The sequence below is a fragment of the Pseudomonas sp. C6002 genome, assembly GCF_013385805.1.
Taxonomy (GTDB): Bacteria; Pseudomonadota; Gammaproteobacteria; order Pseudomonadales; family Pseudomonadaceae; genus Aquipseudomonas.
The window spans coordinates 29,620-87,290 of the sequence record NZ_JACAPH010000021.1 but is presented as its reverse complement, the minus strand read 5'-3'; the positions used below and the strand labels follow the sequence as shown (position 1 = coordinate 87,290).

The window sequence follows — 57,671 nt, the reverse complement described above, 5'->3', positions numbered from 1 at the left end:
TCGAAGCTGAAAAGATCGACGGCGCCGGCAACAAGTATCTGTACGAGAACTACACGAACCGGGCTCAGTACGAGCATTGGGTGCGCGACTCGCTGCGGTCGATGATGGGCCTGGTCTCGCGGCTTATCCCGGAGATTGAGCTACCCGCCGGGCTGAAGGGGCTGGAGGACAACGCCACAGCCGACGGCTTCGGCCTGAAGCAGTTGTTCTTCCGCCTAGTGCGCCAGGCCATTTCCCATGGCCGGGTGCCCCTGGTGGTGAACATCGATGATAGCGGCGAGCCTTACTTCTCGACCTACGCAACGCGCAACGCGATCAACTGGGACACCGCTGATCAAGGCGGCCGGCAGGACCTGGTGCTTTCTGTGTTCCGCGAGTTCCGCAAGAAGGGCGGCGATCGCTACAGCCATGACTGCATCACGGTTTTCCGTGAGTTCTTCATGCAGGGCGAGGTCTGCTACACGGCCGTGCGCAACGAGGCTGGCGAGCTGATCGACGACGAACGCCCGCTGGGCACCACCGGTACCGACAACCGTCTCGTCAAAGGCCTGGCCTATTTGCCCGTCATCTACTGCGGCTCGACTGACAATTCACCGGACGTAGACGAGGTGCCACTGCTCACCATGGCGCGGGCCGCGTTGAAATCCTACCAGATCAGCGCTGACTATTTCAGCTCTCTGCATCAGACCAGTCATCCGCAGCCGTGGGTGTCGGGCTTGGATGAGGCGGTGGAGTTGAGCGTAACCGGCCCATCCGCTGCCTGGGATCTTGGGCCGAACGGAAAGGCTGAATACCTTGAATTCAAGGGCACCGGCATTGAAGCCAACCGCAAAGCCATGGATGACCAGAAGAACGCGGCGCTTGAGGCCGGTGCCAAGGTCATGGATGTAGCCGGCACAGAGTCGGGTGAGGCGCGCAAGACGCGTCAGAACGACCAGCACGCCACACTGCACAGCATCGTCATCACGGTGGCCGAGGCGGTGGAGCAGGGCCTGCGATACGCCGCCGAGTGGAAGGGCTATGACCCTAAGCAGGTCAAGTTCAAGGTGAACCCTGAGTTCGTGACCCCGGTGGTCGACGCCCAGGTGCTCGCCGAACTTCTCAAGTGCGTGATGGCTGGAACTGTCAGCGCCGACACCTACTGGCAGTACCTCACCACTGGCAAGTTGCCGGACCGCCCATATGACGAAGAGGCCGACCTGATCAGCGATGAGCGCGAGTCGGCCGGCATCAACCTGGACAACGACGATGCCAACGACAAGCCTGGCGCAGGCGGACAGCCAACTGCTGGAGCAGACGACCCGCCACTCGGTAATGCTGGAGCGGCTTAAGGCCGGCGAGGTCAAGAAGTTCGAGAAGTACTTGCGCCAGATCGACAAGCTGGTGCGGGAGCAACTCACCCGCAAGGAGCTGACCACCTACAGCCGGGACCGCCTTGAGCAGTTCCTGGCCCGGGTGGACGGCAAGCTGCTGGAGATCTACAAGGCCTACGGCGACCTGGTGCAGGCCGATCTGGTCGATATCGCGCTGTACGAGTCGAGCTTTGAGGCCAAAAGCCTGAGCAATGCACTGTCCATCGACGCGGTGGTGCCGACCAACACGGTCATCCGTGCGGCGGTGTTCTCCTATCCGCTTCAGGTAAAGGGCATCGACGGCGGCAAGCTGCTGAAGAGCTTCGTCAGCGGCTGGACGCGGACCGAGACGATGCGCGTCACGAACACCATCCGGCTCGGCTTCGGCCAGGGCCAGACCAACGCCCAGATCATCCAGGCGATTCGCGGCACCGCGGCGCAGAACTTCACGGACGGCGTCCTGGCGGTGAGCAACCGCAATGCTGCCGCCGTGGTGCAGACGGCAATCCAGCACGTAGCCACCACGGCACGAATGGAGACGCTGAAGGCCAACAGTGACGTGGTGCTGGGCTATCGCTGGGTGTCGACGCTCGACCGCAAGACCTCGCAGCAGTGCAAGGGACTGGATGGGATGCGCTTCGACCTGGGCAAAGGTCCGTTGCCGCCGGCGCACATCAACTGCCGGTCAACCACGGTGCCGACCACTAGGCTTTCGGAGATGTTCGCCAAGGACGCCACGCGCGCCTCGGTGGGAGATAACGGCGGGGCCCAGGTCGACGCAGGCCTGAATTATTACCAGTGGCTGGCAACGCAACCGGCGAGCTTCCAGGATCATGCTCTTGGGCCGGTCCGGGGTAAGTTGTTCCGTGATGGTGGCCTGACGCCGGAGAAGTTCGCCAAGCTGCAACTCGACAAGTCGTTCAAGCCGCTGACCTTGGCGCAGTTGAAGGAAGCCGAACCTGACATGTTCACCCGAGCAGGCGTTACACTCGGCGCTCAACCAGGTTGAGACAACGCATGCAGATCATCGTTGAGGACGGGAAGGGCAGGCCAGACGCAAATAGCTTCGTGCCCCTGGAGAAGCTGACCTTCTACCGCGACTACTACGGGTTCCGTATACCTGAAGCTGAGGCTGACCAGGTCGAACTGCTGCTGCGCGCTGCGGCCGACATCAACGTTCGCCAGTGGAAAGGGCGCAAGGCCAAGCCTGAACAGGCAATGGCCTGGCCTCGGCGTGACTGCAAGATCGAATACCAGACGCTGTCCGAGACGTTCGTGCCCTTTGAGCTGGAATGGGGCCAGGTACGGCTAGCGGTCGAGCTATACGCTGTCGACCAGGGCTTCCATATCGAGGAGCCAACGCATTGCACTGAGCCCAATGGCCGGCGCACGCGGCTCAACCGCGATACGCCAGGCTTTCGCATGCGGCCGCCGCCATACGCACCGAGCAGGACGCAATTCGCCGATTACCTGGTCATGCGCGGGCTCTCGATAGTCCGATAAAACACAGAATTCAAACCAAACCGCCCAATGGGCGGTTTTTTATTGCCTGCAAAGCGGGCCGACCAAACCCAAGGGGTGCACCAAGTGGCAGACGAAAATCAGATTGATCTTGAAGACCCGGCAGTTCAGACCGCCATTGCTGCAGCTGTTGAGGCTGCAACCCTGGGCCTCAAGAACAAAAACACCGAGCTGCTTGGCTCGCTCCGGACCACCAAAACCGAGCTGGACGGCTTCAAAACCCAGTTCGAAGGCCTGGACATCGCAGCCGTGAAGGGGTTGCTGACCAAGGTTGGACAGGATGAAGAGACCAAGCTGATTGCCGAGGGCAAGCTGGACGAGGTCATCACCCGCCGTACCGAGCGCCTTCGCACCGACTACGACACCAAGCTGGCCGCCGAGAAAGCCCGAGCCGACAAGGCCGAGCAATTCGCTGCCAAGTACAGCGACAAGGTGCTGGCCGATTCCATCCGCGCTGCTGCCATCAAGGCCGGCGCGCTCCCTGAGGCTGCTGAGGACATCATCCTGCGCGCCCGGGGCACTTTCAAACTCAGTGAAGACGGTGAGGCGATTGCCACCGACCGTGACGGCGAGGTCGTTTACGGGAAGGACGGGAAGACCCCGCTGTCGCCGCTCGAATGGGCGGAATCTCTGCGTGAAACAGCAACACACCTGTGGCCAAGGGCTCAGGGTGCCGGGCAGACCGGCGACAACGGTGGCAAGGCCACGAAAAAGTGGGGTGAGTACACGGAAACCGAGCGCGCTGCGATCGCCCGTGACAACCCTGAGCTCTTCAAGAAAATCCAGGCCACCAAAGGAACCTAATCCATGGCAACTACCCAACTGACCGACATCTTCGTCGGCGACTACTACGCCTCTCTGGCACCGGTTAACAGCCCGGAAAAGACCGCTGTGTACGAGTCGGGCATTGTGACTCGCTCGCCAGTGCTGGATGCGATCGCTTCCGGCAGCCAGGGCACCGCCGAGATCAGCTACTGGCAGGATCTCAATGCTGATGAAGCCCCGAATATCAGCAATGATGACCCGAACGACCAGGGCGAAGTCGGCAAGGTCACCCAGGACAGCATGCGTGCCCGCGTCTTGTACCTCAACAAAGGTTACGGCGTCACCGACCTGACTGCTGAGCTGGCGAACACTGAACCTCAGCAGCAGATCCGCAACCGCTTCGGTACCTACTGGACTCGCCAGTGGCAGCGTTACACCCTGGGCGCGGCTCGCGGCATCATCGCCTCGAACATCGCGAACAACGGCGGTGACATGGTCATCGACGCTGGCGCGACCATCAGTGCGAACGCCTTCCAGGATGCCGCGTTTACCGCCGGCGACGCAGCCGACCAGTTCGGCGCGATCGGCGTGCACTCGGTGGTGATGAATCAGATGGTCAAGCAGGACCTCATCGAGTACCTGCGTGACTCCGACGGCAAGATCATCCTGGCCACCTACCTCGGCAAGCCAGTCTTCATGGACGACGCGCTGGTTTACGGTGCGGGCAAGTACCTGTCCGTGTTCTTCGGCCAAGGCGCTTTCGGTTACGGCGAGGGCACGCCGAAGGTGCCGGTAGAGCTGGAGCGTAAGCCGGGTGGCGGTAACGGTGGTGGTGCCGAAGTGTTGTGGGAGCGGAAGACTTACATCCTCCAGCCCGCCGGCTTCAGCTGGAAGGGCTCCGAGGCTCAGAACCTTAGCCCGACCGCGACTCAGTACGCCGCCGCTGCGAACTGGCAGCGTGTGTTCAGCCGCAAGCAGGTCCCGTTCGCCGCTGTGATCAGCGGTACCACCACGCCGTAATCCGGCCCACACAGCCTGGCGCCCTTATGGCGCCTGGATGCTTTTGAGGTGACTCATGAAAGTGATCTACACGGACAAGCCGGGCAAAGAGCGCGGCGTGTGCTACCGCCTGCTGAGCGAATTCTTCGGTGTAATCGGTTCCGCCACTGAGGTGGTCGTCGATGGCGTTGCGCCGGATATCTTCGATGCTTACCAGGCCGCCGGCATCGAGGTTTCCGACGGCAAGGAGCAGGAAGCACCTGAAACCGACCCTCTCAAAATGAAGGTCCCCGAGCTGAAAGAGTGGCTGACCGCGAAGGGCATTACCTTCGACGCGACCGCCAAGAAAGAAGACCTGCAGGCCCTGGTGCCAGCGGAATAAGGACAAGCACATGACCGACTTCATCACCGTTGCCGATGTTGATGCCTCGCTGGGTCCTGACTGGGCCGGCACCGGTGATCCGGTCCTTGCTGTGGCCATGGCCAACGCCTGGCTCACGGCCAAGATTAAGCGGGCGGTTCCCGATCCGGTCCCGGCCGAGATCAAAACAGCCGGCGCCCAGGTCGCCAAAGAGGCGGCGGCGGGCAAGCTGTACACGGCAACGCAGAAGGAAGTGCAGAGCAAGACGGTCTCGGCACAGTCCGGCACATCGGTAAGCAAGACCTATGTGGCAGGCTCTGCCGATCAGTCGGCCGGTGTCAACTTCGCCTTGGCGCTGCTGGAGCCTTGGATCAAGCGCTCCGGCGTGATGATGCTGAAAAGGATCTGATCATGGGTATGCGCGAAGAAATTCAGGCCGATCTGGCCGAGGCGTTCGACGATCCCGATGGCCTGGCCGATGCAGTCAAGCCGGTGACAGGCGTGCGCAAGGTCGCTGGCGAGTATGACCCCGATCTGGGCGGCGAAACGCCGGAGACCACGGTGACGTACACAGGGCGCGGTGTTCTGGGTAGCTACTTGTCCAAAGAAATCGACGGCTCCCTCATCCAGACCAGCGACAAGAAGCTGCTGGTGCTGCAAAACGAGCTTTTCGTGTCGGAGGCCGGCGTTCCGACGGCGGCACCGTTCGCCCCGGCTATTGGCGATATCGTCAACGGGTTGCGGGTGATGAACGTGTCTGCGGACCCTGCTGAAGCGACGTGGACGGCGCAACTGAGGAAATGATATGGCGACCCAATCCGGCAGCTTCGCTCTGAGCCTTGCCGAGTTCGCCGCCCAGACGGGTGAAGCCATCGATGCCAGCGTGCGCGAAATCATCATCGAGGTCGGAAGCAGCCTGATCCGCATGTCTCCCGTGGGTAACCCGGAGATCTGGGCGCAGAACGCAGTGGCCACCCAGTACAACAAGGCCGTCGACGATCACAACAGCGCGCTGCGTAGTGACCCGGCCAACCTCACGAAGGGCGGCAGGCTCAAGAAGGGCCTCAAGCTCAACGACGGCATGGACATCAAGGCGCCTGAAGGCTACGTCGGCGGCCGGTTCCGTGCGAACTGGCACATATCGCTCGGCGTGGTCGAGAACGTAACCTTTGACGAGGTAGACCCGAGCGGCGCCGAAACCACTGCCGCGCTGGTGGCCGCGATGAGCGATTTCACCGCCGGCCAGATGGCCTACATCATCAATAACTTGCCCTACGCGATCCCGCTGGAGTTCGGCCATTCGACCCAGGCGCCCGGAGGGATGGTCCGGGTAACCGTGGCTCGCTTCCAGCAGATCGTGCTGGAGGCCATTAGGAACAACCAGGTATGAGTCACGCAATCATCGCTTCGATCTACGAAGCAAAGCTCATCGCCTGGAACGCTACCAGGTCGGAGAAGCTTAAGATCGTTTTCGAGAACACGGCCTACACGCCAGCGGCGGGCGAGACCTACCTGCGAGCCTTCACTATCCCGGGCGACACCGTGAGCAACACACTCGGCGGTGATCACCGGCTGTTCACCGGCGTTTTCCAAGTGAGCATCATCGCACCGGCGGGCACGGGTAAGACCAAGACGAACCCTATAGCAGCTGAACTGACAATTCTGTTCCCACTATACGGAAGGGACACGAAGGGCTCGGTCACAGTGGTGACCATGTCCCCGGTCGACCCAGGACCCGGCATCACCGGCGATTCCACCTACACCGTCCCGGTCTCGTTCTTGTACCGAGCCGACACCAACTGATCCCGCCCATTGGGCAACCCCACGAACCCGCCTTTGAGCGGGTTTTTCATATCTGCAAAGAGGAAATACCCATGGGCTACAAAATTCCAGACGGCGGCACCTTCCAGCACGGCGCCACCTATGGCCCGGACATCCCGTTTTCGGCACTGAGCAACGCGGCTGAGGCCGTGGCCACTGTGACTGGCGGCACACTGTCGGCTGGCGACATCGTGATCGTCACATCCGGCTGGACTCGCCTGGGCAACCGGGTTGTACGCGTGAAGGCGGCCACTGCCACCGCCATCACCCTCGAAGGCATCGATACCACCGACGTGCAGGTCTACCCGGCCGGCTCCGGCATCGGTTCGCTGAAGAAGGTGCTGACCTGGGTGCAGATTCCGCAGGTAACCGATCTTGCGTTCTCCGGCGGCGATCAAAACTATCTTCCTATCGCGTTCCTCGAGGATAAACAGGGCCGAGAACTTCCAACCGATAAGGCAGCTGCTCGGCTTACGCTGACTATTGCCGATGATCCGGTTCAGCCTTTCAACGCAATCCTGCGCGCCGCCGATGCCAGTCAGACCATTCAGGCCGCGCGCCTGAACCTGCCAGGCAACGACACGCTGTACTACGGCGCTTTCACCTCGTTCTCCAATCAGCCGACTGTGTCCCGCAGCAACTTGCTGACCCGCACCGTCAACCTGGCGCTGCAGGGCGAACCGACCCGTTACCTGACAGCGGTGGCGTAACCCATGGCAAAGATCAGAATCGCCCAAAACCCGACTTTCAAGGCCTTCGTGTCGATCCCTATCGTTGGGGGGGAGCCCGAGAAAATCGAGTTCACCTTTAAGTATCGGGATCGCCCGGGGCTTGCCGCGCTGTTTGATGAGTGGAACCTGAAGCGCGATGAAGCTCGGACCTCCCTGGGTGAAAGCCCAACGCTTTCCGAAATCGTTGCTGCTGACACTGAGCAGCAGTCGCAGCAGATCAAGGACCTGGTAGTCGGCTGGGGCTTTGACGACAAGTTCGACGACAAGAGCATTCGGGCGCTGGTGACGTCCTGCCAGGGCGCTGCTGAAGCGGTTGTGAGTGCCTACCAGAGCGCATTCAATCAGGCCCGCCTGGGAAACTGACCGACGCCGCCCGTGCACTCTACGCGCCGGCGGCACCGGCTGAACTGATGGGCCTGTTCGGGCTCACCCCGAGTGACCTCGAAGAGGTAACCGAGGTCTGGCCCTGCAACTGGCCGGCGTTCTACCTGTTCAACAGGATGTCGACTCAGTGGCGGGCGGGCGCCGGCGGCGCGATCGGTCTCGACTACACCTGCATCCGCGACGTGGCCGGCTTCCTCGGCATCAAAAAAAAGAAACTCGCTGAAATCTTCCCTGACCTTCAGGTGCTGGAAGGCGAAGCCCTGCGCGTTATGGCGGAGGAAAGGGAAAACAGCCCGTAACCACGGGCACTTATTCAAGGTGAGTCGATGAACATTGCAGAACTCGGCGTCAAGATCGACTCGGCCGATGCAATCCAGGCGAAAACGAGTCTGGATGAAATGGCGAAGGCCGGCGGCCGGGCCGAGCAATCCGCCGTTTCGCTGATGAACGAAATGCAGGCGCTGGAGAAATCGCTTTCCACCAGCGCCAAGACCACACAGGACCTGGCAAAGCAGCGTGACGCGCTGGCGAAGCTGACCAAGACCGGTGCCTATGGCGAGGCCGAGGCCGCGAAGATCTCGGCGCAGCTCGATAAGCAGCAAATCGCCCTGGCCAAGTCTGCGATGGATGAGCAGAAAGCGCTGAACAGCCTGCTGGGGGCGATTGACCCGGCCCGCGGCGCGCTGGCCAAGCTGGACACGCAGGTCGAGCAATTGGGCAAACACCTGGACGCCGGCCGCATCAGCCAGGACCAGTACAACACTGCCCTGAGCAAGATCGACAAGGACTACGCCAAGCTCGAAAAGACCACCACCGGTTTCGACAAGCTACGGCTCGGCACCCGCCAGGCGCAGGAGAACGTCGTGCAGTTGGGCAATGCTCTTTCCTCGGGCGACTGGGGGAGTGGTGTACGTGCGGTTGCGCAACTGGGCGCTGGGGCTGGAGCAGGCGCCGCTGGGCTGCTTGCCATTCTGGGGCCGCTGGCCCTGGCCACCGCGGCTGTGGGCGGCCTGGCGGTTGCCTACTACAAGGGCAGCGAAGAGCAGGACAAATACAACAAGTCGCTGATCCTCACCGGCAACTACGCGGGAGTAAGCGCTGGCCAACTGGGAGATATGGCGCGCCAGGTGAGCGCAACGGTCGGTACCACCGGTCAGGCCGCCGCCGTGCTGGCGCTGCTGGCTGACAACGGCAAGATCGCCGGGGACAGCTTCACCGGCATCACCCAGGCTGCCGTGTCGATGCAGGAAGCCACCGGCAAGGCCGTGAGCGAGACGGTCGCCGAATTCTCCAAGCTTGCAGACGACCCGGTAAAGGCCTCTGCTGCGCTGAACGAGCAGTACCACTATCTGACTGCCTCGGTTTACTCGCAGATTGCCGCACTGGAGCAGCAGGGCGATCACGCCGGCGCTGTGAAGCTGGCTACCGATTCGTACGCCGATGCAATCAACGAGCGCACCCCCAAGATTCTGGAAAACCTGAGCTTCTGGGAGCGGGCGTATAACGCAGTTGCCAAGGCGGCAGATGGACTGAAAAACGCCGGACGTCGGGACATTAATTCGGACATTGAGGACGCGAAGGCCGGATTGCTCGAAGCCCAGAATATGGATGGGTTGTTTCAAAATCAAAAGTCAAAGGATGCCCTGATCGAGTTCCGGCAGAACCGCCTGAACATGCTTGAGGACGAAAAGGCTGCCCAGGCCGATATCGCCAAGTGGGAAGGCGAGCAGGCGAAGGCGCAGGGCGATGCCGTTTCGTCGATGGCCAAGATCGATGCCCTGACCAAGTCGTCGTGGACGAACGAGCAAAAGCGCACTGAGGCGATCAAGGAATATAGGCGGCAACTCGACGATATCCGCAAGGTTGACCCGAAGGACTCGCGGCTCGATCAGTCGGCGATCGACAAGAATATTTCCAATATCAACGATAAGTTCAAGGACCCGAAAACAGCCGGCACTCAGGTTGACCTGACGGGCTTCAATGATGCCAAGAACAACCTTGCAGCGATCGTTGATGAGTACAAAAACACCCAGAAGCGACTGGACGCCGCGGAGAAGGCCGGGCTCATTTCTCAGGCCGATTACGCGCTGAAGCGTGAAGCCCTGATCGGCAACCAGCGCGACGAGGTGACCGCAGCCTATGAGGCCGAGATTGCCGCGCTGGAGGCCGTCAAAGGCAAGAAGGCGACAACGGCCGCGCAAAGCATCCAGCTGGACCAGAAGATCGCTGACGCGCGCGCAGGGATGGTCAAGGCGCAGAAGGAGGCCGACAGCCAACTTGAGGTGTTGGCCACCAACGAGACCGAGCGTCTGGCCAAGCAGGAGCGGTCAATCACCACCTACGTGCAGGCCCTGGCTCAGCAGCAACGAGCCTTGGAGCTTGCCGGCCAACGTGCAGTACTCGGCGTTGGCCAGGGGGACCGCCAGAACGCACTCAACGGCGAACTGAACAGCCAGCAAGACCGGTTTGCTCAGCAGTCGCTGGAGTTGGCCAACCAGAAGTCTGACCCGTCGCGAAACATGTCGGAGGAGGAGTTCAAGCGCAAGTCCCAGGCACTCGCAGACGCGAATAAGGCTGCCACTGACCAGATCCGGCAGAACTACGCGGATGTGGAGGCCGCTCAGGGCGATTGGACGAAGGGCGCGACATCGGCCTGGGACAACTATCTGGATTCGGCGAAGAACATTGCCGGCCAGACCAAAAGCCTGTTCGGCAATGCCTTCAGCAGCATGGAGGACGCGGTCGTCAACTTCGCCATGACCGGCAAGGCATCGTTTTCGGACTTCGCCAAGTCGGTCCTTGCGGACATGGCGCGGATTGCCACCCGGCAAGCGAGCTCGGCATTGCTGAGCAGCTTGGTGGGCGCAACGGCCAGCTACTTCGGTGGCGGCGGTGGTTCTGGCGGGGCAAGTCAGGCCGGCTACACCGGCACCGACCTGTCCAACTTCACCCCGGGCAGCATTCAGGCCAAGGGCGGCGCCTGGTCGGGCGGTGTGCAGATGTTCGCCGACGGCGGCGCCTTCACCAACTCAATCGTCAGCAAGCCCACGGCGTTCGGCATGGCCAACGGCAAAACCGGGGTCATGGGCGAGGCTGGCGAAGAGGCAATCATGCCGCTCACTCGCACAGCCAACGGAAAGCTGGGTGTTTCTGCGGTCGGAGGCGGCGGTGGCGGGGTAAACCTCAGCCTCAGTATGCCGATCATCCTGACGGACCAGGAGGCCGGCCGCCCAGACGGGGCCGAGTTCGACGCAGAAATGTTCCAGCGCAACATGGAGACGCGCACCCGGCAAATCGCAACAGAAGAGATCGCCAAGTCTTGGCGCCAAGGCGGCGTGAGCAGCCGAAACGTAAAAGGATGATTTATGGCAATCGAGCGATTCACCTGGGCCACTGAAAAGGGCGTCGAGGGTGATATCAAGCAGCGCGTACGCACCAAGCAGTTTGCCGACGGCTACGCGCAGTCGACCGAGGACGGGATCAATAACAAATCCCAGTCTTGGCCGGTCGCGTTCACCGGCATGAAGGGCCGGATCAAGGACATCATGGACTTCATCGACCGGCACAAGGGTGCAAAGGGCTTCCTCTGGCAGCCGCCCCTGGGAGATCTGGGCCTCTACAAGTGCAACGGCTACAAGCCAGTGCATCGCGGCGGCCAGGTCTACGCCATCACCGCGACCTTCGAACAAACCTTTCACCCCTGAGATAATTACCCATGGCACTGATCACGGACATCCAGAAACTGGAGCCCGGCGCCGAAATTCGCCTGTTCGAAATTGACGGGACTGAATACGGCGCGGATTACCTGCGCTTCCACGGTCACGCGATTCCGCACACGCCCGCGGAGCTGCTGGCCTATGAGCACTCGGAGGAGGACCTGCCGGCCAAGTCAATTTGGTGGCAGGGCGCTGAGTACGCGGCATGGCCAGTGCAGATTGAGGGTATCGGGTCCAATAGCGACGGCACGACCACCAGGCCGACGTTCGCCGCCGGCAACATCAATGGGCGCGTCACTGCGCTGTGCCTGGCCTTCGAGGACATGCTGAAGTTCAAGCTGACTGTTCGCGAGACCCTGGCCCAGTACCTGGACGCGGCCAACTTTCCCGAAGGCAACCCAACGGCAGATCAGACACAGGAAGGGCTGGAGATCTGGTACATCGACCAGAAAACCAGCGAGGACGGCGAGGCTGTGGTCTGGGAGCTGTCGTCCCCGGGCGAGATCGATAACCACGGCCTGCCCGGGCGCCAGATGACCACGTTCTGCCACTGGGCCATGACCAATGGTTACCGAGGGCCGGACTGCGGATACACCGGCGCGTCCATGTTTGACGATGAGGACAATCCCACGGATGACCCGGCCAAGGACCAGTGCAAGGGTTGCTTGTCGTCCTGCAAGTTGCGCTTCGGCGAGAACAACGAACTTTCCTTCGGCGGATTCCCCGCCGTGTCCCTCATTGCCAGGAGCTGACCATGCGCAAGCACATCATTGCGGCGATCAAGGCGCATGCGGCAGCGGAGTATCCGAAAGAGTGCTGCGGGCTGCTGCTGGCTGTAGGGCGGGCGCAGAAGTACTTCCCATGCCGGAACATCGCCACGGAGCCGAACGAAGAGTTTCGGCTTGATCCCGAGGACTACGCTGCGGCGGAAGACCTGGGCGAAGTGATTGGCATTGTCCACTCCCACCCGGATGCCACCAGTCGGCCGTCACCGCATGACCTGGCGATGTGCGAGGCCACGGCCTTGCCCTGGCATATTCTGTCGTGGCCCGAGGGCGACTTGCGCACTATCACCCCGACCGGCAGCACGCCGTTGCTCAGGCGTCCGTTTGTACACGGCGCCTGGGACTGCTGGCAGGTTTGCGCTGATTGGTATCGGCGTGAGTGGGGCCTTGAGTTTGAGGCCTTCCAGCGCGCCGATGCCTGGTGGGAGAGTGCCGAGAACGCCAGCTTGTACGAACAGCACTACGAGGCCGCCGGCTTCGTACGCGTTGACCGGCCGCTGCGCGGGGATCTGATTGTCATGCACGTCGGGCGAACGGTTCACCCGAACCACGCCGGGATTTTCCTGGGCGCCGACCCGACGTTACCAGAGGAAGAGTCGGGCACCTTCGGCCCCGGACCATTCTTGCTGCACCACCTGTACGGCAGGCCGTCCGAGATCATCGTTTTTGGGGGGCCGTGGCATGACAGAACGCGCCTGATCCTGAGGCACAAAGACGCAAAACAACCAAAATGACGCAGCAAGGGGAGCCTGAACAATGGAAATCGAACATGGAAATCGAGCTTGCTCAATCAGGGCAGAGCTCCCCCAAGAAATCACCAAACTCTTGGGTCGATCAAATCATGCTGCCCCAGCTCAAATTGACCGAGCGCTTATCGTACGTGAAAGCTCCGCAAGGGCGGAATTATTCGACGTAGAGACGGTAGATATTGGCTTGGAAGTCCATAACTAGCCGTCCTGTTTTAATGACTAAGACACCAATAATTAGACTTTCGCCCTTGCTGCTCTCGTCAACGAGGCTTGACGAAAATACGTCTGTCTCGTATTGGTTGCCTGTCTCAGGAAAAAATATGTGAGCTACATGCTGAGTGGACTCAGTCCATCCTCCGGCATTTCGTATTCGGGCAATTCCGATCTGAGGGCAGCCGGCTTCGGCAATAAGTTTAGGGGTTGCATAATTGTGGTCGGCGCCCGTGTCGACCAGGGCGTACGTCACCTTGAAGCCTGTGATCGTTCTGGGGCCAGTCCCGTGCTCTGGATCGTATCTTAAAGCTGCAACCACCACTGGCCTCCCAGGTGGTAGGTCGTAGGCTTCTCCATCTTTTCGCAAGAACCTGATTTGTACGAATTTAGCCCCATCCGGTATGGTGTAAGCGCTCAAATGACTCTCCTGATTTTCGTTGATATCGCCCTGGTCCTTGGTCTGTTTGGCGCTGCAGGCCGGGCGCCGCTTTGCTGGCGCAACGCTACTGTATCTACCGTCAACTCTGCTACTGGCTTTCCATCCAGCTAGGATGGGCGCAGATCGGGGCCAAGCCTTGTAAGTTTCAGGTATGTTTTAACGATTTCCACTGGGTAGGGACGCATAATGGAGCTAGGTACGGTTTCCTTAGTTGATGCAGTGACATTGCTTATTGCATTGGTGAGCTTGCTGGTGGCCGTACGTGCACTGGGAAGAACAAAATCCAATGAGGTTTTCTCATTGCGCCAGAGTCTTGTAATCAAGTCTGAGCAGGCACGTTCAGAGTGGCACAAGCTGAGTCGAGAAAATGAATCAGTTATTAAACAAGTTGAAGCGCGCTTTTCGGCGGCCTTACCAGAGGTCGGCGTGATGTTGGAGTTTCTTCTCGGACAGCGACAGCATCTTGAGATGTGTCTCCGCGACGCGGCAGCATTGGCGGAAGACATCCATAGAAACGTCGACAATTTTAGCGAAAAGAAGTGTCGGCTCTATCTGCGAAGCATTGATCCAAGTTTGGAAATGCTCTCTCGCAACCGCGGCGTAGTGCAGGGCCGAATGGAGGAGTTGATGGCGCGCTTGGATTCGAGCTCTGGGCAATTGCAGCAGCCTTAGTGTTTGAGGTCAGCGGAAGGGGGCTCTACCCGGACTGGTTCAGATATCGGCTTTTTGCATCTTGCTCCCTCAGTGCTACAGTCCCGCCAAACCAAAGAGGGAACGACATGCGGATTTTGATAGCGGCGGTAGCGGTGGCGGTGCTGGCGGGGTGTGGGACTACCCCCATTCCATCGAGCCAGGCTGATCGAGTTCCAGCAGCGAGACTTAAAGCCTTTCAGGACCCGAAGGCTGGATCTGCCGTCATGGTAGTAACCCGTGATAAGGGTGTGTTTGCAGGCGGCGGATGCTACACGGCAATTTTGATCGATGGGAAGGTTGCCGCGAGGCTTGGTACGGGAGAGACAGCAACTTTCTACCTGACCGAGGGACGCCATATCTACGGTCTGTCTGGTGACGCCGAGGGTGGTGGGTTGTGCGCTGCTCAAATTGGCCAAGCGGTTAGAGAATCAGCCGGAGAGTTTAAGGGCGGTGAGACGCAGAAGTTCAGGGTGTCGGGAGATAGCAGCGCTTGGTTGGAGTTACGCCCCACATCGTTATAAATATTGAAAATTTGACCGCCTATGGGCGGTTTTTTTTCGTCTGGAGATTTTGATGACTTCATTGACAACAATTCGGCTTGGCGGACCTCTTCGCCAGTTTGGAAAGGAATACAGACTTTCGGTTCGCACTCCGGCGGAGGCGGTAAAAGCATTGTGTGTGCAAATCCCAGGCCTTGAACGATTCATCAGTTCGGCCAGCCAGCGAGGCTTGGAGTTTGCGGTATTTCGAGGATCAAAAAATATTCAGGAGGATGAGCTTGGGTTTGGTGGTAACGGGGATATTCGAATTGTTCCAGTAATCACTGGGAGCAAGCGGGCTGGCTTACTGCAAACAATCGTAGGTGCAGTGCTCATTGCAGCAGGCTATCTGCTTTCGCCATTTACTGGTGGTGCAAGCATGGCAGTCGTCCCAGCGGGTATCGCCCTTGTCGCTGGCGGCGTCATCCAGATGCTCAGCCCACAGGCTGGGGGGCTCAAGACCAGCGCTGCGCCCGAGAACACACCCGGCTACGCCTTCGGTAGCGCCAAGAACACCACCGCATCAGGCAACCCTGTTCCGCTTTGCTACGGCAAGCGACGGGTAGGAGGCGCGATCATCAGCGCCGCTATCTACGCCGAAGACCAGATGTAGCCAACACCTGAAGCACCACCGCCGCCCATGAGGCGGTTTTTTATTGCCTGGAGAAAAGCATGGGCGCAGCACGCAAGATTGATATCCACGGCGCCAAGGGCGGCGAAGAGAAACCAAAAACGCCAACTGAAGCCCCGGACAGTCTCCGTTCCGTCGCCATCGCCAAGATGCTGATCGCCATCGGGGAGGGTGAGTTCGAAGGCACGCCAACCGCCAAGGACATCTATCTCGACAACACCCCTCTGCAAGACCCTCAGGGCAACATGAACTTCCCGAACGTTAAGTGGGAATGGCGCACCGGTGCGGTGGACCAGACCTATATCCAGGGCATCCCGTCGATCGAGAACGAAACTACCATCAGTACCGAACTGCGTAGTGGTACTCCTTGGGTTCGTGCAATCAACAACGTACAGCTTTCGGCAGTGAGGGTTCGCTTCGCGTGGCCAGCGCTCCAGTCTGTGGACGCCGGCGGCAACATCAACGGGTACCGGATTGAGTACAAGGTTGAACTGGCAACCGACGGCGGCGCTTACCAGCAGGTGCTGAGCGAGGCTGTCGACGGTAAGACCACCAGCGTGTACGAGCGAACCCGCCGAATCGATTTGCCAAAGGCTACTTCTGGCTGGCTGATGCGTATCACGCGACTGACGATCAACCAGAACAACAACAAAATCTCCGACACGATGCAGATCGCCGGCTTCACTGAGGTGATCGACGCCAAGTTGCGGTACCCGAACACCGCGCTGCTCTACATTGAATTTTCCGCCGAGCAGTTCCGGAGCATTCCGGCGGTGACCGTCGAGACCAAGCTCAAGAAAATGCAGGTACCGAGCAATTACGACCCGGTGTCGCGTTCATATACCGGGATCTGGGACGGCACCTTCAAGCAGGCTTGGACTGATAACGCGGTTTGGATGACCTACGACATCACCACGGCCGATCGCTTCGGCCTAGGCCGCCGCATCAAACCGTGGATGGTCGATAAGTGGGAGCTCTACCGAATTTCCCAGTACGCGGATCAACTCGTGCCAGACGGTAAGGGCGGCATGGAGCCCCGCTTCATCTGCAACCTGAACCTGCAAAGCAAGGCAGACGCCTGGTCGCTGCTGCGCGACATCTCTGCGATTTACCGGGGCATGACTTACTGGGCTCAGGGCCAGGTGTTCACCCTGTCGGATATGCCGCGTGCTACCGACTACGACTTCGCTTATACCGGTGCGAACGTCATCACTGAGGGGCGTCAGCCATTCACCTATTCGAGCGCATCGGAGCGCACCCGCTACAGCCGGGCTCTCGTCAGCTACGACAACCCGGCGAACAACTACGACACTGACGTCACTGCGGTGACCGATCAGAAGCTGCAGCGGCGCTACGGCGACAACCCGCTGGAGATCAGCGCGATCGGTTGCACGCGTGAGTCGGAGGCGCAGCGCCGCGGCAAGTGGGCGTTGCTCACCAACTCCAAGGACCGGGCGGTAACGTTTCGTGTCGGCCTGGACGGACGTATCCCTCTGCCTGGCTACGTCGTTCCGATCGCTGACGAACTGCTGGCCGGTCGGCCCGTGGGCGGGCGCATCTCAGCCGTAAATGGCAAAGTCATCACCCTGGACCGCGACACCCAGGCCAAGCCCGGTGACCGGCTGATCCTCAACCTGCCCGACGGCAAGTGCGAGGGGCGCACCGTGCAACTGGTCAGCGGCCGCCAGGTCACGGTCACCACGGCGTACTCCGTGCCGCCTGAGCGCGAACTGGTGTGGGCGCTCGACGCTGACGACCTGGCCATCCCACTGTACCGGGTGACCAGCGTTTCCCGGCCAGAGCCTGGCGTGTTCGAAATCTCGGCTGTGCAGTACGACCCGAGCAAGTTTGCGCACATCGACACCGGCGCCCGGCTGGAAGAACGGCCGATCAGCGTCATCCCGATCACCGTAGTTCCAGCACCGGCCAGCGTCACGCTGACGTCGAGCTACGCCGTGAATCAGGGCATTGCCATCAGCACCATGAACATCTCGTGGCCTGCGGTGAGCGGTGCGGTCGCCTATGACGTGGAGTGGCGCAAGGAAAGCGGCAACTGGATCAAGGTGCAGCGGACAGGTTCGACCAGTGTTGACGTCACCGGAATCTACTCGGGCGCCTATTTGGCCCGGGTCCGCTCGGTGAGCGCCTTCGAGATATCGTCGATCTGGAAAAGCTCCAACCTGACCAACCTGAAAGGGAAGGTCGGCCTGCCGCCGGCAGTGTCGTCCCTGACCACCACCAGCGAACTGTTCGGCATCGGCATCAAGTTGGGCTTCCCACCAGGCGCCGAGGATACCCAGCGCACCGAGTTGTGGTATGGCCCTGCAAACAATCTTGGAGCCGCTACCAAGCTGGCCGACCTGGCGTATCCGCAGGCCGACTACCGCATGCAATCACTGTTGGCGGGCGCTCGGTTCTTCTTCTGGGCGCGCCTGGTGGACCGGACCGGAAACATTGGGCCGTTCTATCCGGTGGTGAACGGTGTGATTGGCCAGGCCAGTTCGCAGGCCGGCCCTATCCTGGACTTGATTGCCGGCCAGATTGGTAAAACCGAACTGGCTCAGGAGTTGGTCAAGGAGATCGAGTTGATCTCCGGCGACGGTCCGGGGTCTGTGAACGATCGCTTGGAGCAGGCCAAGCAGGAACTGGAAGACCTGATCGATCAGATCACGGACGCTCTGGTCTACGTTCCGACCAAAACCTATGCCGCCGGCGACGTAGTGCGGCAGGGCCAGCATCTGTACCAAGCCATCGCGCCGGTACCGAAAAACACTAAGCCTCCCAATGCCCAGTACTGGTTCGATATCGGCACCATTGCCGAGACAACCCAGGCCATGGCGCTGCAGATCCAGCAGAACAAGGCGTCCATCGACACCGTGGACGGCAAGGTCACGGCACAGGCCTCCGCCCTGCAATCGCTCCAGGCGAGCTGGAGGGAGGACAGCGGGGAGGGCGACCTGGCGGACGCCCTGAAAGGCTGGGATGCCACCGCCAAGTTCGCTGAGCAGGTCAAGGTTCAGGCCTCGGACAACCGAGCGCTGGTTGAGCGCACCACGTCGCTGGATGCGGCGGTAGGGCAGAACAGGGCCGGGCTTACCTCGCTCGAGCAGGTGGTGGCCACTGAAACCCTTGCTTCGGCGACACGACTGGATCAGTTGAAAAGCAGTGTCGACGGCAACACCGCTGCGATTGGCAGCGAGGCAGCGACAAGGGCTGATGCCGATAGTGCTCTTGGGATTCGCATCGATCAGGTGGGGGTCACCGTCGGCAATAACGGCGCAGCGATCAGCCAGGAGGCAACCGCCCGGGCGAATGCGGACACCGCGCTCGGCCAAAGAATCGATACGACACAGGCGAAGGTTGCAGAGAACTCGGCAGCCGTTCAAACGGTCACCGATTCCTTGGCCGACACCAACAAGGCCGTCGCCTCACAGTCCACCACGCTTCAAGCTGTTGTTGGCGGCGGGCGGGACGGTACCGACGAGGGAGACCTTGCCAGCGCTATCAGCGAGGTGAAGAACAAGGCCGCGATCCAAGTCACGGCCAGGGCCCAGGCTGACACCGCCGGCAAGCTGTCTACGATTTGGTCCGTCAAAATGCAGGTCAATGCCAACGGTCAGTATGTCGCCGCCGGGATCGGCCTGGGTATCGAGCAGGGCGCTGATGGTTTGTTGCAAAGCCAGTTCCTGGTGAGTGCTGATCGGTTTGCCGTAGTGAACACAATCGATGGTGGTGCTTTCACCACGCCGTTTGTAGTTCAGGGCGGTCAGGTGTTCATGAGCTCCGCCATGATTCAGGACGGGACGATCACCAACGCCAAGATCGGCAACTACATCCAGTCGAACAATTACCAGGCAGGTATTACCGGCTGGAAGTTGTTCTTCGACGGGACATTTGAAATCAACAGCCCGCTCGGCGGCCAGGCACGCCAGGTAATCAACAACGCCGGTGGCAAGGTGTTCGATGAGAACGGTGTGAAGCGATACCAGTGGGGGGATCTTTCAGCATGAGCCATGGGGCGAGAGTTTGGGGGCCTACGGGCCTCCTTGAATTGGATGAGACCTCTTTCACCGTGCGCGTTATCTATTCAGCCCTAGTAACCCGGCCTGCCGGCACGCTGTATAGCGACATAGCGGTGCCTGGTTGTGATCCAGCCACCTGCAACGCGGTGTGCGTTCCAACCGCGCCATACCCTGAAGACCCCAGCGCACAGAACCTGAACGCAATCCAATACGAGCCTCAAGTCATGTCCGGGGTAGTTAGGGTTTGGTACGTTAACCGAAGCATAAATCCGTCGTCACCGCCGGCCCCAGGGTTGGCCACACAAAGGCTTTTAGTGATGAAGTACCGATAATGGCGTCTTATGGAATGTCGTTTACCAACGACTCAGGTGTCGTGGTCATCGATTCGGAGTTTGCCAGGTTGGTCGTCCTGTACAAAGGTGACTACAGCGGACCTATCGTCTTCCCGGCGCCGATAACCACCCAGGAACCGCCCTTGGTGTTTGTTCGCCCCAGTGCCTCGGTAACCATAAGTTACGCCAAGATAACCGGTACCGCAGGCAACTGGACGGGCTTCTCATTCTTGGGAATGGGCTCTGGAAAGTTCTTCGTGGCCTCGTTCGGCGGGGCAACTCCCACTGCAAAGTACGGGTTTAGATTATGGGATGGGCAAGGAAAGTTGTTGTTTGATAGCGGGACACCGTGTGCGCAGTTCACCCGCACGATATCGGCATGGACCTACATTAGATCCAGCACAACACCGCAGGGTCAGACCCAGGTCAACTTTACAGCGCCATCCCCACTGGACTCCGGCGATTACATCATGATCAACAACATAGGGATGGATGTCAGTGCCGGTTCTAGCAAGGGCGCTAAGTTGTACTGCGTGTGGGACTACGCAAACAACCGGATTGTGATGTTTACGATTGGAGTCTCTAACGCTGCGACATTTTATGTGCCCGTGGTGTTCGCTAAGCCAGTGATTTAGCCGTTCACCAGACAATTCAAAATCCAATAGCCGCCCTGAGCGGTTTTTTATTTCCTGGAGAAAAATATGCCTTGGTACAGAGCCGGCACAGTTGCAGTCGCATTGAATTCAAATACGGTCACCGGCACAGGCACGTCGTTCAGTGCCAACGGGCGCGTAGGTGATGCATGGACTGGGCCCGATGGGCGCTGGTATGAGGTGACCAACATCGCCAGCAACACGGTGCTGACCATCTCGCCGAACTACCTGGGGGCGACAGTCTCCGCGGGTACGTACGCCCTGGCGCCGATGCAGGGCTACGTGAAGGACTCCGCCGATCAACTTCGGCAGATCGTCAACCAATGGGGCGCCACCCTGGCCGGCCTGGGCGCGGTCTCGACGGAAAACATTGTGCCGGTGGCGAAGGGCGGTACAGGGGCGACAACAGCCCCCGCCGCCCGGGCGATTCTCGGCGCATTGGCGGCTGGCGACTACGGGCTGGGTGGTTCAAGCATCACGGAGGCGGGCAGCCTGAGCACCCTGAACGTGACCAAGTTTTTTAACACGACAGCAGCCACGACTGGAGTTCCGATAGGCCAGGGCACCATAGATGGACAGGGGCATGGCATTCACAACCAGCACCCTAACGGCGCCTACGCAAATGAGATGTGGACGGCGCTTACGGCGAACAGGATGTTTTTCAGGATTCGGGCCGCCAGCAACTGGACGGCCTGGGCAGAGCTGTACCACACCCAAAACACGACCCGCGCCGCCGACGGCACACTGAAGGCTATCTAAATGACCACTCGTGCAGCAGTAAACATATTAGGCGCCGACGGCGCCGTCATTGATGTCACGTCTTTGGGCGTCAACACCATTACGACCGAGCACCCGGGCCCGGGACAGTACCTGGTGCACGGCACGCTTGGAATGGTCCCACCGCCAGAAGGCTGGGGCTACGCGGTGAATCAGGTCGATTCGGCCTGCTCGGTCGGCATCAGCTACAACGACGGCGTGCTGGCGGTAAGTGTGGGTAAGGACGGTGAGCCAACAGACTTAGCTCACAGCATCACCCTGCATGTGGCGGTGGAGTCACTCCCGACCGCGGCGTTACTTGAGCCAACTACATCTGGTGAGGCACTGCTGGAAAGGGCCCTGGCAGAGATCGTGCGGTTGCGTGCCCTCGCTGACTATGCGATCGCGCCACTTCAGGATGCCGTGGATGTCGACGAAGCGACGGACGCAGATCTCGCGGCGCTCAAGTCCTGGAAGAAATACCGAGTAGCGCTGAGCCGGGTTATTGAGCAACCGCAGTACCCGGATGCCATTGAGTGGCCCGTCGTGCCTACGTAACTGCAAACGGTCGAAGCCGCCCGCCCTGAGCGGGTTTTTTATTGCCTGGAGAAAAGCATGCCGATCACAGAGCAGCAGTTGCTACAGATCCTCCCGAACGCCGGCCGACAAGCCGGCGTTTTTGTTCCTGTGCTGAATACGGCCATGGCCAAGTACGGAATTGTCACGTGCCTGCGCATCGCTGCCTTCATCGCCCAGATCGGGCATGAGTCGGGGCAGTTCCGCTGGCTGAAAGAGTTGTGGGGCCCCACGCCGCAGCAGGCCGGCTACGAAGGGCGCTCCGATCTGGGCAACAAGGTCAATGGCGATGGCTTCAAATACCGTGGCCGCGGCCTGATCCAGGTTACTGGCCGGGCCAACTACGCTGCGTGCGGCGAGGCCCTGGGCCTGGACCTGATCAGTCGCCCGGAACTGCTCGAGCAGCCGCAGTACGCTGCGATGTCGGCGGCCTGGTTCTGGTCTACCCGCGGGCTGAACACTCTGGCGGACCAGAGCGATTTCCTGAAGATCACCCGTCGTATCAATGGCGGCATCAACGGCCTGGAGGATCGCCAGGCTTTGTACAAAGTGGCGCTGAAGGTGCTGGCATGACGCCGGTGCAGAAGTTGGCCAGCCTGGCGGCGCTGATCCTGCTGGCTATGGCCGTGAGCTTCGGCGCTGCCTGGCAGGTGCAGGAATGGCGGTATGACGGGAAGCTGGCAAAGCAGGCGGGACAGTTCCAGACGGACCTTGACGCGATCGGCAATGCCGCTACCGCCCAGGCCCGCGCCGAGCAGGACAAGCGCCTTGCCACCGAGCAGCAACTGGCCGCTGCCGATCAACAACACACCAAGGAATTATCCGATGCCCAGCGCAACCAGGCTCTGCTGCGTGACCGCCTTGCTACTGCTGATGTGCGGCTGTCAGTCCTTCTCGACGCCACGGATTCAGCCGGTGGCTGCGACGTGCCTGCCGCCCCCGGCGCCGTCGGCGTGGTTCATGCAGCCCGTCGAGCCCAACTTGACCCAGCGCATGCTCAAAGAATTATCGCCATCACCGATGCCGGAGACCAAGGATTGATCGCCCTGCGAGCCTGTCAGGCCTACCTAAAAGAGGTTTCTACACCGAAGTAAAAGGAGCGGCCGGGCAGGATGCGTCAACATCCACCCGGCCACCTTCCCCGCAGAACGTCCCTGCAAGTCCAGCCAAGACTCCTGTTTCGTGCACAAAGCGGAGCGAGCCTTGCACTGTTTATCCATTCAGTTTTATTGAGGTAAGTGTTTTTTTACCAAGAGACTGATATTCGTTGACATTGCTCTCAGTCATATTAAATGTTGCAATTATCAAATTATTATCTGATAGCATATATAGCTGCATATTCAATATGTCAGCATCGAGCCCCTTCGATGTAAATGTTATAAGCCATGCCTTATTGCCCCCAGCCTCGATCTGTGAAGCTTGAGGTGCTAAGTTTTTCATGGCGATTAAAATATTATCTTTGATTTCATCAATTCCAACTAGTTGCGGTTTTTTTAACTTTGATATGCCAAAAGATACAGAGCCGCTTTCATTGCTGTAAATAACCTGAGGTCTTCTTTTTGATGGATATTTAATTTCAGCCAGCTTTTCAGATAATGGTGTGAATTGCGTTGGTATTTCAACACTTAAGCCTAAAGATTTGATGTTCTCTAATCTCATGTTTGCGTCTAGCGCTGAAGCACTTGCCGAAAACATAAATAATAAGATAAATGCGGCTATATTTTTCCGTAGTTCAATCACGTAGTTAATCCTCAATCTTACCATTACATCTCTGCTTCGGTTTCAATCGTGACTGCTACCGGGGTGGAGGAGTCGCGAGTGCTTTTCCTACGGTATTCGGTAATGAATTTTACTCGGTCGTCCTGGAAAAAGAGCAGGATTGAACCAGAGCGTGGATGGGGAACGTGGTGCTAGAAACTGCTTAACCAGTAGCTCTTTTAAGCCCCGTTGAAACGTTTTTTCGCTCATATCCATGGATATCCCAGACAGTCCGTCGTTAAACCAAGCTAGCTCGATGCTTTCTGCAAAAACCTGACGCATATACGCTACCTATAGCAAGTCCTATTGACTGAGCGGTTGTCGTTGGTGTGTTAAATCCGGCAACCGCTCCTGTCATTATTGCGGATGCAGCACCTCTAAGGGTCGCCGGCTGTCCTGCGCCAGCGTAGGCTCCTACGCAAACTAACCCAGCTTAACCCAACGCATGTTCAAAGAGTTATCGGCATCACCGACGCCGGGGATAATGCCGTGATCGCGCTGCGGGCGTGCCAGGCGTACGTCAGGGCGATTGCGCACTGAGGATGATGAGCTACGCTTTTGGCTTGGATGCTCAGGACGGCAATTCTCCATTAAAACTGACAGGCACTTATGGACAAGCAGCTGGCAGGTCTCTCTTTTCTTTTGACGCTGGGATGGGTCGTTGCTGTTGTGGGCGTCATGTGGTTTTTTGGTAGCTGAAAAAGCTGTAGGCGGGAAATTGCTCTGTACTCAATAGCTCCCATGAGTACACCCATTTGGATATACAGTCATGAGCATCGGTGCAAGATTGAAATCTGAACGCCTTAGACTTGGATTGTCCCAATCTGCCATTGGTGCGATTGGTGGAGTGGAAGTGAATGCTCAGGGAAGGTACGAGAGTGGGATTCGTTTTCCGCGGGCGGATTACCTCGCGTCGGTCGCGAAATCCGGCGTCGATATCCTGTTCGTGATTACTGGAAAGCGCACAGAGAACGGTAGTGCGGATTCGGCCAAGGCTGCTGAGGCGCTGGATAGCGCGACGGAGTGTCTTGAAAAGGCAAAAGAGCTCATTCACTGATTCATTATTTTATGTATCAACGCCGGCCCTTTGTTTCGCACATTGCCCACGGCAGTATCGACCTTGAACCACTCGAAAACCTCGGCCGGTTCGCCCTGGTGTAGCACCATCTGTTCTGCTCGCTCCTTGGGCGTGGCCGGGTCCAGCCATTCCCTAGCCAGGTCCGGCGTCAGCACCACGGGCCGCCGGTCGTGGATGTCCACCATTCCGCCGGCGCTGTCGGCGGTGATGATCACGAAGCCGTCATGCTCGCCAGGGCCTTCGTCGCTGTCGGGCAGTTGGCCAATGGCGGCGCACAGCACGGGTGCACCGTCCCGCCGACGGATCAGGTAGGGCTGCTTCTTCGGTCCGCCTTCGTCCACCCACTCAAACCAGTTGTCTATGGGCGTGATTGCCCGGTGCGGCCAGATTGCGCGGAAGAACGGGCCGTGGGCCACCTTCTCGACGCGGGCATTGATCGGTGCGGCGCGGTCCTTGGCCCAGTGCGGGCGCCATCCCCATCGCACCAGGTCGGCGTGCAGCTGGTCACCCTGCAGGTGGAGCAGGGCGACTTGGGTTGTCGGGGCGACGTTGTACCGCTCCAGGGGTAACTCACCCACGGAGTTCGCCAGTGCATTTGGCATGCTCAGCGCTGCAACGAAGTCATGAATGCCGCTGTACTGGGAAAGTCTTCCGCACATGGCCAAGCCCTCAATCTGAAACCTGAGCTTAGACGATGGTTTTCGGGCGGGACATCAGGTCGTTCAGCATCCCGCGCAGCCTCTCCACTTCGCGCACGTTGACTCTTTCTGATGTTGTGAGGGTGTCGATCTGCTTACGCATGACCGCTGCTTCGGCGCCGCGCTGCCTTAGATATCCTGAGAATTCGTCTTTCTTTGCCTGCGCTTCAGCCAGCATCGCGACCAGGCCGAAGATGTCCGCCCTCGCTTTACGCAGTTGGAGGTTCAGTTCCTGGACCTCGTTCTCCAGTAGGCGGGCATGCTGTTTATGCATTTCGAGAGGCGTGGGGATGCCAAGCCACTCGCAGGTGTCTTCATCGATGTTCATGGGGCGTACTTCCGAATGCTGTATGCACGTACAGTATTCGAGATTTGGACAAGCGAAAGGCCTGAGGCGACGAACTGCAGGTTTACCCGACGATCAGTCGGGCGCCATGAGGACGGCCAGGGTCAGCTTGATGAACTCTTCATTCTCGTCGATGGTGTGCAGGGCGCCGCGGATGTTCTCCGCTACATCGGCTGAGCCGCGCTGCTCAACCCAGTTCGATAGCTCCATGATGGAGGCTTCGAGGGCCAACTGGTTTTCGTACAACTTGGAGAGCAGGGAAGGGAGCAGGTCTGAGTTGGGCATCGGCGTTCCTCTGGTGAAGTGAACAGCTTAGCAGTCGGCGTTCTTTGGGTGGTTTGTGTTCGGTCGGCAGGACGCCGGGGAGGGTGCGTGACATTTGCGTGACTCTCTCACGCACTTGTAAGCTCTTGTGGGCATTCGATTGCAGCGAGCGCCAGTAAAAACAGCCATTTCACAAGGGCTTACGGTGTTACTGCGTGCATGGGGTGCTAGGGGTCGAGTGTTCGAATCACTCCGTCCCGACCATATAATTCAAGGGGTTGCGAGATTTTATCTCGCGACCCCTTTTTATTTTAAGTGGCTTTTACCCCTACAAAACCACTGGCTCTGGGTGGAATCCTCAGCTGATACAAAGGCCAGAGTTTGTCCCGGAAGGCACAAGCAGCACGTCAATGCTTCCAGTCAGACCTTCCGGCCGAACACAGGTTTACGCAGAGCTGTCCGTTCTTGAACAGTTAATCATTGCTCTGAAAATCGCGAACAAGACTCTCGCTTGGACTGATAGGGCTGAGTGCGTAGCCAGAAGTGTTCGAGAGATGTCGAATGGGGTGTGAGTTCGGCGTCGGGTGGTCGCGTGATTCGCGCCTCGGGCATGGAAACCCTCAGAGTCGGATTTTCGTTTTCATGTGCTTATAGGCGACACGCTTGGTCGGCTGACGTTCGCATATGGCTTTACCGTACGGAGGAATGAAGCGTATCGTGCTGGCAAAAGGACATGGATAGATATTTGCCTCGCAAGGATGACGTTTCTTCTCTAAGCGCCCATCTCTTCGTTGCATATCCTTAGCATTCTGCTGAAGGATCAGGCATCCAGATATCCCTGAAATAACATCGTTGGAACAAGCGTGCCGGCAAGTCACGCGTTTCTTCCTGCGTGAAGCGCTTGTTAGCGCGTAAAAGATAAATTTGAAGGCTGAAGTGTGGACTTTTCGACATTATTGAAATTGTGGGGCGACGCCAGCACTGCTCAGCTAATAGCTCCGCGTGTAGTCATGGTGGCGGTGGCGGTCTTGTGTCTTTGGTACATCGGAAGATATTTCATCCCATCGTTCGTGTTGAGCAGAAGGCTCAAGTCGCTTACGAGTAGCATTGCTACTATCAAGGCAAAGTCGCCTGATCAGCTTCAAGCAGAGCTGTCGAAAGTATTCAATGCGACAAAACTGAAGCATCTTTGGAAAGAGTATTCAGAGACCCTTCACAATCAGTTCGAATATCACGAAGGCGAGCATCGCCTGGTGCGCTCCCGTGCGACTACTGTCGCGGCGAACTTTTTTACCGGTCAGAGTGTTGTCGATACACCGCTGGCTACTGAATTTTTCAAGCACCTGCCAGGCATCCTGACGGGGGTTGGCATTGTTGGAACCTTCTTCGGCTTGATGCTAGGGTTGCAGCACTTCGATCCAAGCACGCCGGAGCTGGTCAACTCAAGCGTGGACAAGCTCCTGAAGGATGTACTCTTTGCCTTCATCGGTTCATTTCTCTCCATCATGGCGTCGATCATCGTCACTGTCTCGGAAAAGTGGCGATTAGGGCGCTGTTACAAGCACCTTGAATCGCTGAATGAGGCAATCGATAGCCTATTCGACAGCGGAGTTGGCGAGGAATATCTTGCTGCGCTTGTAAGGTCCAGTGCTGAAAACTCGGTCCAGACTCGCCAACTGAAAGACAGCCTCGTCACGGATCTTCGGGAAATGCTGCAAAACCTCGTCGATACACAGGTCCGCGAAAGCCTCAAGTTGGCAGACACATTGTCTACGACCTATCGTGACTCCGGGCAGCTGTTGGCGGATCAGGTCAGCAGTGCCATTGAAAACAGCTTGAAGTCGCCATTGGAAGCGATTGCCGGGGCTGTACAGGCTGCCAGCGGCGATCAATCCGGCCAAGTGCAGAATCTGCTTCAGGATGTTCTGGTGGCATTCATGAACAAGCTGGAAGGCACCTTCGGCCAGCAATTCAACGGCCTGAATGAAATGATGGGCCAGTCTGTCGCTGCCATGCAGTCAATGCAGCAAGGATTCTCCAGCCTCATTCAAGACATGCGCTCGGCCAGCGAAAACTCGAATCAGAGCAGCTCGGCAATGATTGCACAGCTGCTTGCCGACATGCAGACCGGCCAAAGTGCCATGCAGGCTGGCATGAACGAGATGCTGGCAAATCTGCAGTCATCCATTGCCCGCATCGGCACTGAGGGCGAAGACGCTGGCGCGCGCATGGCACAGCAGTTAGAAAAAATGTTCGCCGACAGCGAGGCGCGGCAGCTGGCGATGGCCGAGAGTCTTCAGTCGTTTGTCGAGTCAATCCAAAAAAACATGGGCCAAGGTCAACAAGAAACCATGGCCAAGATTGCAGGCTCTGTAGAAGTGCTCGGCGAGCAGCTTTCTACTGTTTTCAAAAAACTGGAAAGTGGGCGCGAGCAAATGGATCAGTCCACTCGCGTTGCACAGGCAGAACTTCATCACGGCACTCGCGCGTTGGTGGGGGGGCTGGACGAGCAGGTCAAAACGCTGCTGCAGTCTGTCGCGGAACAAAATAAAGCCTCGCGAGACAACGTCAAAGCATTAAGCGCGCAAACCGAACAGCATCTGCAAAGCATGCAACTTGGTGCAGACAAAATGAGAGCCGCAGCTGAGCGCTTTGAAAATGCTGGATTGAGTGTATCGAAGGCCAGTGAATCGACGGCTAGTTTGCTGGGCACTGTTCAGGGGGCTGGTGCCGAGCTTGCTCAGGCCTCACGAGAATTGAACAGCATCGTCGCGGACTATCGCAACAACCGTGAATCGTTGAGCAAAACACTAACCGTTATCGAAGGGGTGGTGGCCAGCGCGCAAGTTGAGGCCAGCGGACGTGCTCAATATCTTCAGGATCTGAAGCAACAATCGGAACGCATGCAGTCGCTCAATCGCGAGGTTCATGAGTACCTGGAAAACATCAGCGGCGTTTTGGGCGATGGTTTCAAAGAGTTTGGCGACGGCATGGACAGGGTACTCCGGCAGACGTTGGGTAGTCTGGATACGGAGCTGGATAAAGCTGTTAAAAGTCTGGCTGGTGGCGTCGATGGAGTGAAGGAAAGCATTGAAGACTTCGGCGACATCATGGAACGAATCAAGCAGTAATGGAGCCTGACATATGTTTGGTAAGCAAATGCCTTCGGTGGCTCGCGCTAAGGATGATGCGGAGAAACCGTTCTGGATCTCTTTTGCAGACTTGATGACCGCCATGATGATCCTGTTTCTCGTTGTGATGGTTGCAGCTTTGAGCTCTGTCACCCAGAGGATCAGTCAGTCAGAGCAGGGCGAAAAACAGCGCAGTCGCGACATTAGTCAGCTCTGCGAGCATTTGCAGCTCAAGGCTAAGCACTCTAATGCAACCATCGTCGTCGACTGCAAAGACAATCGGATCAGCTTCGGTGAGGCGGGACGTTTTGGGCATAACCAGTATTCTTTGAGCGACGAGGGTCAAAGTGCCCTTCAGGGAGTAGTGCCACTCATTCTTGATGCTGCCGATAGCGAAGAAGGGCGGAAGTGGTTCAAGCAGGTTGTTATCGAGGGATTTACTGATACCGTCGGCTCGTATTTATATAACCTGCACCTGTCCTTACAACGGTCCGAGTGGGTGATGTGTAGCCTGCTTGATAGTCGCAGCCCTTTGCAAATCGGCCTTTCAGCTGAAAGACAACAGCAGATCAGATCGATGTTCCTGGCGGGTGGTGTTTCTTTCAACAACGCAAAAGACACCAACGAGGCAAGCCGCCGAGTTGAACTGAGAATGCAGTTCTACGGTTTGAAGGAGAAAGAGGAAAACCTCAAACCAGAAGTTCCAGTATTCGCCAGCACAGTGTCCGAGAAATGCCAGTTGGCGATGACGCGATGACCAGTGCATTAGCCAAGCTGTCGTCAGCTATAGCGCTCAGGCTCGATGCCCGTAGAATCGCGATTAGTTCTGAACCGTTGGCTCGCTTTCCTCGAATGGAAGCTGCCAGTGCCGATTTATACGACCGGTTTGAGCGGGCAGAGAAAGCATTGCCACCGCCTCAGGAAAAACGTAGAGCCGCCATCAATAAATTCAGGGATGTCCTGCCTCTGTCGTCCTCCGAATGGCGCATGGTCTTCGCCGGTCTCGCCGATAAAGTCGAGAGTGTGGGTCCCATTCTTGAAGACGAGCAACTTTATGGTCGAGTCCATATCGAGGTCAGTCAGCGGATCGAAAAACGGCGCCTGAGCCGCCGCGATTGGCTGGCGCTTTGTTTCAGCTACTTCGGTTACGAGTCCGATAAGCCCGACACGAATCCGGTCTGGTGCTTGTTGCAAGGCGACATCCGCAATGGTTTCGCTTGTGTAAAGGCGCAACAGACTCGTGAAAAAGAATGGATCCGTATCGTCCAGTATCATAAGCAGCTGTTTTCCGAACAGGCTGGGGTGACGCTTGGCGAGCAGATGTTCAACGGCGAGATCAGTGATCTCTCGATGCTGCAAACAATCGCGCAGATACCTGACAGCAGTTGGTTATGGCACCGGATATTTAACGTATTGCTGTCTCGAATCTTTAATTTGGAAGACGACGAGTTCTCGAAAAGATTCCCCGACTTCATTGAGATCGGGCGTCAGCATCCGACATACATGAATGCGCTCCTCAGCGCCTGCCTGACGCGTTATCACGCAGCATCGTATCGGGAAAAACCGTCGTCCCTTCTCAAACAGAGTGCTTTGGATAACTGGGGCAGCCCACAAATTCGCTCCAGGCAAAATAGCTGGCTTCAGTACGTGGAGAAAGACGTTTGTGCGATGGTGGTCGCGTGGTTTGCTAAAGAAGATCTTGAGCACTTCTTCAATCTCCTCAAAGGCGATAGGGATGTAGATCAGGCACGTCTGTTCTATTGGCTACGTTTCGCGAATCAGATGAGCTATACGCGGATTGTGTTGGGTGCAGACGCCAAAACGGATGCCGGGTCTGACTTTGTTGATTTTCGGCGAAAAAACAATGGCCGTTTGAGCTACCTGGCGGGCAGTAAATCAAGCAACAACGCAGTCATTATGCAAATTGCAAATTATCTGTTCGTCGAGTTTTCGGAGAAAGGCAACGCTTGTTACGTCTACAAAGCCGACAGCGCACCGTTCAACCCGGACCAGATTTATCTGGATCTTAACTCGGAGTTAAAACAGAAAAATAAATCAGCTGTAAAACCCATGGGACATATGGCTATGCCATCAAGGCCAAACCATGTTAGCGGATGGCTGGCAAAATTTGACGAGACTCTTGCAGAACTCGGTATCCGGGCTGATGGGCACATTGATAGTCGAGGTGATCACCCATTCAGGTCGCCACCCCAAACTATTGCTTTCGAAGCGCAGTTGGCGGAAGCGTTGAAGGGGATTTCTCATAGGGTGTATGACTCCCGCGCCAAAGGCGGAGCCTTACAAGTGCAACTTGAAAGTCATGAGCCAGCGGCCATGGCTTGTCTGCAGCGCCTCGGCTTCAAGCCCGTCAACAATCAGCCACTGAAATTCTGGAGGCAGTAATGCTCAAGCGTTTTCTATCTGGAAAAGGCCTGCTGCCGAAGTCCGGTGAGTTCAATAATTTGCCACTATACTCGATAGAGGAGCAGGGATTGTGCTTCCCGCTGAGCCTTGCCGACAGTACTGAGTTTTGGTCACTTGTAGGTTACCTCGATCAGCTCGAAGAGGAAGAGTTCGTATCCCAACTCAGTGATCGCTGGCTACTGCCGTGGGACGAGCTTTATCGACTTTTGAATGAGGAAGGGCACGTCAGCAGCGTACCGTTACTCGGATTGCCAAAGCAGTCGAATTTGACGCCGCAGCTCACTAGCCAAGGCAGTCTTGCTTCGAACGATTTCAAGGTATCAATAGGTGCTTGGCGCGATAGCGAATCCGCGGCGACAGTGCAAACCAAACGTACGGGCGCTGTCCTCACGCATGGCGATAAAATCGAGCTGCTGCCTGAGGCAACTTACCAATTGGTGAGTGCTGTTCGGCAACTCCATTTATCGCAACAAGAAAGCCCTGGCGAACTTACCAACCAGATCGGCTGGGCCAGCGTCCGCAAGCTGGCCCGCAAGGCTGGCGCAGGCATGGACGGTTTTCTCGACAAAACCGTTGTGGTCAGGCCAGAAAACCTTCGTCTCCATCCACGTAAATCGAGCGTAGGCAATACGCCTGTCATCGAGCTGGAACCTACATTCGACGGGCAGCCTGAAAATTGGTTGGAAAATTTCGATGCCCACAAACAAGTGCAGGATCGTTACCGGGTCATCGGGGCTGACGGATCTCTGACCCATGTGCTGATCGAGCCGGAAGTAAAATCGGTACTAGATTATGTGCGTTCACTGCACGGACGCCGGGTGGCGGGCGACGATGCGCTTTCATTCATTCGCAATCCCTATAGCTCTTTGGGTGATAGTGCCAGTCAGGTGTTGGACGCTGACACCTACGAGAGCGACTTGGCGGACGCTGGTATCTTCTTTCACCGTTTTCATCTTGAGCCCGAGCTAAACGATACAGGTCTACGCATTCAGCGCATTAACCTGACCCTTGAGCCCATTTCACCAACACCGCAAGCATCGATAGAACTGCCGTTCAACGAAGCTCATGAGTTTGCTCCCTTCGTGCATGAACTTCAGTTGAAGCTGGCTGCAGGCATGCCGGCGGGCTTCTGGCAGGGTTACGAGCTTGAATTAAGCGACTTCGATTTGCGTCAATTGGCAGGCATCAGTGAGTTGCTTAGACGCTGGCAGAACGAAGCGGCTGGCGCGGAGTTCGACGCAGTGTTGGATTTGTCGCTGTATGGCGATCGTGTCACTGGCATCGGCGAAGCAGAGCGCATCACGTCACCTTTCCTGGTCAAGGAGGCGACAGAAAACTGGTTGCCTAAAGACCTCGCGGATTTGGGCTCCGACGCCGAAATCCTCGGGCGCTGGGATCCGTCGGATCGGGCTCAGTTTGATGAGTTCGAGCAACGGCTGGGCGAGGCTCGCGCGGCAGGTGATGATACGGTACTGATGCCACTCTCAGACATGCCGCTTTCCATCGCGGCGGCAGAGCAGCTGTTTGATGCCTGGTCCAAAAAGATATCCACACCCGAGACCAAGATTTCGAGTTTTGAAGAAAAAGTAGGTCGAGCGGTACTTCAAATTGGTCATAACATCGACGAGCCAACGTACGTTCAAGTACGTCAGGAAGCCCTACGAGCAGCCCTCGATGCCCAGCCTGAGCTGCCGAGCCTGCTAAGACCCGAAGTCATCTTGAGAGAACATCAGTTACAGGGCATTGCATGGCTTCAACATCTCTTCCGGCTTTCGCCGACAGACGTCTCAGGTTGCTTGCTCGCCGATGACATGGGCCTGGGCAAAACCATTCAACTGCTGACGTTTCTGGTTTGGTACCTGGAGCAATATCCTCAAGACAAGCCGACCTTGATCGTTGCGCCGGTTTCATTGCTCGATAACTGGGAGCGAGAGCTGCACCGGTTCTTCTTTGCTGACGCACTCCCAGTCCTGAAGCTTTACGGCTCGGCTTTGAGCGCGGTGAAGTTCAAGAAAGATGAGATTCCTGCCGACTTGAAGGCTAAGGGTATCAAGAACCTACTTCGTCCGGGCTGGGTTGGCGGTGCACGCATCGTACTGACCACCTACGAAACGTTTCGTGACCAAGAGTTCTCCCTCGCTCGCCAGCAATGGTCGATCGTCGTGTGCGACGAAGCTCAGAAACTGAAGAACCCTGCCGCTCTGGTGACTCAGGCAATTAAGGCTGTTCCGGCTCGATTCCGGGTCGCTTGCACCGGGACGCCAGTGGAAAACTCCCTGATTGATCTTTGGTGCCTGTTCGACTTCATCCAGCCAGGCTTCCTTGGCGGGTTGAACCAGTTTGGTCGCGAGTACCAGCGACCCATCGAAGCTGCACTTGAGCGAGACACCGTTGCCCTGGAACGCTTGCGTGGGCTGATTGAGCCGCAAACCCTGCGCCGCACAAAACAGGATATCGCCAAAGACCTGCCCGCGAAAATCGAAGACAAGGGTTGCCGTTCATTGTCGATGCACGCCCTACAGCGAAATCTTTACCTCTCGGAAATTTCGGCCTATAGCCAGAAGCAACAAATCGAAGAACAGCTTGATCAGAAAACCTCCGGCATGCTCGGCCTGCTGCATAAGCTCAAACTCATCTGTGCTCACCCCTACAGTGTTCAGCCGGACAAACGCCTGCGTGACAACTCGCCGAAGCTGCGCTGGCTGCTCGATACCCTTGAGTCCATCAAAAAGGCAGGGAAGGGTGACAAAGTCATTCTCTTTACCGAACTGCGTGATATCCAGCGTGAACTCCAACACGCCATTCAGGAGTATTTCGGATTCCGCGCAACCGTGATCAACGGCGACACCAGCACCAGCAGCCAGAGCGCGAACAGCCGACAAAAACTGATCGACCAGTTCCAGGATCAGCCGGGCTTCTCTGTGATCATCCTCTCGACTATTGCAGTTGGCTTTGGCGTCAACGTTCAGGCTGCCAACCACGTCATCCACTTCACCCGATGCTGGAACCCGGCCAAGGAAGATCAAGCCACTGATCGTGCGTATCGTATTGGACAGGAGAAGGATGTTTACGTGTATTACCCAACAGTGCGGGATGCGGCGATGCCAACGTTTGAAGCGACGCTGGATGAGTTGTTGAGCAAGAGACGGGCGTTGGCGAGGGATATGTTGAGCGGCTCGGGGGAAATTCAAGCCAGTGATTTCGAACGAGTGCTCGGGGTCTGTTGAGGCAAATGAGCGGCAAGGGTTACCGCTCACTGTTTAGGTTAGGTGTTGGCCGCACTTTCCACCGGAAGTGTTGCCAACTCGCTTTCCATCTCTTCATCGTCTCCCACAGCTGATGCTGGTAGACGCTTGGAGACCGTGACGCCCAAAGCGACGAACTTGTCCACGGTCTTGGTCAGGCTTCCGTGATCCCCTTTCAGCGTATTGACGCTGTCTGAGTAGCTTTTCTGCACCGTAGCGATCTGATTACCGAGCTTGTCCATTTTATCCACGAAGATTCGCAACTTGTCGTAGACCTTGCTCGCCATTGTTGCGAGTTGCAGCGTGCTGCTGTTTTGACGTTGGATGCTCCACAGATTCGATACGACCCTCAGAACTGGCAGCAGTGTGGTGGCGGTAATTATCGCAATACGTTTTTCATATGCAGCCTGGAATACCCCCGGACTGTGCTCAGCCGCGACCAAATACGCGGGCTCAACCGGCATGAATAAAAACACAAAGTCAGGAGAGTTGATGCCGTTAAGGTCGGTGTATTTCTTATCGGACAATCCGTTGATGTGGTTCTTCAACGCCAGAACGTGTGCGGACAGGGCTTTGGTGCGATCTTCGTCGGTTTCGGCGGAAACGTACTCCGTGTAGGCCACCAGCGACATCTTGCTGTCAATGATGATGTGTTTACCTTCGGGTAAATTGACCACGAAGTCTGGTCGATTGTTTCCTGCATCGTCGTCCTTGAAGTTCGCCTCGCGGTGGTACTCGAACCCTTTACGCAGCCCTGCCTGCTCGAGCAGCATCTCTACCTTTTGCTCGCCCCAGGTGCCTTGAAGTTTTTTGTCACCTTTAAGCGCTTTGGTAAGATTTGACGCCTCGGTTGTGATCTGGACGTTCAATTCCATCAGCTTGACAAGCTCGCTTTTCATCGAGCTTTGGCCTTGCACGGTATCGGAGTGAACCTGATCCACTCGCTGACGGAATGATTCGAGCTGGTCCTTGAACGGTTTTAGCAGAGTGTCCAGCCCTTGGCGGCTTTGCTCAGAGAAGCTCTGCTGTTTGCTGTCGAAAATCTGATTTGCAAGGTTCTGAAACTCCTGCTTGAGTTGAACCTTGTTATCTTCCAACAGCTGCAGTTTCTCTGTAGCTGAGTGCTGGTCGCGCTGGTGGCGCATATTTATTTCGGCAAGACTCTGCTTCGCAAGGCTGAGTTCATCTCGCGTATCGCCTAGTTCTTTGTCTCGTTGGGCCAATGTGTTGCGCAGCGTGTCCAATTGGTCCTTTTGTTCTGCTGCCTGCCCCAATTGTTCGCGCTGCTTTTTGAATTCTTCCTGGGTATTGTCGAGACGACTTTGGAGGTCCTTATTGGCGGTTTTTACCTCCAGGAGCTGATGCGCTTGTTCCGCGCTTTGACCTAGATGCTCACCTTGTTTTTGCAGTTGTAGTTGAGCTGCTTCAAAACGCGCTTGCTGCTGCTTCAGCGCCTGCTTCAACTCATCCAACTGCCGAGTCTGCTCCTGGCCTTGCCCAAGCTCTTGTTTTAATTCGCCGAGCTGTAGCCGGAGTTGGTTCGTTTCCACGCTGTGTTTTTCAGTGAGGGCGGCGGCCTCTGCAAGTTGCTGCACTTTATCGAGCGTGCGTTGCTTCTCGGCCTCCAGCGAAGTCTTGAACTCGCTGAGCTGAATGCTGAGCTGCTTCTCGATCTCTCGATGGTTCGCCAATGCTTCACTGGCCAGTTTCAGCTCATTTTGATGTTCCGATTGCTCATGGAGCATTTGCTGCTCACGTTGCCGAGAAAGCGCAACATCGTTCAGCAATTGCTGGTGTTCAGCTTGATGACTGGATTGTATTTCGGAGAATTGTTGAGCCAGCTTGCCTGCCGCGATACGGCTATTGATCCAGAAACCGATCCCCAGAAACAGCAAGCTGAAGAGTCCGATCAGGGCCGGAATGAAATATTGTTGTGCCATCGGTACGTCCTTTTATCGCTGGGGTGGATTGCAAAATGATGGCACGGAGCTGGTCGACTGAGAACTGTTAAATATCGACCTGGTTTTAATCGAAGGTCAGCTTCTCGGAGATTTCGATGTTTAAGTGTTAGCCGGTGGGCCACGATACTCGATTAAAAACAAATCATTCCGTGCCGGCCGGTAAATAGGCCCAGATTAAGCAAAGCGGAGCCGGCGGTGATCACTCATCATCAGCCCAGCGGGGAAGCATCGCAGTGTTTTCTGCGTCTAGCATCGGATCAATGCGGCGCAGTTTCTTCCGCTTGTTTTTCCAGAGAATGGCTCTGTGCAAAAAGAATTGCGGTCGAGATATCGAGCGATATGGAAGCAAACGACTTCATCAGCAAGGATTGCGGCAGTGCCCAATCCCACTTTTCGCGCAGCATGTTTTCCACCTCCGAAAGTATCGAGTCTAAATCAGCAGCATCCAGGCTTCCGACTTCCTTCAGTGCCATTTGGGTTCGACCGATGTCGGCGTCAACCTCAATGGTAAGGCCTGTGTTATCACAAGAAAGGCCGACATGATTGAGTAACAACCGCAGTGCATCGTTGGCATGATCACCTAGCCAGCTCATCAGATAACACTTACCGCCCGACTCAACTATGTAGCGCTTACCAAGGCCCAGCGAAACAAATGTCTTTCGAGCCTCGTCGAGAAGCTCTTGAGCCCCTTGATCAATAAAGGGGCAGGGGATTGTGTCTGCCAAGACGGCTCGCATTTCTTGGCGTACGTTGTCATGCACCATCGCACCCAGACCATCGAACTGAGGAGGGGCACCACCGCGTGCTGCTGAAACGATGATGACTTTGGCCTGGAGATCAACATCACGAACCTGCCACCTCCGGCCTCCGAAAATAATGCGCTGATCCTTGGTCAGTGGACGGCTTACCGGCACAGATCCCAGTGCCCTACCATCGCATACAAGGCGAAATTCTTCGTCGCTGGTGAATGCGCTGTAGAACTCATAGTGGTTGATCAATCGCTCTCCAACCGTCCCAGGAAGAAGCAACCCTGAGCTGTCCTGAACAATGAGCTCGTGCTCGCCGAGCGCCTTGAGCAACTTCACAAAGTCTGGTTTCTCAACTTTTGGAAATGCTCCCTCAGCAATCAAACTTTTCCAGAGATCTGCAGCAGATGCACCGCCGCACTGGGCAATCACTGAAAGACATTGTTGAACGAGGGTGGACGCGTGAATGCCTTGAGCCCTGGGAGGTTCAAACCACCCCTTGGCCAGCAGTCGAACCATGGCAATGGTTTGAACCAAGCCTTGGCGCAGTTGATCCGAGAGGCTCGATCCATCTTTGAGTGGCGATTCCTTGCAGTAAACGCGCAGCGTTGCTTTTTCTCCTGGGCGCCTTCCCGATCGCCCTAGACGTTGTCGCAGACTCGCCACCGATGGTGGGGCACCAATCTGCACGACTGTTTTGATGCTGCCGATGTCTATGCCGAGCTCAAGCGTCGTGGTGCAAATCGCGGATGCTGCATGAGTCCCTGCCTTGAGAGCATGTTCTGCTTGCTCACGTAAGTCCTTCGAAAGGCTACCGTGATGAGGCCAGAATTCGTTAGGCACGCCTTCTTTCTCGCAGCGCCGTCGCAGTTGATCTGCGTACCATTCAACCTGAGACCGGCTGTTTGGGAAAATCAGGTTGTTGCTGCCGCGTAACACCTTGTAAAGATGATCAGCGATCGCGAAGTCTGGGCTTGCCTCGTTCTCTGTCTCGTCTTCATTTTCCGCCTGGTCAGGGAGCTTTACGGGCTTCTTCTTGAGCTCGCTCATGGGTGGCTGAATGTAACCACGAACTTGCACCTGGAGAGTCTGGTTGGAGCTTTTTGATTCAATGACGGTAACGCCATCGGCATTTCCCGGACGCAAAAACTCCGACGCCATCTTCATATCGCCGAGGGTGGCTGAGAGCCCGACTCTAGGGAGACGGTGGCCGGCAACAAGTTCTACCCGATGCATTAGCGACTGAAGTTGCTTGCCTCGTTCGCTACCGATGAACGCATGCAGCTCATCCACGACGATATAACGCAGGTGTTGGAACACCCCGCCAAGACTTGAACCGCGGTTGACGAACAGGGCTTCAAGGGATTCAGGAGTGATCAGAAGCACCCCCTCAGGGGACTTCAAAAAGCGATGTTTTTTGCTTGAGGAGATGTCCCCGTGCCAAGCCACTACGGGAATCTCAAGCTGCTCACAAAGACGGCTTAACCTGTCCCACTGGTCGTTGATCAGGGCCTTGAGCGGGCTGATATACAGCACCGAACCGGGTGGATCATCACGATTCAGCAAATTGGTGAGTATGGGAAGAAAAGCAGCCTCGGTTTTGCCTGCCGCTGTTGCTGCGGCGATGATGACATCCTGATCGGCATCTACCAGAACAGGTACCGCCCATTCCTGGGCGTCGCGCAAGGAAGTCCAGCCTTCCGCCCAAACCCATCGCTGGATTCGGGACTCAAGTTGATCGAAACCCGATGACTCAGAGTGTGAAGGTGGCAAGTTCATCGTCCGCATCGACTTTGGTATCGTCTTCGCCGCCCGAGTCCCTGGCGACCTCGACGGCTCCAAGCAGCATTCGCCAATCGGCGCCCGGGTTTTGCTCCAAGATGGCGAGCAGGTTGATGAACGCTGTGATCGTGGTACGTGGCGTGCGGAAGTAAGCTTCTCCCAGACGCTGATTACAATGCGCCATGAACAAGGGAAGCGCTTCGTCAGGTAGTAAGTATTTTTCGACATCCCCGCCAGCGTATACGTGACGAAGCTTCTGAAGCAGCACGTAGAAGTCTTCCGGGGTCAGGCTGGTCAGGCGAATGACCGGCCCCGACAGATCCACCAATCCTGATTTTGCAAACGAGTTCTCGGCCAATCGAGATTGCAGGGCAGGGTAGCTGAATAGCCCCCGACGAGTGTCCATCAAAAACTCAGGAGTGCCACCTAAAACGAAACCAAGCCCTTCGGACGATCCCTGCAGAGAGTCGTTGAGAATACGGAGGATCTGTTCGTAATTGGCATTACGAGCTTGGGTATTGGCCAGTTTGTAGAGGTTGACCAGTTCGTCGAGGCAGATCATCAGACCGCCAAAACCTGCAAGTCTGACGAATCTCGACAGGAGCTTGAGCTGATCGTAGACGGAGGCATCATCAATGATGGTTCGTACACCCAAGGCTGCTCGGGCATCAGTCTTAGTGGTGAACTCTCCACGCAACCAACGGATGGCGTCGGCCTTGAGCTGCTCGTTGCCTTCTTCGAAACCTCGGCAATAGGCGGCAATCACCTCCGCAAAATCATACCCGTTGACCATCTCGGTCAGCTCGGCCAAGTGAGCACGAATAACAGTCTCGCTGTCCGTACCCGCCGCCTTGGCTTCGGTTTTGGCCTGAGAGATGAATTTCTCAACAATGCCTTGCATAGCCCCTCCGTCGGGCTTCGTACGAGTCGACATGTTTTTAGCCAACTCGGAGTAAAGCGAACGTGCTTGTCCACCCGTGGCATGTAATCTGCGATCTGGGTTCAAGTCGGCATGCATGGTGACAAGCTTGCGCTCCATGGCAATGGCTCGTACCAGGTTCAGAAAGAACGTTTTACCCGCACCGTACTCGCCAATGACGACTCGAAATGCCGATCCACTTTCAACCAGGCGATTGACGTCCTTAATCAGTGCATCTAGTTCGCCTACCCGGCCAACCTGAATGAGGTGTTGGCCCACGCGAGGAACGACGCCTGCACGTAGCGACTGGATGACCGCATCGCGATCCTTGGCTCTGATAGTGCTCATAGGGCTAACTCTTCCAGAATGTTTGTATTGATCTCGACAGGGTCATCACCCTCAGTGACGGGCATATCGAAACGTTCAAAAGCCATGTCGTTAATTTGTTCCAGGGCACCATCGAGCATCAGCTCCATGTCGCTGGCGGCAGCTTCAAGTTCGGAGCGGCTCCACTCAGGGCGTGAGATCAGCAACCGAAGGAATGCAGAGTGTTCCAAATCGAGACCATCAATGTCTGCACTCGATTCTTGTACTGATTCTGCCACATCGATCAACTGTTCCGGTTCGTCAACCTGGTCATCAGTGAAGACTTTGGCAAGGAGGGCGGAGACCTCTGCGGTTTCTCGTTGCAGTTCTGCAATGCGCTCGTGATCAAGCACGAACCCTTGATTTACAGTGAAGTTGATCGGGGTACCAGGCTCGGAACGAGGAATGCCGGCTTTTGGTTTTACGAAGGCAATACTTGCTCCAGATGCAGCACCGTGGAGATCGCTGTACAGCAACTGACTGTCCAGCTGCAGGGCCTTGTAAACGCGCTCGAGAAGTTTCACTTCCAATGGGCTGACGATGCCATCTGCTTGCGCCAGATGGGCCAGGAAGCTGGCAATCGTGCGTTTGGCTTCGACCGTTAGTGGGTCGAGTTTTTTCTTTAGGCTGGCCAGCGTTGGTGGTTGCTGGATCTGGATTCGCAGGTGTGCTTTAAGGCGTTTGCGATGGGCCACACTCAGGTGATTCCAGGAGTCGATGTGTTGAGCAAGAAGCGTAACTTCCTCAGTGGAGGTATCACCATCGGCAGAAGCCACAGCACTAGAAAGGTCGAGCGTCACCGAAGCAGCATTGTAGGCTGCAGAAGCTCGCAGTGCCCCGTCTTCTGGTTGAGTCACGAACAGCGCGATTTGATCTTCTGCTTTCGGTGTCTTACTGCCAGCCAGTACGTCGGGTTCAATACCGATATGAAGCGATTCCAGCGCGCGGGCAAGTGCAAGTACTTTGTCGCGGGACAGGGCGCCGGCGCTCTTGAACCGGCCTGCGAGTTCGCCAAAGCTCATGACAATCAGGTCGTCGCCAATTCTGAATTGAAGCTCGTCCAATTCTGTACGGGCTGCCGTCGGCCAGAGAGCGACGGGAAGTTGCAAAAGACCTTCGAGAGCTTCTGCGCTATCAGGGTTGCGGCCCAAATATCGGCTGTAGGGTTCAAGCTCTGTAGTGCATAGCTCAACCAGCAACTGCAGGCTTTTTCGTGTACCTGACGTGGCCAGGACATCAGGAAGGTCACCCAAGCTAAGCGTGGGGGCCATTAAGACCGCGGAGGCCGGCCGATAGCTGGTTTTAAGTTTGGTCTTGTTCTGCGCCAGGACAAGACCCTTAGGGTGGGCGCTTGTGTACTTAAGCTTGAACAGTCTCGAAAAGACATCCTTGCAGCGAGTCACGGGCGTGCGTTTGCTGATGTTGGGGTCAGCTAGCGCCCAGGCTAATGCCCAATCGGCATCAAGGGGGCGCTTGTTGGAAGCGAGTTGCCCCAGACCTACGCGCAGTGGCAGTGGCATCTCGTAGCTATACGCGACAACGTTGGGAGGTGGTCCAAGGTAAAGGTCTGGATCGATCTTGGTGTTGCTCAGGTAATCCAGAAAACCTTCCGCATATCCCCTGAACGACCTATTTTCCCCGTAGATACTCAATAGGCGCTGGACTTCTTCTACGATCAAAGGAAGCTCAGCCTTGACGCGCGGGTCACTCACTGCGTCAACGAGTGCTCGACGCTCCAGACCATAAAAATACAAAAAGACGTAGCCGGTGTCTGCCAGTGGGTAACGACGGCCGCCCTCCAGCCATTGAAGGTATCCACGGCGAGCCTCTGACGTGATGGAGTGAAAACTGGGCCAATAGGACATCAGCCGTTCTTCTAGATCGACGTGTGTCTTTGCGATACGGAGCTTGGGGTTTATCAGTGAGGGTTCTTCGGCATCGTGCCGGCCACCTAGCACGCTGCCCATATAGAACATGCCACCGGGAATTGAAAAACCGGAAACGGTGACAGATTCACCTACTGGCACCCAGCGAACATCAGGTTTTTGCGTGCTCGCATTTGGAATGTTGAAGGACTTTGAAGATGCTGAGCCGAGTTGGACAGTGTAAAAATCAGAGGTTTCCTCTGTGCCCATATTGCTCCCTGAAACCTCACGGATAGAGAAAGTGATGCCTGGCCGTTGATGCTCTCGCAGATGTTCCGTCTCCGAAACGGTCACTGACAATTGCTCGGCCTGTCGCCTTGAGCGACGAACCAGCAGCCAAAAAACCGCGGCAATGCAAGCAATAACACCAATGGCGATCCAAGCATTTTTCGGGATCGATGCGACTGCGCCGAAGGCCAGAGCGAAAATGATCAGGATGCCGTTACTTGTAGATTTTTTTGCCTTCTTCCTTGCCATGAGTCGTTTCAACCTTGAAAGATGGGTGCTGGCGCAATGGCAGTATCCGATAATTGCCCTACGAGAACCATGGGCTGAGGAACGCTATTGATCGGAAAATTTTGCTCGCGCACGAATAGCTACAATCATCAGAAGTAGCTTTTTCAGCATGACGCGCGCAGATCATCCCCCTCCGTTGCTGATAGCTGCGATTAATTGTGGGCAGCTATCAGCCAGAAGCAGTCATTCAATCTCGGGTTGCTAGCGGCTTGACAGCGAAATTTCGCAGTGGACGAGTACATACCTGACTCCATTTTCCCTAACACCACTATTAACCTCTCAAGTACTCTAACTTTCCGTGAGCATCAGGTAGGGATCTGCTGATGCTTTTGCCGGAGGCCTCGGTCTGGTTTTCTCAAGAACGTGAACGATTTCACATGAACTCAAGGTATCACCGACGACATGGTGGCCATCGCACGTGCCGAGCAATACGCGGCTATCGTCCCGGGTGTCATTGCTTATAGCGCCTCCTTTGATCGGCGCCTGCCAGCCCTCGCCCCTGAGCTCACCACCGCCTGCGCAATGCTGCGGTATATGGAGTGGTGAACGGGTAAAAGGGCTGGCAATGGTGCTGGATCAAGCTATCGAGGCCGCTATCGAATGCGGGGGCTGGAGGTCGGCTCCCACCGCGCCCTAGGCAATGCACGAATGACTCTGGACGTGCTGTGCTACCTGCTACGTCGCACAAATGGATGTAAATCAACAACCTGGCCTGCTGGTAGATATTCAGTAGAAACTGCCAAAGTGAATTCAATTTTTCACATAGCTAAAATCAAGCATCTCATGTCTATTGAAAGTGTCAGTCGGTACCAATAAGATGATTCTGCTACAACCAAATCAATATTAACATCAAGGATAGATTTTATGGCACTTAAACCAGGCCCAAAGCCAATAGCTAAATCAACTGGTGAAGTTGATAAGCGTCGTCGTGACAATAAAGACACGCAGGGAAATAATCCTGACTTGAAACCTAGCAAGTCCTCAAAAAAATAGGTTGTCACTGGCAGAAGCTACTTTAATGGTAGCTTTTGTCATTTAGGCTTTTAGGGAGTGAAGGCATAGTCGGTAATTTCGATTTATCTGACGATCATTACCCGCTCTATAGCATCCTGAGCAAGCCCAACCTGAAAAGGCTGGGCTTTTTCATGCCTTAAAAGAAACCCAAGACTCACTCCCCAAAAAACACCAACGCCCGCACCTCGATACTCCTCCTTGGCGGTGCATCCACCGGCGTAGTCGGGTCATCAAACGCCGTATGTGCGCTGCGCCTTGCAACATCGCTACGCGAGTCATGGATCTTCAACAGCAGCACCTCATCCGGCCGCAACTGCGGGTAGTAATACCAGCGATGTGCGGGATTGGCCTTGACCGAAAAAGTCTCGCCAACCTTGTCCCGATACACCAGGTCGCTGGGCAGCAAGTCGCTCTCGGCCATGCTTCGCGCATCGCACAGGGCGAGTGGGGTACTCAGGACCGGCGCACCAATCGGCCGCCAGACGTTAATAATCGCAAACCGTTCCAGCAGCCGCTGTTCAGCTTCATCCGCAGGCAAATGATCACGTACCCTGCGAATCGCCGAGCGCTCGGTCTGGTCGTTATGCACGTACCGCACCGGCTCACGCAGCCCGCGGTCCTCGCGTCCAGGCTCGTCCACCCGGATGGTGTGGTCGAAGATCACCACTTTCACCGCACCGGTCTGTTGCTTGAGCAAGGCTTCGGTTTCCGGATAGTAGTGTTCACGGACCTGATCATCGTTTTCCAGGTCAGGCACCGAGCTGGTGTGGTCGATTCTTTCGAAACCGTTGCGATCCAGACAAGCCGGTTCGTCGAGCAACCGTGCGTTATGAATACTCACCTGAGTCGGGTCCAGCACGCCGCTGCGCTTGGGTGTGCCGTCTGGCTGCGGGAAGGTGTAGTTCACCGGTCGCTCGCCGGTGTCCAGCAGGTAGTTGAGTTCGCCGATGACCGATGGCGGGGCGAGATGAGTCTGATGAGTTCCCATGAACAATCCTCCAGGCGTGAGGCGGTTTTCAGAAGGGTTCCTTGAAGGGCCGCAGGTCCAGTTCCTGGGTCCAGGCGCTGCGCGGTTGGGTGTGCAGGTACCAATAGGCGTCGGCGATGTCTTCGAGTTTCAGCGCACCGTCTTCCCCCAGTCGCGCCAGGTAATCCGGGGCCCGGCTTTGCACGCGCTCACCGTCGATGGCGCCATCGATGACCACATGGGCGACGTGCACGTTTTGTGGGCCGAACTCGCGGGCAAATGACTGGCTCAGTGAGCGCAGTCCCGCCTTCGCGGCAGCAAAGGCGGCGAACGGTGGCTTGCCTCGCAATGAAGCGGTAGCCCCGGTGAACAACAGGCTGCCGCCACCACTGGCGAGCAGCAAGCGGGTGGCCTCGCGGGCAAACAGGAAGCCACCCAGGGTCGATGCCCGCCAGGTCTGCTCGAACAACTGCGCGCTCAACTCCAGGGTGGGCGCTGCGACGGAGTTGCCGACATTGAAGATCGCGGCCTTGAGGGGGCCCAACTGGCTGATCTGCTGGCTGGCGGCGATCACCTCGGACTCGATTCCCGAGTCCGCCACGATAGCCACCGCTTCCCCGCCGAGCGCACGGATGCCCTCGACCACAGCCTGCAACTTGTCCGGGCTCCTGCCGCTGACGGCCACCTGCAAACCCTCCCGCGCGAAGCGTCGCGCTAGCGCCGCTCCCAGGCCGGCCACGGCACCCACACCGGCAATCCACACCACAGGCTCGGATCGAGACTCAGACATTAGCCACTTCCTCAATGAGATACGTGGCTAACAATTTACCCATCGCCAGGCGTGAGGAATAAGAACATCGACAGCTAAGGTTATGCGCTGACTCAATAGCGCATTTCCACCGCCACATAAGCCCCAATCCCATCCCCTGGATACAACGACGCCGTATCCTGCCCCTTCGCGTCATACAACGGCTGCACCGCCGTCACGTATTTCTGATTGGTCAGGTTCTTCAAATCCAGCGACACCTTCCAGTCCTTGCTCGGCGTTTCATACCCCACGTTCGCCCCGAAGATCGTGTAGGAGGGCGCATAGAAGCTGTTCGCATAGTCCACCGCCGTACGCGAAGCCGATTGCACATTCACCCCGGTATAGAAGCCCGCTGGGTGCTGATACTGCACTTCGCCCTGATAGATATGCTTCGGAATCCCCGGCAGTTGGTTGTCGCCGAAGGTCGGGTCGTGGCGGTAGTAGAAGTCGTTATAGGTATACACCTGGCGCAGGGTGATTTTTTCACCCGAGGTGTTTTCCCACAGGCGTGTATTCAAGCCGGCCTCGATCCCTTGGTGGATCGTCGGCGTGGCGTTGAATGCACCGGTGACCGCAGCAGCCGTGGAGGTGGCCGGGATGATCTGCACGTTGAGCAATTCATCTTTCACCCATGAGCGGTAGAGCGCCAGGCTGCCGTCGAAGATGCCCGACGAACCCTTGATCCCGACTTCCACGGTATTGGCTTTCTGTTCCACCAGCGGCCGTACGTACGGCGTGGTCGGCCCGGAGCCGGAGTATTCCCACGACGCCGGTGGGTCGACGGAGCGGCTGACGTTGGCAAACACTTGCAGTTGTGGGTTGAACTCGTAACGCACGCCCACTCGCGGTGCCAGGCTCCAGTTGTCGTAGGTCACATCGCTCGGGTAGGTGGTGGTGTTGGCCACCAGGGCTTCCTTGACGTCGGCATGGCGGCGCACGTTGATCGCCGAGACGCCACTGGTCAGCCACAGGCCGTCTACCAGTTCCAGGTCGTTGCCCACGGAGAGCACGTGATCGAACGAGGAGCTGTAGTCGACGAACTTGCGCGTCTGTTTGTTGGCGAAGGTGGAGTCGACCTGGCCCTTGAGGTGCTCGGTGGAGGTGAAGGCCAGGCTGGAGCGGCTTTCGTGGCCGAACAGGGTGTCGCGGCGGTCGTAGTTGATCACCGCGCTCAGGTCATGCCAGTCCCAGTAGCTGGGGTTGCTCGGGCTGTTCGGGCTGTTGTTGTGGGCGTACTGGTAGTAGACGAAACCCACCGACAGGGTGGCGTCGTCCTCAAAGGTGTAGGTGGTCTTGCTGCCCAGCCATACGCTGCCGGGGCGACGGCTGCCGGCGCCGCTGCTTTCGGCGGTGGCACTGGCACGGTCGGAATGGTGCTTGACCGCATCCAGGGTGGTGGCGCTCGGGTCGTTGTGGAACTCGTCGCGGTAACGCAGCATCACCCGGGTTTCGAGTTGCGGGCTGAAGCGGTAGCCAAAGTTGGCCACCACGCCCTGGCTCTTCGACAGGCTGTAGTCGCGGTAGCCGTCGCTGCGGTAGTTGTCGGCATTCAGGTAGTAATCGAACGCACCCTCGACGCCGCCGACGCTCAGGCTTTGCTTGTTGTAGCCGTAGCTCCCGGTTTCCGCCCGCACCCGCAGGCCGGGTGCGGTGTAGCCGGTCTGGTTGACGAAGTTGATGGCGCCGCCAAGGCTCAGTGCGCCGTACTGGAAGGCGTTGGCCCCCCGCAGGATTTCGGTGTAGTTCACCCCCGAGCCGTTGAGGAATTCGTAGGGTGTGCCGCCCGGGCCGGTGATCGGCAGGCCGTCGAACAGGAACTTGATGCCCTCACGGAAATACCCCGGCGAGGTGTTGGCGCCCGAGCCACGAATGGAGATCTTGGCCGCGTCGTTTCCGCCGGTGGACTGCACGAACACGCCCGGCTGATAGGCGAGGGTGTCCTGCAAGGTGGCGGTGCGTCCCTTGGCCACTTGTTCGCTGTCGACCACGCTGGTGCCGCCTGGCACTTCGGACAGCTGACTTTTGGCTGCCTCAACGGGCGTGATTTTTTGTGCCTCTACTGTCACCGTCTTTAGCCGTGTTCCGGTCGTCGGTGTGACCTCATCATCTGCCTGCACACTGGCGGAAAAAACCAGGGCTGAGCCCAGCCCTACCATCGCCAGCCAAGTTGCTTGCCGCACGGCAAGTGTCAACTTTTGCAACTCTCCCCGAAAGATTGGATCCATTAAGCGTGTTCCTTGTGAATAGATAAAAGAGCCCCAGCTTTCTATTCGAATAGTCATGCCTGTTTCGCTCTGAGCAGTTTCTATGCCAAGACTATTGGCCAAGGAATACGTGCGCTTAGTTAAGGTTAAGTGTTCTGCGGGATACTTTGTTTTGAATCGGTGTTTGATTCTCAACAGTCAACTTTAATGGCTGGGATTGCTGCAGCTGTCGCGAACGCAACAGTTGATAAGCAGTGTGTAAGGCTACCAACAATCCCGGGGTGTATAACGGGTATAACCATATAAGTGTTTGGCAGTGTTCGCCCCGTTTTACAAGGGTTTTGCGCCGGTTTCATGGTCAATATGGCGTTTCTTGAAGACTGGCATGCTCACTGCATTACATCCCGTAATTGCAAACTTTCAGTGTTCATCGAGTTCCTCTAAGGAAGTGTCATTGACAACCATCCTGAAACTTTCGGCGGTTATTTCACTGTGCCTGGCAGTCAATGCCTGCTCACCGGCTGCGGCACCGAAACATGAAACGTCTGCGGCTGATGGCACGGTCACCAACGGTGTAGTGACTTATTCGGCGACGGACTTTCATGAGTCGTCACCGGGGCGCAGTGGCGGAACTTTGCGCGTCTCAGCCGCCTCCGACGCCGGCAGTTTCGATGTTCATGCACTGTCTAACGGCAACATCCAGTGGATGGGCCGGATTCTCTTCGATTGCCTGGTGTACCAGGACGAGCAGGGCAATATCAGCCCGTGGCTGGCCCGCTCCTGGGACATCTCCGACGACGGCAAGACCTACACCTTTCACCTGCGCGACGACGTGACCTTCAGCGACGGCGAGAAATTCAATGCCCAGGCGCTGCAAACCAACCTGGAACACATGCGCGACCCGGCGACCAAGTCCCCACTGGCCGCGGCCTATATCGCGCCGTACCTGGATGGCAAGGTCATCGACGACTACACCTTCGAAGCCCATTTGCGCGAACCCTATACGCCGTTCCTGGATGTGCTGGCGCAGTCCTGGCTGAGCATGATCTCCCCCAGGCAGATTCGCGAGGCGCCGAAGACCATCGCCGAGCACCCCATCGGCAGCGGGCCGTTTACGTTGCAGAGCTACACCCGTGACCAGGGCGCGGTGTTCATCAAGCGCCCCGGCTATAACTGGGCGCCACCGGTGACGCGCCACGCGGGCGAGGCCTACCTGGACCGTATCGAACTGAGCTACGTCCCCGAAGCCATGATCCGCTTCACGGCGCTAGAGTCCGGCCAGTCGGATTTCGCGCTTGATGCACCGGCCCAGAATGCCGCCGCCATCCGTGCCAACCCGAGCCTGGTGATGCGCAGCCGGATCCGCAAAGGCAACCCGAGCCGCAGCATGACCTTCAACGTCGAACAGCCACCGTTCGACGATGTACGGGTGCGTCGCGCAGTGGCCAAGGCCATTGACCGCGAAGGGTTGGCGTGGATTTCCGGCTTCGGCGAATACATCGCCAAGGCGGATTTCCTGGCGGCCAACACCCGGTTTTATCAACCCAACAACGACGCCCTGGCCTACGACGTGAAAGCCGCCAATGCGCTGCTGGACGAGGCCGGCTGGGCCGGGCGCGATGCCCAGGGCTATCGAACCAAGGACGGGCAGCGCCTGAAGGCAACGATGCTGTCCTATGACAACCCGGCGTTTCCCGCCAGCGTTTCGGTGGCCATCCAGGCCGACCTGAAAAAAGTCGGCTTCGAGATGCCCATCGAAATGCTGCCGCTGACCCGCGTGACCGAGAAACGCTACGCCGGGAAATTCCAGGCGCTAGCGGGTGGTTACTGGCACACCAACACACCCGATGGCCTGTTCGTGCTCTATCACAGCCAGGCCATCAGCACCGACAAGATCATCGGCCAGAACGTCGGGCGCTTCCGTGATGCCGAGCTCGACCGCGTGCTCAGCGCCGCCCGCCAATCCCGCGACCCGGTGCAATTGCAGGCGCTCTATGGCGAAGCACAAAAACGCCTGACCGAAACCGTCCCGGCGGTGCCTTCGGTGGAAAGCCAGGTGCTCACTGCGTATGGCCGGCAGGTCCAGGGGGTGATTTTCGATACCTCCCACAACGTACCGTTCTTCACCAGCATCTGGCTGGACCGGGGGCAACCATGAGCCTGTTCAAATCCATCGCCTGGCGCCTGCTGGCGGGCATTGGCGTGCTGTGGGGCGCGGCGACGCTGACGTTCCTCGCGGTCAATTTCAGCGGCGGTGACACGGCGCTGGCAATCCTCGGCGGGCCGGATTCGATGCCCACCCCGGAGCTGCTGGCCCGGGTGCGTGCCGAGTACGGCCTGGACCAACCCCTCATCGTGCAATACGGCAATTACCTGGTGCGCCTGGCCCATGGCGACCTGGGCGAGTCCTATCGCTTGCGCATCCCGGTGCAGCAGGCGATTGCCGAGCAGATCGGTGCAACCATTCAACTGTCCCTGAGCGCGGCGTTGCTGGCGGTGGTATTGGCCCTGGTGTGCGCGATCCTCACCGCCAACCGTTCGCGTTGGGTGCGTTCAGCCGTTTCAGGCAGCGAGCTGGTGCTGTCTTCAGCACCTTCGTTTGTGATCGGGATGCTGTTGTTGCTGGTGTTTTCGTTTCATTGGCACTGGTTGCCGCCCTCCGGCTCCGTTGGCTGGCGCTCATTGATCCTGCCCTCGATCGCGCTGGCGTTGCCGGTGGCGGCAGTGCTGACCCAGCTGCTGCGCCAGTCCCTGGAAGACACCCTCGAACAACCCTTTATTGCCATGGCCCGTGCCCGTGGCTTGTCCGAAACCGCTGTGCGCCTGCGTCATGCCTTGCGCCATGCGCTGGTGCCGTTGGTGACCCTGGCCGGGTTCGTGTTCGCCAGCCTGCTGGGCGGCGCGGTGGTGGTGGAATTGCTGTTTGCACGCCAGGGCATCGGGCGCTTGATGCTCGATGCCACCAGCAACAAAGACGTGCCGGTGGTGCTGGGCGTGACCTTGCTGGCCGCCACCGTCTATGTGCTGGTGAACCTGGCCGTCGATTTGATCAACCGCTGGATTGACCCTCGGGCCAACCAAGCGTGAGTGCCTTTGAAGAAGGAAAAACCATGAGTGCTTCGATCCCCGCTGAAGTGAGTTATGCCGACTTGCACCAGCGTTTCGCTGACGTATTTGCCCGGATAGCCGACACCGCCGTCGCCCGCGAGCAGCAACGCGAGCTGGCCCATGACGCGGTGGCTTGGCTGCGCGAGGCCGGCTTTGGCGCACTGCGTGTGCCGCAGGCCTTGGACGGCCTGGGTGCAAGCCTGCCGCAGCTGTTTCGCCTGTTGATTGAACTGGGAGAGGCCGATTCAAACCTGCCGCAGATCGTGCGCGCGCATTTCGGTTTCGTCGAAGGCCGGCTTTCCAGTCGCGACAGCGCTTCCCAGGATTACTGGTTCGCCAAAGTCGTCGACGGCGAGTTGTGGGGCGCCGCGATGGCCGAGCGCACCGACACCACCCGCAATTCGGTGACCCTCAGCGCGGTCTACTCCGGCTGGCAGCTGGACGGCGAGAAGTACTACTGCACCGGCACGCTGTACGCCAACTGGATCGCCGCCGTGGCCCTGGATGGCGAAGATTTTGTCAGCCTGGCGGTACGCACCGACGCCCCAGGTGTCACCGTCGAGGATGACTGGGACGGCTTTGGCCAGCGACTCACCGGCAGCGGCACCACCCGCTTCAAGGCGGTGAACGTACCGGAGCAGCATATTGTGCGGCGCTTCAAGAAAGACGAACTGCGCGCCGAGTCCTACCTGAGCGCTTTCTACCAGTTGTTCCACCTGGCGACCCTGGCCGGCATCGCCAACGCCGTGCTGCGTGACGCCACCGAGTTCGTCAAGGGCCGCACCCGCGCGTTTGGTGTGCCGGGGCAATCGAGCCCCAAGGATGACCCGCTGGTGCAGCGGGTGATCGGCCGCTTGTCGAGCCTGGCCTATGCCGCACGCACCCAGGTGCTGGCCGTCGCCGAGGTGCTGCAGGACGTGCACGAAGCGGAGCAGGGCGGGCACGCAACCGAACAGCATTACACCGAGGCCGAGATTCGCGCTTTTCAGGCGCAACAGATCGTGCTGGAACAGGTACTGGAAGCCACCACGCTGCTGTTCGAAGTCGGCGGCGCCTCCGCCACCAGCGAGTCGCGTCGCTTCGACCGGCATTGGCGCAACGCGCGAACCCTGGCCTCCCACAACCCGGCGATCTTTCGCGAACGGGCACTGGGCAACTACTACCTCAATGACGTCACCCCGAACGCCGCCTGGCGCAGCCTGCAAGCCGCCGACGCCGAGCAGCAGGCCGCCCGCGACGAAGCGAGTGCGGTATGAGCCATCAACCCTTGAAGAAAAAAGGATCACCCATGCGTTACCGCCAACTGGGCAACAGCGACATCCAAGTCAGCGTGCTGGGCCTCGGCACCATGACCTGGGGCCACCAGAACACCGAAAACGATGCCCATCAACAGATCGACCTGGCACTGGCCGAAGGTATCAATTTCATCGACACCGCCGAGATGTACCCCACGCCCACCAAGGCCGAAACCTGGCGCACCACCGAGCGTTACATCGGCAGCTGGCTGGCGGCCAGTGGTCGACGTGACGAGGTGATCCTGGCCAGCAAAATCGCCGGCCCGGCCCGTGACCCCAGCAGCCAGCAGCACATCCGCGACGGCCTCAGCCGCCACGACCGGCGCAACATCGTCCAAGCCCTCGACGGCAGCCTCAAACGCCTGAACACCGACTACCTCGACCTGTACCAACTGCACTGGCCCGACCGCACCACCAACATCTTCGGCCAGCGCGAATACCCGTATCAGGCAGACACCCAGAGCGTCGCCATCGAGGAAACCCTGGCGGTGCTGGCCGATCAGGTCAAGGCCGGGAAGGTGCGCCACATCGGGGTTTCCAATGAAACCCCGTGGGGCGTCGCCGAGTTTCTCAAGCAAAGCGAACGCCTCGGCCTGCCGCGCATTGCCAGCGTGCAAAACCCCTACAGCCTGCTTAACCGCCTGTACGAAGGCGGCCTCTCGGAGTTCACCCATCGCGAAGGCGTCGGGCTGCTGGCGTACTCGCCGCTGGCCTTCGGTGCGCTCACCGGCAAGTACCTCGGCGGCGCACGGCCCGAGGGCTCGCGGCTGTCGGCGGTGTACCGCACTTTCAATCGCTACGACAGTGCCTCGGCCCAGGAGGCCATCACCGGCTACGTGGAGATTGCCCGGCAACATGGCCTCACCCCGGCCCAACTGGCCCTGGCCTTCATCATCGACAAACCCTTCGTCACCAGCGCACTGACCGGGCAAACCAGCCTGGCGCAATTGCGCGACAACCTCGGCGCGCTGGACGTGACTCTTGGCGATGAGATCAAGGCGCAGATCCAGGCCATCCACCAGCGCATTCCCAACCCCGCGCCCTAGCACCAGGAGCCTGGCATGACGCAAACCATTGAAACGTTGATCGGCAATCGCCCGTTGCGTCTTGTCGGGTTTACCCAACTGCGGCCGGGTCTGTTGCTCGCCGGGGTATTTGTCGGGCTGTTGCTGTTGGCCGCCGTTGTTCCGCAATGGCTGGCCCCGTATGACCCGCTGGAGGCGTCGGCGCGCATGGCGTTCCAGGCGCCGAGCAATGTGCATTGGCTGGGCACTGATGAGAACGGGCGCGATGTGCTCAGCCGATTGATTTATGGCGTGCGTTCGTCGCTGTTCATGGGCCTCGCAGCTACGGCGCTGGGCCTGGCCTGGGGCACCTTGCTCGGGTTGATCGCCGGGCTCGGTCCGCGTTGGCTGGACGGCGCCTTGATGCGCGGGATCGACGTGTTGCTGTCGTTTCCCGACCTGTTGCTGGCGCTGGTGATCATCACGTTTTTCGGCCAGGGCACGGCCAATCTGATTCTCGCGATAGGCATTGCCGGTGTGCCGCGTTATGCGCGCCTGGTGCGGGCGCAAACCCTCAGCGTACGTAATGCCGGCTATGTCGAATCCGCCGTCACCCTCGGCCAATCGCAGCTGGCGGTGGTGCTGCGGCACATCCTGCCCAATGCGTTCAAGCCCGTGTTGATCCTCGCCACCATCGGCATCGGCGGCGCGATCACTGCCGGTGCCGCCTTGAGTTTCCTCGGCTTCGGCGCACCGCCGCCTGCGCCGGAGTGGGGCGGGATGATGTCCATCGGGCGCAGCTTCCTGGCCAACGCGCCGTGGCTGGTGGCCTGGCCCGCCCTGATCATCACCCTGACCGTTGTCTCCATCAGTGCCATCGGCCGCGAACTCTTGCGCCGCAGCGAAGGAAAGCCTCTATGACGATGAACATCCATACCCTCGGTCCGCTGGTCGATATCCGCGACCTGACAGTACGTTTCGGCCAGGCCGAGCCAGTGTTGCACGGTGTCAGTCTGCAGTTGAGCCGGGGTGAATGCCTCGCGCTGGTGGGGGAGTCGGGGTCCGGAAAAAGCGTCACCGCCCGCACCCTGGCTGGCCTCACCGGCAAGGACGCCCATGTCCAGGCTGCCAAGCTGGCCTTCCAGGGCGTCGACCTGCGCCAGCTCAACGAGCGGGCCTGGCAGCAACTGCGCGGCGCGAGCATCGGCTTTGTGATGCAGGACGCGTTGGGCGCGCTGGACCCGCTGCGCCGCGTCGGTGCCGAGATCGAAGAACCGTTGCACCTGCACACCGCATTGGGCCTGGAAGCGCGCCGCCTGCGGGTGCTGGAACTGCTGCGGGATGTCGGTGTGCCGGAACCGGAACTGCGCGCCAGCCAATACCCCTGGCAACTTTCCGGCGGCTTGCGCCAGCGGGCGCTGATCGCCTCGGCTATTGCCTGCAATCCGCGGCTGATCATTGCCGATGAACCCACCACGGCACTGGATGCCACGGTGCAGGCCCAAGTCATCGCCCTGCTGGAGAGCCTGCGCGGTGAAGACAATGCACTGCTGATGGTCAGCCACGACCTGTCGGTGGTCTCGCGCCTGGCCGATCGCGTGGCTGTGATGCGCCACGGGGTGATCGTGGAGGAGGGCAGCACCGAACAGGTCCTGCAAGACCCGCGTCATCCGTATACCCAACTGCTGCTGCGGGCCGCCAAGGCCGTGCACTTCCAGCCCACGCGCCGACTGCTCACGGCGGTGGAGCCCGAGCCGGCGCCCCAGGGCGAAATACTGCTTGAAGCACGCGAGCTGTCCAAAACCTTTGTCGGCCCCGACGGCAAAACCCGCACGGTGCTGAACCAGGTGTCGCTACAGCTGCGTCGCGGCGAGACGCTGGGGGTGGTGGGCGAATCGGGTTGCGGCAAGACCACCTTGACCCGGCTGATACTCGGCCTGGAAACCGCCGATGCCGGCGAGGTGTGGATCAATGGCCAGCGCTGGTCCGACCTCGACACCAGGCAAAAACGCGAAGCCCGGCGTGCGGTGCAAGTGGTGTTCCAGGACCCGCTCAGCTCCTTCGACCCACGCTACACCGTGCAGCGTGTGCTGTTCGAAGCGCTGGTGGTGGCTGGCGTACCGCGTCATGCCCGGCGCGACCGTGCCCTGGAACTGCTGGAACTGGTACGCCTTGATGCCAGCGTCTTGTCGCGCCGGCCGATCGAACTTTCCGGTGGCCAGCGCCAGCGCATCGCGATTGCCCGAGCGTTGGCGTCCGAGCCGCAGATCCTGATCTGCGATGAACCGGTGTCGGCGCTCGACGTGTCGGTACAGGCACAGATTCTCGAACTGCTCGACGACCTCAAGCGCCGCCTCGGCCTGGCCTGCCTGTTCATTTCCCATGACCTCGGCGTGATCAACCACGTCAGTGAGCGCGTGCTGGTGATGAAGGCCGGTGAAGTGGTGGAGTCCGGCTCGGTACGCGCGGTGTTCGACCGTCCGGCCCATGCCTATACCCGCGCGCTGATCGATGCGATCCCGACCCTTGAAACCGACTACACGCCGATCCCGTTCTACCTGAATGTAGCGATCTGACGTATTGGAAAACGTATCTACGAAAGGAGTGCTCCTGGTGCCCAAGCAACTGCACGTGAATTTGTTTGAGATGAACTGCGTCAGCCACATCGTCCATGGTTTGTGGGTGCACCCGGACAACAACCGGCACCGTTTCAATGACCTGGACTATTGGACCGAGCTGGCGCAGTTGCTGGAATACGGCACCTTTGACGGCGTGTTCCTGGCCGATGTGATTGGCACCTATGACCGCTTTCGCGACGGCCCCGAGACCTCGCTGCGTGAGGGCATGCAGATTCCCAGCAACGACCCGCTGCTGGTGATTCCGGCGATGGCCGGGGTGACCAAGAACCTGGGTTTCGGCGCGACCTTTTCCACCACCTACGAACCGCCGTTCGCGTTTGCGCGGCGCATGAGTACCCTCGATCACCTGACCAAGGGGCGGGTGGGCTGGAACATCGTCACCTCGTATTTGCCGAATGCGGCGCGCAACTTCGGGCATGACACTGAGGTGGTTCACGATCACCGCTACGAGATCGCCGATGAATACCTCGACGTGCTGTACAAGCTTTGGGAAGGTTCCTGGGACGATGACGCGGTGATTGTCGACCGTGAGCGTCGGATCTACACCGATCCGGACAAGGTGCGCTATATCAACCACGTGGGGGAGCACTTCAAGGTTGCCGGCCCACACTTGTGCCAGCCTTCGCGGCAGCGTACGCCGGTGTTGTTTCAGGCTACGGGGTCACCGGCCGGGATCGAGTTTGCCGGGCGGCATGCCGAAGTGGTGTTTACCGGTGGTAATGATGCGCCGGCGGTGCGGGCGAATATCCAGGCGATGCGGCAGAAGGCGGTTGAGCATGATCGCGATCCGGCGGGGTTGAAGTTTATTGTGATGGCGGGGGTGATCGTTGGGCGGACGGATGAGGAGGTGAGTGCCAAGCTCGACAGTTATCGCAAGTTGGTGAGTGTCGAGGCGTCGCTGGCTCACGGGCAGTCGGCGATTGATTTGACGGCGTATCCGCGGGATACGTTGATCAGTGATCTGGTGAGTCGGCAGGTCAAGGGGTGGGAGAGTTTGAGCCGGTACAAGGCGGACTCCACTGTTGGGGCGGTATTGGCGCAGCTGGGTGGGTTTAATCGCGAGCGGTTTTTTGTCGCGGGTACGCCGACGGTGGTGGCGGACGCGATTGAGAAATGGCTGGATGAGGATGGGATCGACGGGATTAACCTGAGGCAGTATTTGTCGTTTGAGACGGCGCGGGACTTTATTGAATTGGTGGTGCCGGAGTTGCGTCGTCGGGGGCGGTTTCGTGAGCGGTACAACGAGGGGGAGACGTTGCGGGAGCGGTTGTTTGGGGCTGGGCGGGCGCGGTTGCCGGGGGACCACTTTGGGGCGCGTTATCGGGATCCGGCGGCGTTGCTTCAGGCTGCTTTGCCGTTGCGGTTTCCGGCGTGAGTTGAGAGTACATATCCGTTATTTAGGTAACGGCGGCCTATGGTTTCGCTCTTACAGCGA

General features: G+C 58.1%; 48 protein-coding genes and 1 pseudogene (1 of these 49 running past the window's edge). 38 read left to right on the top strand and 11 right to left on the bottom strand.

From position 1 onward, the window contains the following. The 25 genes from HX817_RS14210 to HX817_RS14090 all read left to right on the top strand — a co-directional run. A protein-coding gene (locus HX817_RS14210; RefSeq protein ID WP_256348743.1) for a DUF4055 domain-containing protein crosses the window boundary here: on the top strand, window positions 1-1,331 show its 3' portion. The gene continues 22 nt to the left of window position 1, outside the view; the window shows 1,331 of its 1,353 coding nt (coding positions 23-1,353); its start codon lies off the left edge, out of view; it ends in the stop codon at window positions 1,329-1,331. Further along, window positions 1,249-2,361 carry a minor capsid protein gene (locus HX817_RS14205; RefSeq protein ID WP_177040426.1) on the top strand — a complete coding sequence of 371 codons (1,113 nt, stop codon included), beginning with the start codon at window positions 1,249-1,251 and terminating at the stop codon, window positions 2,359-2,361. Before HX817_RS14210 ends, HX817_RS14205 begins: the two co-directional genes overlap by 83 nt. 8 nt (window positions 2,362-2,369) lie before the next feature. Next, window positions 2,370-2,855, top strand: coding sequence for a DnaT-like ssDNA-binding protein (locus tag HX817_RS14200; RefSeq protein ID WP_177040425.1), 486 nt, complete (start codon window positions 2,370-2,372; stop codon window positions 2,853-2,855). 84 nt (window positions 2,856-2,939) lie between these two features. Then, window positions 2,940-3,677, top strand: coding sequence for a hypothetical protein (locus HX817_RS14195; RefSeq protein ID WP_177040424.1), 738 nt, complete (start codon window positions 2,940-2,942; stop codon window positions 3,675-3,677). Between the two features lie 3 nt (window positions 3,678-3,680). After that, window positions 3,681-4,658: a major capsid protein gene (locus HX817_RS14190; protein WP_003218352.1), complete on the top strand. Its 978-nt coding sequence runs from the start codon at window positions 3,681-3,683 to the stop codon at window positions 4,656-4,658. Between the two features lie 55 nt (window positions 4,659-4,713). Further along, window positions 4,714-5,019, top strand: coding sequence for a HeH/LEM domain-containing protein (locus HX817_RS14185; protein ID WP_177040423.1), 306 nt, complete (start codon window positions 4,714-4,716; stop codon window positions 5,017-5,019). 10 nt (window positions 5,020-5,029) lie between these two features. Beyond that, window positions 5,030-5,407 carry a hypothetical protein gene (locus HX817_RS14180; RefSeq protein ID WP_177040422.1) on the top strand — a complete coding sequence of 126 codons (378 nt, stop codon included), beginning with the start codon at window positions 5,030-5,032 and terminating at the stop codon, window positions 5,405-5,407. A gap of 2 nt (window positions 5,408-5,409) precedes the next feature. Next, a complete protein-coding gene (locus tag HX817_RS14175) occupies window positions 5,410-5,802 on the top strand; it encodes a hypothetical protein (protein WP_177040421.1) in 393 nt (130 codons plus the stop codon). Between the two features lies 1 nt (window position 5,803). After that, entirely contained in the window at window positions 5,804-6,388 is a 585-nt protein-coding gene (locus tag HX817_RS14170) for a hypothetical protein (protein WP_177040420.1), read from the top strand. Then, complete coding sequence (locus tag HX817_RS14165) at window positions 6,385-6,801, top strand: phage tail terminator-like protein (protein ID WP_177040419.1); 417 nt, start codon at window positions 6,385-6,387, stop codon at window positions 6,799-6,801. The genes HX817_RS14170 and HX817_RS14165 overlap by 4 nt, the downstream gene beginning before the upstream one ends. 71 nt (window positions 6,802-6,872) lie before the next feature. Next, window positions 6,873-7,529 carry a phage tail protein gene (locus HX817_RS14160; RefSeq protein ID WP_177040418.1) on the top strand — a complete coding sequence of 219 codons (657 nt, stop codon included), beginning with the start codon at window positions 6,873-6,875 and terminating at the stop codon, window positions 7,527-7,529. Window positions 7,530-7,532: 3 nt separating this feature from the next. Further along, entirely contained in the window at window positions 7,533-7,913 is a 381-nt protein-coding gene (locus HX817_RS14155) for a phage tail assembly chaperone (RefSeq protein WP_177040417.1), read from the top strand. Window positions 7,914-7,960: 47 nt separating this feature from the next. Further along, window positions 7,961-8,233 (top strand): DUF1799 domain-containing protein, encoded by a 273-nt coding sequence (locus HX817_RS14150; protein WP_177040416.1) that lies wholly within the window; start codon window positions 7,961-7,963, stop codon window positions 8,231-8,233. A 27-nt stretch (window positions 8,234-8,260) separates the two neighbouring features. Then, a complete protein-coding gene (locus HX817_RS14145; protein ID WP_177040415.1) occupies window positions 8,261-11,296 on the top strand; it encodes a phage tail tape measure protein in 3,036 nt (1,011 codons plus the stop codon). A gap of 3 nt (window positions 11,297-11,299) precedes the next feature. Further along, window positions 11,300-11,638 carry a phage tail protein gene (locus HX817_RS14140; RefSeq protein ID WP_177040414.1) on the top strand — a complete coding sequence of 113 codons (339 nt, stop codon included), beginning with the start codon at window positions 11,300-11,302 and terminating at the stop codon, window positions 11,636-11,638. Between the two features lie 11 nt (window positions 11,639-11,649). Continuing rightward, on the top strand, window positions 11,650-12,402 hold the full coding sequence (locus tag HX817_RS14135) for a phage minor tail protein L (RefSeq protein ID WP_177040413.1): 753 nt from the start codon (window positions 11,650-11,652) through the stop codon (window positions 12,400-12,402). Between the two features lie 2 nt (window positions 12,403-12,404). Continuing rightward, window positions 12,405-13,169, top strand: a complete 765-nt coding sequence (locus HX817_RS14130) for a C40 family peptidase (protein ID WP_177040412.1) — start codon at window positions 12,405-12,407, stop codon at window positions 13,167-13,169. A gap of 853 nt (window positions 13,170-14,022) precedes the next feature. Continuing rightward, window positions 14,023-14,508, top strand: a complete 486-nt coding sequence (locus tag HX817_RS14125) for a hypothetical protein (RefSeq protein ID WP_177040411.1) — start codon at window positions 14,023-14,025, stop codon at window positions 14,506-14,508. Window positions 14,509-15,102: 594 nt separating this feature from the next. Beyond that, window positions 15,103-15,681 (top strand): tail assembly protein, encoded by a 579-nt coding sequence (locus HX817_RS14120; protein ID WP_087694023.1) that lies wholly within the window; start codon window positions 15,103-15,105, stop codon window positions 15,679-15,681. A 59-nt stretch (window positions 15,682-15,740) separates the two neighbouring features. Then, window positions 15,741-19,709: a phage tail protein gene (locus HX817_RS14115; RefSeq protein WP_177040410.1), complete on the top strand. Its 3,969-nt coding sequence runs from the start codon at window positions 15,741-15,743 to the stop codon at window positions 19,707-19,709. Between the two features lie 358 nt (window positions 19,710-20,067). After that, window positions 20,068-20,688 (top strand): hypothetical protein, encoded by a 621-nt coding sequence (locus tag HX817_RS14110; RefSeq protein ID WP_256348742.1) that lies wholly within the window; start codon window positions 20,068-20,070, stop codon window positions 20,686-20,688. A gap of 198 nt (window positions 20,689-20,886) precedes the next feature. Then, complete coding sequence (locus HX817_RS14105; RefSeq protein ID WP_177040408.1) at window positions 20,887-21,465, top strand: phage tail protein; 579 nt, start codon at window positions 20,887-20,889, stop codon at window positions 21,463-21,465. After that, window positions 21,466-22,020 carry a tail fiber assembly protein gene (locus HX817_RS14100; RefSeq protein ID WP_177040407.1) on the top strand — a complete coding sequence of 185 codons (555 nt, stop codon included), beginning with the start codon at window positions 21,466-21,468 and terminating at the stop codon, window positions 22,018-22,020. A 57-nt stretch (window positions 22,021-22,077) separates the two neighbouring features. Then, window positions 22,078-22,611, top strand: coding sequence for a glycoside hydrolase family 19 protein (locus HX817_RS14095; RefSeq protein WP_177040406.1), 534 nt, complete (start codon window positions 22,078-22,080; stop codon window positions 22,609-22,611). Next, window positions 22,608-23,132: a lysis system i-spanin subunit Rz gene (locus tag HX817_RS14090; RefSeq protein WP_177040405.1), complete on the top strand. Its 525-nt coding sequence runs from the start codon at window positions 22,608-22,610 to the stop codon at window positions 23,130-23,132. The genes HX817_RS14095 and HX817_RS14090 overlap by 4 nt, the downstream gene beginning before the upstream one ends. A gap of 118 nt (window positions 23,133-23,250) precedes the next feature. Here the strand turns inward: HX817_RS14090 and HX817_RS14085 are convergent, their stop codons facing one another. Then, on the bottom strand, window positions 23,251-23,778 hold the full coding sequence (locus HX817_RS14085) for a hypothetical protein (protein WP_177040404.1): 528 nt from the start codon (window positions 23,776-23,778) through the stop codon (window positions 23,251-23,253). Window positions 23,779-24,225: 447 nt separating this feature from the next. On the opposite strand from HX817_RS14085, the pseudogene HX817_RS31325 reads away from it, so the two are divergent. After that, window positions 24,226-24,336: pseudogene (locus HX817_RS31325) on the top strand (lysis protein); the annotation flags it as partial. A gap of 229 nt (window positions 24,337-24,565) precedes the next feature. Next, window positions 24,566-24,853, top strand: a complete 288-nt coding sequence (locus HX817_RS14080; protein WP_008431807.1) for a helix-turn-helix domain-containing protein — start codon at window positions 24,566-24,568, stop codon at window positions 24,851-24,853. On the opposite strand, the gene HX817_RS14075 is transcribed toward HX817_RS14080, so the two are convergent. The 3 genes from HX817_RS14075 to HX817_RS14065 all read right to left on the bottom strand — a co-directional run bounded on the left by HX817_RS14075 (window position 24,847) and on the right by HX817_RS14065 (window position 26,203). After that, window positions 24,847-25,533, bottom strand: coding sequence for an SOS response-associated peptidase (locus HX817_RS14075; RefSeq protein ID WP_177028271.1), 687 nt, complete (start codon window positions 25,531-25,533; stop codon window positions 24,847-24,849). The two genes, HX817_RS14080 and HX817_RS14075, sit on opposite strands and share 7 nt — an antisense overlap. A 28-nt stretch (window positions 25,534-25,561) precedes the next feature. Further along, window positions 25,562-25,900, bottom strand: a complete 339-nt coding sequence (locus HX817_RS14070) for a hypothetical protein (RefSeq protein ID WP_177028272.1) — start codon at window positions 25,898-25,900, stop codon at window positions 25,562-25,564. 93 nt (window positions 25,901-25,993) lie between these two features. Then, a complete protein-coding gene (locus tag HX817_RS14065; RefSeq protein ID WP_134326553.1) occupies window positions 25,994-26,203 on the bottom strand; it encodes a hypothetical protein in 210 nt (69 codons plus the stop codon). Window positions 26,204-27,120: 917 nt separating this feature from the next. On the opposite strand from HX817_RS14065, the gene zorA1 reads away from it, so the two are divergent. From zorA1 to zorD, 4 genes are read left to right on the top strand one after another with little or no spacing between them, the layout of a single operon-like run. Then, the gene (gene zorA1 / locus HX817_RS14060; RefSeq protein WP_177035834.1) at window positions 27,121-29,313 is read left to right on the top strand and encodes a type I Zorya anti-phage system protein ZorA1; all 2,193 of its coding nucleotides are present in this window, start codon (window positions 27,121-27,123) and stop codon (window positions 29,311-29,313) included. Between the two features lie 13 nt (window positions 29,314-29,326). Beyond that, window positions 29,327-30,070 carry a type I Zorya anti-phage system protein ZorB1 gene (zorB1, locus tag HX817_RS14055; protein WP_053162988.1) on the top strand — a complete coding sequence of 248 codons (744 nt, stop codon included), beginning with the start codon at window positions 29,327-29,329 and terminating at the stop codon, window positions 30,068-30,070. Continuing rightward, complete coding sequence (gene zorC / locus HX817_RS14050) at window positions 30,067-31,716, top strand: type I Zorya anti-phage system protein ZorC (RefSeq protein ID WP_177035835.1); 1,650 nt, start codon at window positions 30,067-30,069, stop codon at window positions 31,714-31,716. Before zorB1 ends, zorC begins: the two co-directional genes overlap by 4 nt. Next, window positions 31,716-34,964, top strand: a complete 3,249-nt coding sequence (gene zorD, locus HX817_RS14045) for a type I Zorya anti-phage system protein ZorD (RefSeq protein WP_177040403.1) — start codon at window positions 31,716-31,718, stop codon at window positions 34,962-34,964. Before zorC ends, zorD begins: the two co-directional genes overlap by 1 nt. Before the next feature lie 38 nt (window positions 34,965-35,002). Here the strand turns inward: zorD and rmuC are convergent, their stop codons facing one another. The 7 genes from rmuC to HX817_RS14010 all read right to left on the bottom strand — a co-directional run bounded on the left by rmuC (window position 35,003) and on the right by HX817_RS14010 (window position 48,211). Then, window positions 35,003-36,922 carry a DNA recombination protein RmuC gene (gene rmuC, locus HX817_RS14040; protein WP_159936332.1) on the bottom strand — a complete coding sequence of 640 codons (1,920 nt, stop codon included), beginning with the start codon at window positions 36,920-36,922 and terminating at the stop codon, window positions 35,003-35,005. Between the two features lie 278 nt (window positions 36,923-37,200). Continuing rightward, entirely contained in the window at window positions 37,201-39,468 is a 2,268-nt protein-coding gene (locus HX817_RS14035; RefSeq protein ID WP_177040402.1) for a DEAD/DEAH box helicase, read from the bottom strand. Continuing rightward, the gene (locus tag HX817_RS14030) at window positions 39,443-40,738 is read right to left on the bottom strand and encodes an ATP-binding protein (RefSeq protein ID WP_069557042.1); all 1,296 of its coding nucleotides are present in this window, start codon (window positions 40,736-40,738) and stop codon (window positions 39,443-39,445) included. The genes HX817_RS14035 and HX817_RS14030 overlap by 26 nt, the downstream gene beginning before the upstream one ends. Continuing rightward, window positions 40,735-43,158 carry a TerB N-terminal domain-containing protein gene (locus HX817_RS14025; RefSeq protein ID WP_177040401.1) on the bottom strand — a complete coding sequence of 808 codons (2,424 nt, stop codon included), beginning with the start codon at window positions 43,156-43,158 and terminating at the stop codon, window positions 40,735-40,737. The genes HX817_RS14030 and HX817_RS14025 overlap by 4 nt, the downstream gene beginning before the upstream one ends. Before the next feature lie 1,207 nt (window positions 43,159-44,365). Beyond that, the gene (locus HX817_RS14020) at window positions 44,366-45,199 is read right to left on the bottom strand and encodes a CmcJ/NvfI family oxidoreductase (RefSeq protein ID WP_177040400.1); all 834 of its coding nucleotides are present in this window, start codon (window positions 45,197-45,199) and stop codon (window positions 44,366-44,368) included. Window positions 45,200-45,227: 28 nt separating this feature from the next. Further along, window positions 45,228-45,968, bottom strand: a complete 741-nt coding sequence (locus HX817_RS14015) for an SDR family NAD(P)-dependent oxidoreductase (RefSeq protein ID WP_008431768.1) — start codon at window positions 45,966-45,968, stop codon at window positions 45,228-45,230. 92 nt (window positions 45,969-46,060) lie between these two features. Next, complete coding sequence (locus tag HX817_RS14010) at window positions 46,061-48,211, bottom strand: TonB-dependent receptor (RefSeq protein WP_177040399.1); 2,151 nt, start codon at window positions 48,209-48,211, stop codon at window positions 46,061-46,063. A gap of 433 nt (window positions 48,212-48,644) precedes the next feature. Between HX817_RS14010 and HX817_RS14005 the strand changes: the two genes are divergently transcribed. From HX817_RS14005 to HX817_RS13975, 7 genes are read left to right on the top strand one after another with little or no spacing between them, the layout of a single operon-like run. Continuing rightward, complete coding sequence (locus HX817_RS14005) at window positions 48,645-50,348, top strand: ABC transporter substrate-binding protein (protein ID WP_177040398.1); 1,704 nt, start codon at window positions 48,645-48,647, stop codon at window positions 50,346-50,348. Beyond that, on the top strand, window positions 50,345-51,277 hold the full coding sequence (locus HX817_RS14000; RefSeq protein WP_008431773.1) for an ABC transporter permease: 933 nt from the start codon (window positions 50,345-50,347) through the stop codon (window positions 51,275-51,277). The genes HX817_RS14005 and HX817_RS14000 overlap by 4 nt, the downstream gene beginning before the upstream one ends. Window positions 51,278-51,300: 23 nt before the next feature. After that, on the top strand, window positions 51,301-52,554 hold the full coding sequence (locus HX817_RS13995) for an acyl-CoA dehydrogenase family protein (RefSeq protein ID WP_177040397.1): 1,254 nt from the start codon (window positions 51,301-51,303) through the stop codon (window positions 52,552-52,554). Between the two features lie 32 nt (window positions 52,555-52,586). Next, window positions 52,587-53,639 (top strand): NADP(H)-dependent aldo-keto reductase, encoded by a 1,053-nt coding sequence (locus tag HX817_RS13990; protein WP_177023200.1) that lies wholly within the window; start codon window positions 52,587-52,589, stop codon window positions 53,637-53,639. A 15-nt stretch (window positions 53,640-53,654) separates the two neighbouring features. Then, the gene (locus HX817_RS13985) at window positions 53,655-54,518 is read left to right on the top strand and encodes an ABC transporter permease (protein ID WP_003219920.1); all 864 of its coding nucleotides are present in this window, start codon (window positions 53,655-53,657) and stop codon (window positions 54,516-54,518) included. Then, window positions 54,515-56,173 (top strand): ABC transporter ATP-binding protein, encoded by a 1,659-nt coding sequence (locus tag HX817_RS13980; RefSeq protein ID WP_177023201.1) that lies wholly within the window; start codon window positions 54,515-54,517, stop codon window positions 56,171-56,173. Before HX817_RS13985 ends, HX817_RS13980 begins: the two co-directional genes overlap by 4 nt. Before the next feature lie 37 nt (window positions 56,174-56,210). Further along, a complete protein-coding gene (locus HX817_RS13975) occupies window positions 56,211-57,611 on the top strand; it encodes an LLM class flavin-dependent oxidoreductase (RefSeq protein WP_102368598.1) in 1,401 nt (466 codons plus the stop codon). The last annotated feature ends 60 nt before the right edge of the window (window positions 57,612-57,671 follow it).

Coding starts and splice junctions, on each gene's coding strand:
- HX817_RS14205 (WP_177040426.1), top strand. CDS start 1,249: ATGCCAACGACAAGCCTGGCGCAGGCGGACAGCCAACTGCTGGAGCAG.
- HX817_RS14200 (WP_177040425.1), top strand. CDS start 2,370: ATGCAGATCATCGTTGAGGACGGGAAGGGCAGGCCAGACGCAAATAGC.
- HX817_RS14190 (WP_003218352.1), top strand. CDS start 3,681: ATGGCAACTACCCAACTGACCGACATCTTCGTCGGCGACTACTACGCC.
- HX817_RS14185 (WP_177040423.1), top strand. CDS start 4,714: ATGAAAGTGATCTACACGGACAAGCCGGGCAAAGAGCGCGGCGTGTGC.
- HX817_RS14180 (WP_177040422.1), top strand. CDS start 5,030: ATGACCGACTTCATCACCGTTGCCGATGTTGATGCCTCGCTGGGTCCT.
- HX817_RS14175 (WP_177040421.1), top strand. CDS start 5,410: ATGGGTATGCGCGAAGAAATTCAGGCCGATCTGGCCGAGGCGTTCGAC.
- HX817_RS14170 (WP_177040420.1), top strand. CDS start 5,804: ATGGCGACCCAATCCGGCAGCTTCGCTCTGAGCCTTGCCGAGTTCGCC.
- HX817_RS14165 (WP_177040419.1), top strand. CDS start 6,385: ATGAGTCACGCAATCATCGCTTCGATCTACGAAGCAAAGCTCATCGCC.
- HX817_RS14160 (WP_177040418.1), top strand. CDS start 6,873: ATGGGCTACAAAATTCCAGACGGCGGCACCTTCCAGCACGGCGCCACC.
- HX817_RS14155 (WP_177040417.1), top strand. CDS start 7,533: ATGGCAAAGATCAGAATCGCCCAAAACCCGACTTTCAAGGCCTTCGTG.
- HX817_RS14150 (WP_177040416.1), top strand. CDS start 7,961: ATGGGCCTGTTCGGGCTCACCCCGAGTGACCTCGAAGAGGTAACCGAG.
- HX817_RS14145 (WP_177040415.1), top strand. CDS start 8,261: ATGAACATTGCAGAACTCGGCGTCAAGATCGACTCGGCCGATGCAATC.
- HX817_RS14140 (WP_177040414.1), top strand. CDS start 11,300: ATGGCAATCGAGCGATTCACCTGGGCCACTGAAAAGGGCGTCGAGGGT.
- HX817_RS14135 (WP_177040413.1), top strand. CDS start 11,650: ATGGCACTGATCACGGACATCCAGAAACTGGAGCCCGGCGCCGAAATT.
- HX817_RS14130 (WP_177040412.1), top strand. CDS start 12,405: ATGCGCAAGCACATCATTGCGGCGATCAAGGCGCATGCGGCAGCGGAG.
- HX817_RS14125 (WP_177040411.1), top strand. CDS start 14,023: ATGGAGCTAGGTACGGTTTCCTTAGTTGATGCAGTGACATTGCTTATT.
- HX817_RS14120 (WP_087694023.1), top strand. CDS start 15,103: ATGACTTCATTGACAACAATTCGGCTTGGCGGACCTCTTCGCCAGTTT.
- HX817_RS14115 (WP_177040410.1), top strand. CDS start 15,741: ATGGGCGCAGCACGCAAGATTGATATCCACGGCGCCAAGGGCGGCGAA.
- HX817_RS14110 (WP_256348742.1), top strand. CDS start 20,068: ATGTCGTTTACCAACGACTCAGGTGTCGTGGTCATCGATTCGGAGTTT.
- HX817_RS14100 (WP_177040407.1), top strand. CDS start 21,466: ATGACCACTCGTGCAGCAGTAAACATATTAGGCGCCGACGGCGCCGTC.
- HX817_RS14095 (WP_177040406.1), top strand. CDS start 22,078: ATGCCGATCACAGAGCAGCAGTTGCTACAGATCCTCCCGAACGCCGGC.
- HX817_RS14090 (WP_177040405.1), top strand. CDS start 22,608: ATGACGCCGGTGCAGAAGTTGGCCAGCCTGGCGGCGCTGATCCTGCTG.
- HX817_RS14080 (WP_008431807.1), top strand. CDS start 24,566: ATGAGCATCGGTGCAAGATTGAAATCTGAACGCCTTAGACTTGGATTG.
- HX817_RS14075 (WP_177028271.1), bottom strand. CDS start 25,533: ATGTGCGGAAGACTTTCCCAGTACAGCGGCATTCATGACTTCGTTGCA.
- HX817_RS14070 (WP_177028272.1), bottom strand. CDS start 25,900: ATGAACATCGATGAAGACACCTGCGAGTGGCTTGGCATCCCCACGCCT.
- HX817_RS14065 (WP_134326553.1), bottom strand. CDS start 26,203: ATGCCCAACTCAGACCTGCTCCCTTCCCTGCTCTCCAAGTTGTACGAA.
- zorB1 (WP_053162988.1), top strand. CDS start 29,327: ATGTTTGGTAAGCAAATGCCTTCGGTGGCTCGCGCTAAGGATGATGCG.
- zorC (WP_177035835.1), top strand. CDS start 30,067: ATGACCAGTGCATTAGCCAAGCTGTCGTCAGCTATAGCGCTCAGGCTC.
- zorD (WP_177040403.1), top strand. CDS start 31,716: ATGCTCAAGCGTTTTCTATCTGGAAAAGGCCTGCTGCCGAAGTCCGGT.
- rmuC (WP_159936332.1), bottom strand. CDS start 36,922: ATGGCACAACAATATTTCATTCCGGCCCTGATCGGACTCTTCAGCTTG.
- HX817_RS14035 (WP_177040402.1), bottom strand. CDS start 39,468: ATGAACTTGCCACCTTCACACTCTGAGTCATCGGGTTTCGATCAACTT.
- HX817_RS14030 (WP_069557042.1), bottom strand. CDS start 40,738: ATGAGCACTATCAGAGCCAAGGATCGCGATGCGGTCATCCAGTCGCTA.
- HX817_RS14025 (WP_177040401.1), bottom strand. CDS start 43,158: ATGGCAAGGAAGAAGGCAAAAAAATCTACAAGTAACGGCATCCTGATC.
- HX817_RS14020 (WP_177040400.1), bottom strand. CDS start 45,199: ATGGGAACTCATCAGACTCATCTCGCCCCGCCATCGGTCATCGGCGAA.
- HX817_RS14015 (WP_008431768.1), bottom strand. CDS start 45,968: ATGTCTGAGTCTCGATCCGAGCCTGTGGTGTGGATTGCCGGTGTGGGT.
- HX817_RS14010 (WP_177040399.1), bottom strand. CDS start 48,211: ATGGATCCAATCTTTCGGGGAGAGTTGCAAAAGTTGACACTTGCCGTG.
- HX817_RS14000 (WP_008431773.1), top strand. CDS start 50,345: ATGAGCCTGTTCAAATCCATCGCCTGGCGCCTGCTGGCGGGCATTGGC.
- HX817_RS13995 (WP_177040397.1), top strand. CDS start 51,301: ATGAGTGCTTCGATCCCCGCTGAAGTGAGTTATGCCGACTTGCACCAG.
- HX817_RS13990 (WP_177023200.1), top strand. CDS start 52,587: ATGCGTTACCGCCAACTGGGCAACAGCGACATCCAAGTCAGCGTGCTG.
- HX817_RS13985 (WP_003219920.1), top strand. CDS start 53,655: ATGACGCAAACCATTGAAACGTTGATCGGCAATCGCCCGTTGCGTCTT.
- HX817_RS13980 (WP_177023201.1), top strand. CDS start 54,515: ATGACGATGAACATCCATACCCTCGGTCCGCTGGTCGATATCCGCGAC.